Below are 57,671 nucleotides of genomic sequence, written 5' to 3' on the forward strand. Positions count from 1 at the left end.
TGACAACCGGGCTGGTTTCGGACAGGCCGTAACCTTCGCAGATATCCACGCCGAATTTCTTGATGAAATCCTGCTGAATCTGCAGGGGCAGCGTCGTGCCGCCGCTGACGACCAGACGCAGGGAGGCCATGTCCTCAGTGGTGGCCAGTTTCGTGAGCAGGCTGCAGATGGACGGCACGATGTAGAGGTCGGTGACTTTTTCCTCGCGGATAACGCCAATGGTTTCCTTCGGGGTGAAGGAGTCGAGAATGACCACTTCGGCACCGCTGAAGAAAGAATAGAGCACGGAGCAGGTCCAGCCGAACGCATGGTACATGGGCAGTACGCAAAGTACGTTGTGTTCGGCCTTACAGCCCATGCCGTTGTCCCGCATCTGTTCGCAGTTGGCTACGAGGTTACGATGGGACAGCACAGCTCCCTTGGGGTTGCCCGTGGTGCCGGAGGTGTAGATGGTGGCACAGGGCTTATGCTCGTCAAAGTCAGCCCGCAGAGCCGGAGCTTCACCGATTTTGGGGTCGGCCTTGCTCATGGTCTTGATGTCGTACTGGGTAACCTTGAGGTCACAGCGCAGAGCGGCCAGCGCATCCACGAGGTTCAACGGCTGGTAGGTCAGCATGGTGCGGATGCCGGAATCCTTGATGATGTAGGCGATTTCGCGGTTGCTGAGCTGGAAGTTGATGGGCACGGAAATAGCGCCCAGAGAAGCCGTTGCCATGTAGGCAAAGACGAAATCTGCGCTGTTGCGGGAGAAGATACCCACGCGGTCCCCTTCGCGGACACCGACGGCATAGAGCCGGTTGCGGAAGTTGGTCACTGCGGTCTGTAATTCTTTATAAGTGAAGCGGCGCTTATGGTCTACGATGGCCATGGCGTCAGGTTTGCCTTGCAAAATGAGTTCATGTACAAACATGATATTCCCTCTTTCTTTTCTATAAACTATGTTGACTAGCTCATACAAGATAAATTTTATACCAGGTCATAAAAAAAGTAAAGGGTTTTATTTGACGCTTATTTATTGGCTAAGCGGTAAATTTCGATAGCTGTCTGCTTGTCGATGGGATGGAAGTTTGCCACCACTTTAGTGCCGCCAGCGGTGCAGGAATCGGCCAAAGCTTCCAGCACATCCTCACCTTGCACACCGATGCCCAGCTCGGTGAAGTTGGTGGGCATATCGATTTCCTTGAAGTAAGCCACGGTCTTATCAATGCCTGCTTTGGCCCGTTCTTCCTCCGTACCATCGGTTATGCCCCAGACTCTTTCGGCGAATTTGGCAAAGCGGGGAATGTCATCCCGGTAGACGTAATGGGCCCAGGCCCCCCAGACGGCGGTCAGGCTGGCCCCGTGGGTTACGTCAAAGCGCCCGGACAGTTCATGGCCTAGCTTATGGCAGGCAAAGTCCTTGCAGCGTCCCAGTTCCGTAAGTCCGCAATGGGAGATGGTGCCTGCATACATGATTTCGCTCATGGCATCGTAGTCGGTCTGGTCCTTGATGGCCCGGCGGGTGGCTTCGATGACTGTAATCATCAGGGCTTCGGCAATCCGGTCGGTCAGGGTGTTTTCCTCCTTGACGCTTGTGAAGTAGCGTTCCAATGTATGCATGAGAATATCGGAAGTGCCGCAGATAAGCTGTTTTTTCGGAATGGTATAAGTGAGTTCCGGATTCATAAAGGCCAGCGCAGGACGATTGAACGGTGTGTTGAGTCCGGCTTTTTTGCCCGTTTCCTCGTTGGTGATAACCGCTGAGTCACTTGTCTCGCTGCCAGCCGCGGACAGGGTCAGCACCGCACCTACAGGCAGGCTCTTTTCCAGTTTTACGCTGCCATTCCAGAAACTCCAGACGTCGATTTCCGGATTGGCGGTGCCATGGGCGGTGGCTTTGGCGGAGTCAATAACACTGCCGCCGCCGACTGCCAGAATGAAATCAGCTTTGAAGGCAATGGCTTCCTTGACGGCTTCCCGCACCCAGCTCAGCCGGGGATTGGGCTGAACACCGCCCTTGGACTGGGTAAACAGGCCGGCCGCCTGCAGGGATTTTTCAATTCTGTTCAGCAGGCCGCTTTTGACCACGCTGCCACCGCCGTAGACAATGAATACCCGATGGGCATTATAGGCGGTGAGTTTTTCGGCAGCCTTATTTTCGGCGCCGCGGCCAAAGACGATTTCGGTGGGAACTTTGAAGTTAAAGGATTGCATAAGAATACCTCCGTAAAAAATTGTTCGCTATCATATTGTATATTAGTGATAAACTGGAAAAATCCTGCAAGGATTCCAAATAGACACAAAGAACCGGACGCATGAGCAGTACGTCCGGTTCTTTGCTGTGTATTATATTTTAGGAGAGCTTTAACGAAAGCCTGAATATAATATAGCACAAATGAGAATGAAAATCAATAACTTATTTTATTTTTTTGCGTTTTTATCCAGTTGGGCAAAGAATTGTTCCATAGGAATGGGGTGAGCGAACAGGTATCCCTGGCCTACATGGCAGCCGGTAGCTTTCAGCAGGCGTTCCTGTGCGTCGGTTTCGATGCCTTCCACCAATACCCGCATGTTGAGGCTGCGGCCCATCTGGATGACCTGCTTCAATATGGTCAGGCTGCGCTCGCTGTTTTCAGCGGAGAGCAGCATACTGCGGTCAATCTTCATGATATCCATGGGCAGGTTCCGCAGCATGGCAATGGAGGAGTAGCCCGTGCAGAAGTCATCCATGGACAGGGAAAAACCCATGCTCTTGAGACGCCGGGTAATCTGCAGGGCGCTTTCATTTTCTTTCTTGGTGGTAAAGTCAATGAAGGAGGTTTCCGTAAGCTCCAGTTCCACAAGCTTGCGGGGCAATTTATAGCGGTCGGCAATGGTCTGCATGCTGGACAGGTAGCCCCGTTCGGAGATATGAAGGCCTGACTGATTGACCGAGATAGGCACCACGGGCAGTTTGTTCTTGAGCCGCTCGGAAAGTATCTTGCAGACTTCTTCGAGCACAAAGTAATCCAGCTTGAGCACAAAGCCGTTGCGCTCAAAGAGATTGATGAAGTGGTTGGGCATCAAAAAGCCCAGTTCCGGACTCTGCCAGCGTATCAGGGCTTCGGCACCACAGATTTCGCGGGTGGCGAGGTCATACTTCGCCTGCAGGTGAATCTGGAATTCGCCTTCGGCCAGGCCTTTTTCCATATAGAGTTCTATCTGCTGGTGATGGAGAAGTTCGTCATGCATGACGGAATTGAAGATACCAATGGTCTGGTTCGTTCCTATGATTTCGTTGCGGGCCATCATGGCGTTGTCCATGAGCAGGCTGGCATCGATATCTTCTTGGCGGGGCACCGGGCAGAGGCCGATATAGTAGGTGAAACTGGTGGGAATGCCGTTGATTACGACGGTGCGGGCATTCTTCTCCACTTGTTCTGCCGCTTGCCGCAGCGTCAGGCCGGTAGGTTTCCGGCAGAGCATATAGACATGGGTGATTTCCGCGGACAGGCCATAGCGCAGAATCCAGGGCAGCTTGCGGGTTACGGTTTGCATGCTGGCTTTGACGGATTCAGCAAAGAGCTTGGAACCGTAAACTTCCTTGAGGAAGGCCATGCGCTGGGCTGAGATTATCAGGACAAAAAGCTCGCCTTTTTTTCGGGCTTCGTTGTAATAGGCAATGGCATTGGGAAGTTCATTGGTGAACCAGTGGATATTGTACATGCCTACAGAATTTACCAGATTGGCCTGCTGCCAGAGTTCCTGGGTGTAATTGTGCCGCAGCCGCAGGAAGATGAGCAGGCCGATGATGATTAGAAGCAGAATCCCTACCGCAAATCCCAGCGTCAGGAAGGGATTGCGGTAGATAATGGATTGCAGGGTGTCCTGGGCCTGCACCTGATAAACTTCACGGTTGATGATGCTGGTAATGTCCCGCGGATTGATATGGGTGACTTCCTTGTTGAGAATGCGGATAAGAATAGGGTCTGCCGTATCCCGTATCGCCATGGAAACCTGATGGGAGAACATCACATTGCCGTTGGTGTAGAGGTTGTAGTAATTTCCTTGGAAAATATCGCTTTGGGCGGTGATGGATTTGACGAAGGTTATGTCGGCTTCGCCTCGGTTCACCGCGGCCATGCAGTCGGATACGTCAACATAGTAGCGCAGCTGTTCTGCTGGGAACATCCTTTCGATGAACTGGTGCGTGTAGAAATGGGTTCGTGCGCAGGCCACCACCGGTGCTGCCGGCAGCGGTCTGTCCTTGCGCATGACGGAGACATAATTAAGCGTCAGATAGGGAAAGGTCAAATCGGCGTTATGGGCTTTGGCCCAGTTGTAGTCGGTGTAAAAATCCATCACCATGTCGATATCCCCGTTGGTGAGGTGTTCCATCATGGTTTGCTGGCTTTCTTCGGGGATGACTTCCAGCTTGATATTCAGGTCGGATTCCACCCGCTTGATGACATCCGCAATAACCCCGCGTGGTTCGCCGTTTTCCCAATAGGCATAGGGGGCCTGCCGGGGGGAAATCATGGTGCGGATAACGGGATGCGTGGTGAGATAGGCCTGTTCTTCGGGGGTGAGATTCAGTTTGAGGCCTGTGGAATGGTATTTTTCCAGCAGGTCGTGGCGGAAGAAGGGGTTGACCTCGGCGATGGTCTTCACGGCAGCAGAAATCTGAGGCGCCATTTCAGCCCGGTTTTCATCCAGTAACAGCCAGCCTAGGGATTCTCCCAAAGGCACAGAAATAGTGCCAGCGGGTAAATTTACGGGGATGGGTTCAGTACTTCGGTTGGTCATTGGGCCATCGGGCAGGATAATCATATCAATGCTGCCTGATTTCAGCCGCAGGAGATTTTCTTCCATTGTACCGCTTGTATAGGCAGTGCGTCGGTTCAGATAAGTGGACAGTGCCTCGATGAATTCGTAGGCCGTGCCTTGATAGAGCAGCCGCTTGTCCTGCCAGATGCAGCCTTCGGTATCCGTGAAGCCTATCCGCAGAGCCGGGCGCAAAAATTCCGCGCTAAAACCGCTGGCGGGGAAATATGTCAGGCCCAGCATCAGCAGTAATAATATCCGTATCAGAAAACGCATGGGAAACCCACCTCCCTGGTGAATTATGCGAGACTATTCATACAGTTTCTATTCGTGATTGGCTGGTAAATTCCTCCTTGTGATAATAACTCTCAATTATATACAATATTTATGAGAGCTGGTGAAATCTATTGACTTTTCTTTTGCGACATCCTAAAATAAGAATCAATCCTGACAATTTTACTAAGGATTAAATAAACGAAGTTTTTACAGTGTTCCCACTGTTGTTTTAGAAGGAGAGTTTAGTAATGGCAGAGCAGCTTTTGGAAATCAAGGACCTCCATGCCGGTGTAGAGGATAAGGAAATCCTGAAGGGCCTTTCCCTGTCCGTAGGCAAGGGGGAAGTGCATGTTATATTAGGGCCGAATGGTTCCGGCAAGTCTACACTGATGAACATCATCATGGGCCATCCCAAGTACACGGTGACGGGCGGTTCCATGACATTTGAAGGCGAGGACATGACGGAGATGAAAACCTTCGAGCGCAGCCGCAAAGGCCTGTTCCTGTCCTTCCAGACACCGGAGGAAATCCCCGGCATTACCGTAGAGAATATGCTCCGTACGGCTAAGCAGGCCATCACGGGGGAAAAGGTAAAACTTCTGCCCTTCCGCAAGGAACTCAAGGCCACCATGCAGGAACTCAAGATGGACCCGGAATATGCTCAGCGCTATCTCAATGTCGGTTTCTCCGGCGGCGAGAAGAAGCGTACGGAAATCCTGCAGCTTCTGATGCTCAATCCGAAATTGGCGCTGCTCGATGAAACGGATTCCGGCCTCGATGTCGATGCCGTGCAGATTGTGTCCGAAGGTGTGGCCAAGTTCCATAACGAGGAAAATTCCTGCCTGATTATCACTCATAACACGCGCATTCTCGAACATCTCAAGGTGGATAAGGTTCATGTTCTGATGAACGGCCAGATTGTGGAAGAAGGCGGCCCGGAACTTATTGAGGACATCAACAGCCGCGGTTTTGCCCATATCCGTGAAGAACAGGAAGGTTGAGCGCGATGGCTGAGAAGAAGAAAACCTATGTAGAGGATATCGAGCGCACCCTCTACGACATCAAAAACGAAGACCATTCGGTCTACAAATCCCATAGCGGCCTGACGCCGGAAATCGTGCGGGATATCTCCAAGCGCAAGCATGACCCGGAATGGATGACTGAGTTCCGCTTAAAATCCCTCGAAGTTTATAATTCGCTGGAACTGCCCACCTGGGGCCCGTCCCTCGAAGAACTCCATATGGACGATATCGTGACCTATGTGCAGCCCGATGCCAAGATGACCGGCAGCTGGGACGAAGTGCCGGAGGATATCAAGGATACGTTCGACCGGCTCGGCATTCCCGAAGCGGAAAAGACTTCTCTGGGCGGCGTTGGTGCCCAGTATGACTCGGAAGTGGTTTACCACTCCATTCAGGAAGACATGGTCAAGCAGGGCGTCATCTACACCGATATGGAAACGGCGCTTGTGGAGCATGGGGATATCGTCAAGGAATACTTCATGACCCTCGTGCCGCCCAAAGACCATAAATTTGCGGCCCTGCATGGCGCTGTTTGGTCTGGCGGCTCCTTCGTCTATGTGCCGGAGGGCGTCCATGTGGAAATGCCCCTGCAGAGTTATTTCCGTTTGAATGCTGCCGGCGCCGGCCAGTTTGAGCATACACTCATCATTGTAGAGAAAAATGCCAGCCTGCACTTTATCGAAGGCTGCTCGGCACCGAAACATAACGTGACCAACCTCCATGCCGGCTGTGTGGAACTTTTCGTCAAGGAAGGCGCACGCCTGCGCTATTCCACGATTGAAAACTGGTCGCGCAATATGATGAACCTCAACACCAAGCGGGCTTTGGTGGAAAAGGACGGCATTATCGAATGGGTGTCCGGTTCCTTTGGTTCCCATATTTCCTGCCTCTACCCCTGCAGTGTGCTGCACGGGGAAAATGCCCGCTGTGAGTTTACGGGTGTGACCTTTGCTTCCAAGGGGCAGAACCTCGACACGGGCGCCAGCGTCATCCATGCGGCACCGCATACTTCGGCGAACATCAACACCCGCACGATTTCCAAGGCGGGCGGCAAGGCCACCTACCGCAGTGCGGTAAAGGTGACGAAGAACGCGCCGTATGCCAAGTGCTCGGTCAACTGCGAATCCCTGATGCTCGATAATTTCTCCCGCAGCGATACATTGCCGGTTATGGATATTGAAGGGGACGAAGCGGATATTGGGCATGAAGCCAAGATTGGCCGCATCAGTGATGAAGCCATCTTCTATCTGACCAGCCGCGGCATTGACGAAGAAGAAGCCCGCGCCATGATTGTACGTGGCTTTGTGGAGCCGATTGCCAAGGAACTGCCGCTCGAATATGCACTCGAAATGAACAATCTCGTCAACATCGAGCTTGAAGGTACTATGGGTTAAGGGATTAAGGAGGAAAAGACAATGTTAAATGAAGAAATTTTTTCCGCCATTCCCATGCGTACCTGGCGGTGGCTGAAGGTCAATGAAGTTCCCGTTCCGGCAGGACTTAGCGAAAATGTTCAGACGGAAGAGATTCTCGTGGAAGCCGGCGAAAGCAAGAGCATTGTGCTCGACAGACGCGAGGGCGGCGCATTGGAAGTACAGGCCCATATCGCTGATGGCGGGGAACTGAATTTGATTTATGCCCAGCTGGTGGACGAGAACGAAGCCTCCACGAGCCGCATTAAAGTCTATATGGGCAAGGGCGCCAGGTTTAACTATACGACGGTGGAAGCTGGTGCCAAACATACGGCGGCAGAACTTACTGTGGACATGGCCGGTGACGACAGCTTTGCCGATGTCTGGGGCCTGTACTTCGGTGACGGCGGGCGCAAGATTGACCTCAACTACATCATCCGTCAGCAGGGCAAGCGCACGGATGCCAATATGCAGTTGCGCGGTGCGTTGCTGGGGGGTGCGGAAAAGACCTTCCGTGGCACGCTGGATTTCCTCGAAGGTTCTAAAGGCTCTGTGGGCCGTGAGGACGAGGAAGTTATGGTTCTATCAGACCATGTACAGAACCGCAGCGTGCCCATCATGCTGTCCCATGAAGACGATGTGGACGGCCATCATGCGGTAAGTATCGGCAAGATGGACGAAGAAAAGCTCTTTTACCTGATGAGCCGTGGCCTCGATTTGGCCGAAGCACAGAAACTCGTGGTGGAAGCAAACTTCCAGCCGGTGCTTGACCGCATTGATAACGAGGAATTAAAGGCAGAAATTGACGCTTACCTGCAAAGGAGGCTTTCTAATGGCTGATGCACAGGAGTTTTTGAAGGATTTTCCCTTATTGAATCATAATATCAATGGACGCAAGGTGGCCTATCTCGACAATGGTGCGACCACCCAAAAGCCGGAACAGATGATTCAGGCCATTTGCGGCTATTATGGCGGCTGCAATGCCAACCCGCATCGCGGTGCCTATGCCTTGTCCATCAAGGCCACGGATATTTACGAGGGTGCGCGGAAACGCACGGCAGAATTTATCAAAGCCAAGCGCCCGCAGGAAATCATCTTTACGAAAAACGCTACGGAAGCGCTGAATCTTGTCGCTTACAGCTATGGCCTGCACAATGTCAACGCCGGGGATGAAATCGTGATTTCGATTTCTGAACATCACAGCAACTGCGTGCCCTGGCAGATGGTGGCCAAGGCCAAGGGCGCAACGCTTAAATACATTTATCTCGAAAAAGACGGCAACTTGTCTGCAGAAGATATTGAAACAAAGATTACGGAACGCACGAAAATCGTCGCTGTAACACAGGTGTCTAATGTGTTGGGCCTCAAAAATGACGTCAAAGCCATTGTCAAAAAAGCCCATAGTGTCGGTGCCATCTGCGTGGTGGACGGCTCGCAGAGTGTAGCCCATATGGCTGTCGATGTGTCCGATTTGGATTGCGATTTCTTCGCTTTCTCTGGCCATAAGATGCTCTCGCCGATGGGCATTGGTGTGCTCTATGGCAAATATGCGCTGCTCGATGCGATGGAACCCTTCCTGCGCGGCGGCGATATGATTGAGTATGTGGAAGAACAGGACTCCACCTGGGCTGAAGTGCCCGCCAAATTTGAGGCTGGTACGCAGAACGTCGGCGGCGCGGCAGGTCTGGTCGCGGCGATTGATTATCTCGAAAAAATTGGCTTTGACCGCATTGAGGCCATCGAGGCGGATTTACTGAACTATGCCCTGCCTAAGCTCAGGGAACTGCCGTTTATTGAGCTATACGGCTGTGACACGACGCAGGACAACAAGACGGGCATTATCGCCTTCAATGTCAAGGATGTGCACCCGCATGATGTGGCCTCCATTCTCGACAATGACGGCGTAGCCGTGCGGGCGGGCCATCACTGCGCTCAGCCTTTGCACCGTTATCTCGGGCAGAATGCGACCTGCCGGGCCAGCTTCTACCTGTATAACACGCGGGAAGACATTGACCGCTGGATTGAATCGTTAAAGAAAGTAAGAGGTGTACTTGGTTATGGCGCTTGATGATGTGTATACGGAAGTTTTAGGAGAACATAGCCGCAACCCCGACCATAAGCATAAACTTTCCTGTGCCACCTGTCAGATGAAGGGCAAGAACCCCAGCTGTGGTGATGAAATCACCATTGAACTGCAGGTGGAAGGCGGCGTTGTAAAAGAAGCTGCCTTTACCGGCGTGGGCTGCGCCATTTCCCAGGCCAGCACCGATATCATGGCCGAGCTTATCCGCGGCAAGCGTGTTGAAGATGCCCGCCGCCTTGCCAATAAATTCATCTCCATGATTAAAGGCGAACTGGTGGATGAGGATGAACTCGAAGAACTCGACGAAGCCCTGGCGCTCAAAAACGTGGCCCATATGCCCGCACGGGTAAAATGTGCCGTGTTGGCATGGCATACGCTTGACGATGCGCTCAAAGACCAGAAATAAGCATATAGGGAAAATAAATGCAAGTTATCCACAAAATCCTGGGGATATCCACGGCAATTCTGTGGATAACTCCGAGGTTTTGTGGATTTTCTGCATCCATGGTATAATTTCCTGTGGATAAATGTGAAAAAGGAAAGGTGTTTATAATGGCAATAAAAGAAATCAAACCCGATGATTTTAATGAGAGCGTATTTAAGGTAATTGGCAAGGACTGGCTGCTGATTGCAGGAGAAGCAGAGGGCAAGAGCAATGCCATGACGGCTTCCTGGGGCGGCATGGGTATTATGTGGGGTAAGCCAGTGGCTTATATCTTCATTCGCCCGTCCCGCTATACGAAGGAATTTGTGGATAAGGCAGAAGGGCTGACCTTGTCCGTATTCGGTGAGGACCGCCGTAAGATGATGAATTACTTCGGTACAGTATCTGGCCGGGACGAGGATAAAATCGCCAAGAGCGGGCTGACCGTCAAACATGACAATGGACGTACCTACTTTGATGAGGCCCGTGTGACCATGCTCTGCCGCAAGCTCTATGCGCAGGAACTCAAGCAGGAATGTTTTATCGACAAGGCCGCAGATGAACGCTGGTATCAGAATGACTATCATACCATGTACATCGTCGAAATCGAAAAGATTCTGGTGCAGGAGTAAGATATGAGCGGGGACAGGGAACAACTGATTCCGGTGCTGAAAAAATCTTCTTTGGCAGCGGGCATGAGTGATGAAGAAGTGGCGGAACTGTTGGCTTCTGCTCAGGTGCATCTGCGGGAATATCCCAAGGGACAGATTGTCTTTCACGAGGGCGATATGCCCAAATCCCTTTATATCCTGTTGGCGGGTGAGGTGCATATCCTCAAGGATACCTTCTCTGGACGGCGTATCTTCCTGTCGGAAATCAACGAGCCGGGGGATATGTTCGGGGAAGTCTACGAGGTGTTGAAGCAGCCCTACGATATGTATGTGGAAACCGTCACGCCTGTACGCTTGCTGGAAATATCCAGTGACTTATTCACCTTGGAAGCAGGCGGCAAGCTCAGCCGCAGTGCGCTGAAAATCCAGCGCAACCTCATGCGCATCTTTGCCCGCAAGGCCTACTTCATGCACAATAAGATAAAGGTGCTGGCCAGCGGCAGCTTGCGGGAGAAAATCATCCGTTTCCTGTTCATTGAATTGCAGGGCAAGCGGGAATTGGAACTTACTGGCAGCCGCGAATTTATGGCTGCCTATCTGGCGGTGACAAGACCTTCCCTGTCACGGGAACTATCCGCCATGCAGAGAGAGGGAATTATCGCGCTGGATGGCAAATGCGTCAAAGTGCTGGATATGGAGCGGTTTGAGGAATACTTATAAAATTGCATACCAAAAAGGACATGCTGTGGGGGCATGTCCTTTTTAGTAGAGAATTAGAGAATTTAGGAATCGAATGTATGTGTAATCCTTCGTGGGGAAGAATTAGCTACGGGGATGCCAATCAGGTGTTCTTGGCAATAACGGCACCAACTACTGCGCCCAAAATAGCGGCGGTGTTGCGCTCACCCTCGGAATATTTCTTGGGGTGTTCGTTGTGGTGTCTGTGTGCAAGTTCCTGTACTTCGTAGTTTTGTCCATGATGAAAGGGACTTGCTTCTGCAGCGCTTACCGTAAGTCCGCCAATCCCCAGGCTCATAACTCCGACAAGGGCGATAGCAGTCATTTTAACATTCTTGGTGTTAAGCATCTTGTATCTCTCCTTTGCTGTCAAACTAAGTTTTGTTAACTCCTGACTACATTGGTCATTATAGAAGGCGAACATTAAAATACAAGAAGAAGGGGATTAAATTTCCATTAAAAATTTTTCATTGTCAACTTTTTCGGGTGATTTTTTGCCCTGCAAGGCATGGTTTTTAGTGTTATAATTAGAAGGTATGTTTTATTTTTGGAGGACGGAAATGTTAGCGGCAGAAGAATATAAGGATATAGAGGAAAAAATTCAGCGGGGAGAGCGGCTCACCCGTGAGGACGGCCTGCGCCTGTTCCATTGTCACGACCTGGCCTGGCTGGGGGCTATGGCGGACATGGTACGGAAGCGGAAATGCGGGGATATCGTCTACTATAACGTAAACTGTCACGTAAATCTGACCAATATCTGTACATCCCATTGCAAGTTCTGCGCTTTTGGCCGGGACTGCAACGAAAAGGGCGCCTATGAAATGACAAAGGAGCAGGCTCTGGCTTTGGTGGCAGATGCCATGCAGGACCCGAACCTTGCCGGGCTCCATGTGGTCAGCGGGCTGCATCCTACTTGGACTTTCGAGCATTATCTGGGAATTGTCAAAGCCATCCATGAAGCCTATCCACAGCTTTATATGAAGGGCTTTACCGGCGTGGAAATCACCCACTTTGCGGAAATTTCCGGCTTGTCTGTGGAAGAAGTGCTGATTCGCCTGCGCGACGAAGGTGGCCTGCAGGCCATTGCGGGCGGTGGTGCAGAAATCCTCTCCGACCGGGTGCGGGATGAACTCTGCCCCAACAAGGCTACGGCGGAAGAGTGGCTCGAAGTGGCAAGGACGGCTCACAAGCTGGGCATCAAGTCCAATGCCAGCATGCTCTATGGCCATATTGAAACCTTGGAGGAACGTGTGGACCATCTGCTGCGCCTGCGGGATTTGCAGGACGAAACCGGCGGTTTCCAGACCTTTATCTGCTTCCCGTTCCTGCCGAAGAATACAGAGCTTGGGGAAAGCATCAAGCAGACCAGCGTCTGGGATGATTTGCGTACCATGGCGATTTCCCGCCTGATGCTCGATAATTTCACGAACATCAAGGCCTACTGGGTCATGCTCACGGTGCCCGTGGCGCAGGTGGCGCTGGGCTTTGGGGCCAACGATATTGACGGCACGGTGCACAAGGAAACGATTCTCCATGATGCCGGGGCCACCAGTCCCACGGCGCTTTCGGAAGATAATATCATCCGTATTATTCGGGAGGCCGGTCGGATTCCGGCGGCCTGCGACTGCAATTTCAACATCCTGCGGACGTTTGATTAAGGAGGAGCTATGGACAACATGCAACGCGCACGGGCAAAGGCGGAAGCTGGGGAACGGCTGACTCTGGCAGATGCGCTGGCCCTCTACGAAGACAATGACCTGCTCTTTCTGGCTAAATGCGCCCGCCGCATGAAGGAAGCCAAAAGCGGCAAAAAGGTCTTTTATACCGTAAACCGTCATATCAATCTGACCAATATCTGCAGTGCCAACTGCCCGCTCTGTGCCTTTCAGGTAAAGGATGGGGATAAGCGCGGCTTTGTACTGGAAACAGATGATGTGGCTAAGATTTTGGACAGTGCCAAAGAACTCAAAAATCTTTCGGAAATTCATATCGTCAGCGCCCTGCATCCCGATAAGGATTTTGACTACTACAAGAATATCGTAAGGCAAGTGCGGGCGGCACTGCCAGAAGCGGATGTCAAGGCGTTCACGCCCGTGGAAATCGTAAACTTTGCCAAAATCAGCGGTAAGAGCATTTTAGAAGTGCTGACCGAACTTAAAGAAGCAGGTCTGGACAGTCTGCCGGGCGGCGGTGCAGAAATTCTTTCGGACAGGGTGCGGGAGATTATCTGCCCCAAGAAAGCCACCACGAATGAATGGCTGGAAGTTATGCGCACGGCGCATAAGCTCGGCATTCGCACCAATGCTTCCATCATGTATGGCCATGTGGAAACGATTGAGGAACGTCTGCAGCATCTCATTACCCTGCGGGATTTGCAGGATGAGACACATGGTTTTCAGGCCTTTATGTTGTTCCCCTTCCATCCGGAGCATACGGAACTGGGCGAGGAGCGCGGCCTCAAGCGCGTGGGCTCCTGGGAAGATATGAAGATGTTGGCGCTGTCCCGTCTTATCTTGGATAACTTCGACCATATTAAGGCTTTCTGGATTATGCTGACCATGCCGATTGCTCAACTGGCCTTGGGCTTTGGAGCGGATGATTTGGATGGCACCATTGGTGAGGAAAAAATCATTCATGCCGCCGGCGCTAAGACTAACACGGGCATTACCCGCACGGATTTGGAGAAATTTATCCGTGAGACGGGGTATGAACCGGTACAGCGGGATACTTTTTATCGGGAGGTGCAGGAATGATGCGGCTTAGTGAAGAAAAAGGTATTGACCTGCTGAAAAACGGCGACCCCATTGAACTTGGTATACAGGCGGATAATGCACGAAGAAAGCTCTTTGATGATACCGTAACTTTCATCGTGGACAGGAACATCAACTATACCAACGTCTGCAAGAATGAGTGCAAATTCTGCGCCTTCTTCCGCCGCAAGGAGTCCAAGGACGCTTATCTGTTGAGCAATGAGGAAATTCTGGCCAAAGTTGCGGAAACCGTAGCGGCAGGCGGTACGCAGGTCATGATTCAGGGCGGGCTTTATCCGGACTTAGGACTTGACTATTACGAAACGATGCTGCGCAGTATCAAGGAGAAATTTCCGCAGATTACCATTCATTCCTTTACGGCCACGGAAATCCAGTATTTTGCCCAGCAGGCAGGGCTTTCGATTCTCGATACGCTGAAGCGTCTGCAGGAAGCGGGACTTGACAGCCTGCCCGGCGGCGGGGCGGAAATCCTTGTGGACGAAGTGCGCAAACGGGTCAGCCCCAAGAAAATCATGACGGATGATTGGCTGCATGTGATGGAGTGTGCCCATAGCATTGGCATGGAGAGCACGGCCACCATGGTTATCGGCTTTGGTGAAACCATGGCACAGCGCATTGAGCATATGGAAAAAATCCGCCGCCTGCAGGATAAGACCGGCGGTTTCCGCGCCTTTATCACTTGGACCTTCCAGCCAGGTAATACGGAACTAGGCGGCGAAAAGACCAGCGGCTGGGATTATATGAAGACCCTGGCCGTGACTCGCCTCTATATGGACAATATCAAACATATACAAGGCTCCTGGGTCACGCAGGGCGAACGTATCGGCCAGTTGACATTGGGCTTTGGCGCCGATGACCTCGGCAGTATTATGCTAGAAGAAAATGTCGTGCGGGCCGCCGGCACGCAGTATGAAATGTCCATCAATAAGATGACGGAACTGATTCGCGGCGCAGGCAAACAGCCTGCCCAGCGTGATACTGAATATAACATTATTAAACGATACTAAAGCCTTCCCCTTTGGGGAAGGGGGACCGCGAAGCGGTGGATGAGGTTTATGTATGTCCTGCCAATGCACCTCATCCGCCTCGCTTTTGCTCGGCACCTTCCCCAGAGGGGAAGGCAAAAGGAGTTACGATTATGAATGACAATAAAATCCCCGCAGCAGCCTACGCTGTAGTCGGTGGCTCGGGTACATTATCCAGCAATTTCCCGGCCAACGTGACCGATAAAGATGTAGAAATTCTGGCCGATAACCTGCGCTTTAATACGCCCTATGGCGAAAGTCCCGCTATGCGCCTGTTTCGTGTGGGCGAAAAGCGGGTGCTCACTGTCAAGATGCACGGCTGGCGCAGTGGTGTAACCCGCGCGGATGCTTCACGGCAGGTATTCTGGGTTTTTCGCGAAGCTGGCGTTAAACGCATTATCTCTGAAGGTGGTGTAGGCACCGTCAACAAACTGCTCGACTTGCGGGACTTTATTATCCCCGACGATTACCTCGACCTGTCGGTGCGCAAGGATGTAATGCTCGATGGCCGCTATCTGCTTGTGATGCGTGATGCCCTGTGCCCGGAAATGCGGCAGGCTTTGATTGCGGCCACCAAGAAGCGTTTTGACGGCCGAGTATTTATCCGCGGTACCTATGCGGTAACCGATGGCCGCCATTTTGAAAGTCCGGCCGAAGTGGCTATGATGAATGGCCATGCGGATATCGTGGGCCAGAGCATCTGTCCCGAAGTTTATCTCGCGCGGGAAATCGGTGCCTGCTATGCAGGGCTGTACTTCACGGTGAACTACGGCGAGGGGATTAAGGAAAAATGGTCCCATCAGGATATGGCGGATATCTTCTACGATGATGCGCCGATGATTGGACAGATTATCCTTGAAACCATCCGCAATGTGGATGCAGACGATAGAAAGTGCGAATGTCTGTCCCTGCGCAAGGAAACCTTGCTCAAGGATGTATATAACGAAGTGTCAGCCAAAGGTTAACGGCGGATAGCACCCGGGAGGTGACTCGTTTTGACAGCGGAGGAAATGAGGAATTTTTTCGGTGGACAGGGCTTGCGGCCTGAGCTTTTGGCGCAGGCTGCGGCCTTTCGCGAGGCCAATCCCTGGCAGGGAAAACGGGAGGTAAATGCGCCCCGCTTTCCCTACTTTGGCACAGAAATTTTAACAGCGGCATTGACGGCTCTGTTGGCGGGGGCAAACCTCCTGCTGGCAGGGCCTAAAGCCACAGGTAAAAATATTCTGGCGGAGAATCTGGCGCTGCTCTTGGGGCGGCCACTTTGGAATGTGTCCTTTCATATTGATGTGGATGCCTCCTATCTGATTGGCATGGACACCTTCAAAGGCGGCGAAGTCTGCTTCCGGCCCGGCCCTGTCCATGACTGCGTGACGGCGGGCGGCATCTGCGTTCTCGATGAAATCAATATGGCCCGCAACGAGGCCTTGGCGGTGCTTCATTCGCTGCTCGACCATCGGCGCCAATTGGAGGTGCCGGGCTATGACCGCTTAAAACTTCATCCTGCCACCCGCTTTATCGCCACCATGAACTATGGCTACAGCGGCACAAGGGAACTGAATGAGGCGCTGCTATCTCGCTTTGTGGTCATTCATATGCCTGTGCCCGGCGAAAGCGAACTTACCTCCCTGCTAAAATACGAATTCCCGGATTTGCGGGAAAATGCTGTCCGCACAATGGCAGCTTTGTTCCTCGACCTGCGGCAGAAATACGAAGCCCGGGAAATCTCTGGCCGGGCGCTGGACTTGCGGGGATTATTGGAAGCTTTGCGCCTTATTAAGCTGGGCCTTACGGCGGGGCAGGCTTTTTCTATGGGGCTCACGGGCAAATGTTTTGATTTGCAGGAGCGGACGCTGGTTGAGGACATTATCGCCCTGCGCCTGCCGGCGGACTGGGGCAGGGATGAAATCTTTGCGGGGTAAATTGACATGTCAAAGGAAAATCTCCATGCCCAGCGGCAGAAGCGGGCACTTAATATTGTCTGGACGGCGGCGGGGCGCTATGACTTTCGCCCGGCCTTTTTGTCCTTTTACGCAGACGGTGAACCGGATTTATACCTCAATTCCATTGTGGGGCTGGTTCACCGTCATTATGATGCAGAAAAACTGACCGCTTACCTGCAAAACACGCTGGATAAATCTTTGTTGGGAGAGCTCTTTGCGGAACTCTTTTGGCTGGGACTGGAAGTGGCGGCCTATGAAAAGGAACTGCCTGCCCGCCCTGTTTTGGCAAGTTTACGCCGTCAGCATGCGGCGCGGTTCCTGCGGGAGGATGTGGATGTGTCTTTTCAACAGCTTATGATGCGGCAGGAACTGGCCCATAATCTCAAATGCGCCCGCTGTCGGGAAATTTTGGGCGGGAAGCCGGAAATCATAAATCCCTGGGACAGGAAACTCTATAAAGCCCTGCAGTTTACAGGGCAAATGAGCACCGATGAAATCATTGCCGCCATGGAGGGGATTATCAAGCACTTCTTTCGTTTTCATTGGTACGGTGCCCCGCGCAAAGCCCTGCACTTTTCCTTATCGCCAAGGCTTAAGGCCCTTCTGCATAGAATTCTGCCCCTGCATAGCCGCTATGGGGAGAATTTTGCGGCGGGCATGCTGCTGCCTGCTGCAGGTGAGGCCGATTGCGGAGAGAAATCCTTTTGGCCGGGGGGGAAGGTGGGCAGAAAGTCAGAGGCGGAACTTAGCCGCCTTTACGGCGAGCCGTTGTTCAGTCAGGAACGGTTAAGCGGGATAGAAGGAAACCTTTGCCGGGGCATACATCGCCATGCCCAGCTTTGGTTTACCAGAGAAGCGGGGAAACAGCAAAGCGAGAATTGGGATTTTTTTCAGCAGCAACAGATATGGTTCCGTACGGAAATGCGGGAACTTACCCGCCGTCTGCAAAATGCTTTGCTCGTACACCGTCAGCCCCTGGAACTGCCGGCCCGCAGCGGGCGGCTGGCGCCCGGCCGGGTATGGCGGGGCGTGAAATTGCAGGACAGCCGGGTTTTTACGGCGATGGAGAAGGCCAGCTATGCTGATTTTTCCGTGATGCTGCTGTTGGATGCTTCGGACTCCCGGCAGGGGCGTCAGATGATGATTGCCACGCAGGCATATCTGTTGGCCGAGGCCTTGGGACAGGCGGGAATCCGATTGGCAGCGGCCTCGTTTTTCAGTCAAGGCGGTTGCACAATTCTGCGCCTGCTAAAAGGCTTTGACGACAGTTCAAGTCAGGGAATCTTTGCTTACAAGGCGCAGGGCTGGAATCGGGACGGGCTGGCCCTGCGGGCGGTGCCGGAACTTTGGGGAGAGATAACCGGCAGGAAATTGCTCTTTATCCTGACCGATGCCGACCCTAGCGATGAGGAGCCTATTCCAGCCGAGGGCCTTGGCACCGGCAAAATTTACGGCGGCCTTCCGGCAAGGGAAGATGCAGCCCAAGGTGTTAAGTATCTGAAGGTGCAGGGCTTTGCCGTGATGGCGCTGATAAACAGCGTGATTTCTGCGGAGCTGGTGACGGAGGCAGCAGGCAAAATCTATGGCTCCAGCTATATTCATTTGCAGGATTTATCGCATATGGCCAGCAAAGTAGGGGATATGCTGGAAAAGGAAATTTTTTCGCATAGCGGTTGACAACTTTACAATCCGGTGCTAAGATAATAAACGTGTTCAAGAAAACAATAATCCACAATACAGATACAGTCGATGAGAGGAAAGAGTACATTTCCCAGCAGACTTCCAGCGAATCGGGTATGGTGTAAGCCGATAGTCCAGCAGAAATGGAAAATCATCCTTGAGATATGGTGCTGAACGCATTTGACATGTCAAATGCAGTAGGCGGCCACGGGGGCTTCCCGTTACAGAAGTCGCGTATGCTGGTACGTAGTAGAGTGCCCTGTCATAGAAATAGGCAGGGAATTTGGGTGGTAACACGGATAATGAGTCCGTCCCTTCGCGGGACGGGCTTTTTCTATTGCCTTCCCCTCTGGGGAAGGTGGGCGCGAAGCGCTCGGATGAGGTAAAAAAATTGTTGTTATATTGGGGAGGAATTATTATGGAAACTGTAAATCTTGAAAGCCTAAAAAGCAAGCGGGACTTACGCATCATTTTGCCAGTGTTTCTGGTGTCCATTATCGCCTGCATTGACCGGGTCAATGTTGCTTACGCAAAACTCACCATGACGGCAGATATGCCCTGGCTGACGCCGGAAATCTTCGGCATGGGCGCCGGGATTTTCTTTGTGGGCTATCTGATTTTTGAAGTGCCCGGCTCGTTGGTTGCGGCGAAGTTCTCCGCGACAAAGTGGATTGCCCGTATCATGTTCACCTGGGGATTGGTGTGCGTGTATATGGCCTTTGTGAAAACGCCGTCAGAATTTTATTTGTGCCGGTTCCTGTTGGGGGCGTCAGAAGCCAGCTTGTATCCGGTTATCTATTCGGTATTATTCCCGCGTTGGTTTGCCGCTGGGGAGCGTGCAAGAGCAACTTCACTAATGCTGACTTCGCTGTTGATTTCCACAATTATCGGTGCGCCATTGGCTGGTGTTCTGCTCGAAACTTCCTTGTTCGGCCTGCACGGCTGGCAGGAACTCTTTATCCTCGAAGCACTGCCCGCCCTGCTCTTTGCGGTGTATTTCTTCTTCGCCGTCAAAGACCGCCCCGAACAGGCCCATTGGCTTACAGATGCGGAAAAGGAATACCTGAATAAAGTCTATGACGAAGAACAGGCTGCTATGCATCGCGTAAAAAAATACACCGTTTGGCAGGCCTTCTGCGAGCCAAAGGTGCTGAAACTTTGCCTTATCTATTTCCTCTGGGTGGTAGGTTTCTGGGGCTTCAACTTCTGGATGCCCACGGTGCTCAAAGGACTTTCCGGCTGGTCCACCAGCCTCTTGGGCGGCGCTATCGCCATTCCCATGATTGCGGCTCTCGTGGTGCAGGTGATTATCGGCCATACCTCGACAAAGACGGGCGATAAAGTCTGGCATGTGGCAGGCGCCCTGTTGGTCGGTGCCATTGGCCTGGGCTGCTCCCCGTTGGTTGACAGCATGGGCATGGCTCTCTTCCTCGTATGCCTCTCCGCTATCGGCATTTACGCAGCCATGGGCGTATGGTGGACGATTCCGACCACTTTCCTGACCGGCCCGGCAGCGGCTGCTTCCGTTGCCCTCATCAATTCCTGCGGCAATATCGGCGGCTGGGTAGGCCCGAATATGATGGCCTGGGTGCAGAAGAGTACCGGCGCATTTGACCTGGGTTACTACATCATGGCCGCCTTTATGCTGGCTGCCGCTGTACTGGTGCTGACCGTCAAATACCGCTGGAACGGCGAAGTCCGTGAGGATATGGCTCAGCTTAAAGCGGAGGAAGAAGCCGTTTTGGCAACAGAATAAGCAAAGGTGTTATAAAGAGGCAGAGAAAGGCCGTTCCTTCGTGGGAACGGCCTTTGACATGAATGGTTTTATTACAACTTAAACTTCTGCATCTCTGCCTGCAAATCTCCGGCTAGCGTTGCCATATTGCGGGCGGCGTCGGAGATTTCGTGCATGGAGGCACTTTGTTCTTCGCCGGCGGCGGATACGGACTGGGCTTCGTCGGAGTTTTTGCCGCTGGTATTGGCGATGTTGATGCTGGCTTGCAGCATGCGTTCGTTTTCTGCGGCCATGGATTCGATGCCTTTGGCGATGGTTTGTATCTGGTTGGTCAAGTCATCTATGACAGCGACGATTTCCTCAAAGACTTTGTCGGCGGACTGCACGGTGGCAATGCCGGACTGTACGCTTTGGGCACCGCTGTGGCTGGCTTCAACGGCCGATTTCATATCCTGCAGATTACTTTGTACCAGTTCGGCGATCTGTTGGGAGGACTGATTGGAGCTTTCGGCCAGTTTTCGTACCTCGTCGGCAACGACGGCAAAGCCGCGGCCTGCTTCTCCAGCTCTGGCCGCTTCGATGGCAGCGTTCAGGGCCAGCAGGTTGGTCTGTTCGGCAATGCCGGTAATCATCTGCACGATATCGGCAATTTTTTGCGAGCTGGTGTCGAGCTTTTCAATGGATGCTTGAATGCTGTCGGTGCTGGCGGTGATGTTATTCATCTGTTCCACGGCCTGCACGATGGACTGGCGGCCTGTGGTGATTCTGTACTTGGCCTGTATTGCGTGGTCGTAGACTTGCTTTGTGCCTTTGACTATGTCCTGAGCAGATTCGGTTACCTGTTCGGCAGTGGCCTGAATATTACCGGCATCGATGGCCTGTTCGCTGGCACCTTCGGCAATGGAGACGATGCTGTCGGCTACCATGTGGGAGGCCTGGGCAGATTGGTCTGCACTGGCGGTGAGTTCTTCACTGGCAGCAGCTACCTGCTGGGACATATCGTTGACCTGACCGATAACCTTGCGTAGGTTGGCTACCATATGGTTAAGGGAGTTGCCAAGGGCACCCATTTCGTCGTCAGCTGCGATACGGAGGTGGCTCTGGAGATTGCCGTCGGCAATTTTTGCGGCTTCTTCCATGAGGTGATGGATGGGGCCGCCGATGCGCCGGTTGAAAATCACAATCATAGCGGTGCAGAGAATTACCATGACCAATACGGCCATAATGATGCTGAGGTAGATGGATTTGGTGATGGGGCCGGTATAGTCGGCCTTGGGCGCCACGAGTACCAGTTTCATGTTGTCGATACAGAGTGGTGCGGCCATCACATAACTGTCCTCACCGAATACCGCGCTTTCCGTCAGGGATACTTCCGTGAGTCCCACGATTTTCTTGCCCAAGGCAGCCAGTTCCGGGGAGGATTCTTCGGTGATTTTTGCTTTCATGTTCTTGCTGTCGTCACGGGAAGCAAGGTAGAAGCCCTCCTGGCTGACCAGGAAGGCGTAGCCGTTCTGACCGACCTGAATGCCTTTGACATAGTCTTCCAATTCGGTAATGCCGATATCCACGGTGACAGTGCCCACATTTTTGCCATCCTTTTGTACGGCGGCGGCGCTGGTCAGCATGGTGGTGCCGGTCATTTCGTCAAGGTAGGGGCCGGTCCAGGCTACTTTGCCGGGGGCCTTCATGGCGTTCTGGTACCAGTCAAATTTGGTGTAGCCGTATTCGGCGTTGCTGTACTCCATGTCCAAGTCAACGGAGCCCTTGTCATTTTTAGCACGGTAGGGGCCGAAGTAATCGATGTCTGCCTGATAGGCGAAGGGCTCGAACCAAAAGCCGCTGCCGATAATCAGCGGGTCGGAGAGCACGTAGCCGTCTGCCATGCCATACATGACATCTGTGTCATAGGTTTTCAGCTGGGTGACACCACGGGCCAGCCCTGCGGTTTTCTGAGCTACCTGCAAAATGCGCTGGTCAAGTTTCCCAGCAATGGCGCCGGACTGCTCGGTCAGGGTGGCTTTTACCTGTTCCTCCATGCTGCTTTTGAATTGTCCGATGTTGATAAAAGTCTGGATAGAAAGCAGTATACCAGTCAGCAGGATGATGCTGACGACGAATAATGTCTTAATACTTCCTTGTGGCTTGCGCATAAAAATCCCTTCCTTTCCGGGCACGAAACAGCTGTGTTTTCGTTACTATTTCGCGACAAAGGGGAAGTATTCCTGCCCGCACGAAAAAATCCCCTCCGCAATCTGCGGAAGGGATTTTTATCATCTTACTGTACGTTCATGGAAAGTTCGATGAACTTGTTAGCCAGTTTTGCCTTCTGGAGAACTTCCTCGGTGATGTCCTGGCCTGCTTCTACGATAACGATGCCGTTATCCATCTTAATGTCGCGAGCGGCTTTCTTGCCCAGGAGAAATCGGCGATGGCGTTCTTCAGACGCTTTGTCAGCAGCGGCCTGTTTTGCGGCATCTGCTTTCGGAGCCTCTTTCTTGGGCTCAGCCTTGGGAGCAGGAGCAGCTTTCGGAGCTTCTTTCTTGGGCTCAGGTTTTGCTTCTTCTTTCGGAGCATCAGCCTTCGGTGCTTCTTCTGCTTTGGCAGGTTCAGCAGCCTTGGGAGCTTCCTCAGCTTTCGGTGCTGCTTCGGCCTTCGGAGCTTCCGGCTGTGCGGGAGCAGCTTTCGGAGCCTCAGGAGCACTGGGCATTACATTATTTTTTTTTTCCCCGGTGGGGTCAATAACCGTTACCTGCTTACCGAAGATGGAAATCTGGTCGGTTGCAATGTCGGAAGTGGTGCCATCGGGTGCAGTGATTTCGCATTTTTCAATTTTGCCATCGTCGCCGATGTAGAGTTCAGTTACCTTGCCCTGAATCGTACCGGACTTGGTGATAGCTTTGGTGTCGATGATGCGGATATTTTCATCCAGCAGAGCTTCGTAGTCGCCAGCAGCATCCAAAGTCAGGATGTTTTCGCTGTTGGTGATGGTTACGGCATCGTCACCGATAGCAATAACGGACTCATAGGGAATGAGTTTTACACCGCGGTACCAGTCAGCATCTTCGATGGTGATAGCTGCTACCGTGCCGTTCTTAGCATCGATAAGGAGCGTTTTGCTGACGCCCAGCTCGCGGCCTTCCGTAATGCTGATGATAGGAAGACCAAGGATTTCTACACTTTTCTTCATTAAAAATTCCTCCAATTATTTTGCGCTGCCACTGTGAGCCTGGAATTCGGTTTCGATTTCCTGCATGATATCTCCCGGAATTTGCGGGAAAGGCGTAGAAAGCGCAGCATGTTTGGCAAGTATATCCTGAACGGTGCCCAGATAGTGGATGTTCTTGGTGAACTCCTGACACATGGCATCGTTTTTGGCAATGATAGGCATGGTAAGTGCCTGTTTGTAAGCGGCGATGGCGCCGCTGTAATTGGCTTGTTCTTTGTAAAGGTTGCCCAGCTCAATGACGAGGAACGGTGTGTAGTCGTCGTCGCCGTAGCGGGAAATGGCTTCGTGATAAGCAAAGATGGCATCTTTGGGCTGTGCATCCTTGGCTTCGTAAGCAAAGTCCAAAATGGCATCGAGGCTGTCCATGCTCGCAAGCTCCTGCTTGAGTTCCTGCTCGTGAGCCTGGCGCTTCGCAGCAAGTTCCTGACGCGCTTTTTCCTCTGCTTCTGCACGGGCTTTTGCTTCGGCAGCGGCTTTGGCCTTCGCCTCGGCCTCTGCTTTCTTGCGGGCAGCTGCTTCGCGTTTCTTCTGTTCAGCACGCTCCTTGGCTTCTTTTCTGGCCTTGGCTTCGGCAATCGCCTGCGCTTCTTTTTCGGCCTTCTCTGCTGCCAGCTTGGCTTCTTTTTCCGCGATAGCCTGAGCTGCTAGTTTTGCTTCTTCGACAGCTTTTTCTGCTTCGTTGCTCTTCTGCGGAGCGGCAGATTTTTCTTCTGGGGGAACTTCCTGAACCGCTGCGGGCTGCTCTAATGGTGCTGCTTCCATGGGAACAGCAGGTTCGGACGGGGATGTTTCGGCCACAGGTTCCTGCATTGCTGCCGGCAGTATATCTTCTGCAGGCGGTTCTTCTTCCACAGGCAGCTGCTCGGTGGGCAGAACTGTGCAATTGCCAGCAAGAGCTTCCTCCCGGCGCAGCATTCGTTCGTTGAAGATTGTCACCACTGCCGCTGCCGTTATGACCAATATCCCTAGTCGCAGGTAATGCCCGCGGTCGAGGAAAGGACTCATGGTGATTGCCATGCCATTGACGATGAAGGCCATCACAGCACAGAGCACCAGCGAAGTCCACTTCATCTCGATGTTAAAAAAGCGACATAGCCGATAAATGAGGAAGATGCTGATGGCCATGATGGATCCTGTTATCAGGATAAATGTCATGTTTCTCACCTCTTCCTGAAAGTGAGCATTATGCAAATATACTCACCATCTTATAAACTTTTCGACAATAATAGGAAAATTCCTGCCAGTGTTTACACATTTGTGCAAAATTAGCGAACCTTCCCCCACAGTATACCATATTCTCGTGGATTTGTGCAGATAAATATTTGTATTCTTATTGTTACTCGCTGATTTTGCTCTGGAGTTATAGTATAATGAAGGGAAGAAAGGAACGATGGCCAGATGATGTATGAACAGGAAGCTGTGGTTCACCACGAAAGCGGCATACATGCCCGCATTGCGGCCATGATTGTCCAGCGGGCAAGGGAACTCGGCGAAAAATATGCAACACCTCTGTTTTTGCGCAGTCAGCGCAGTGAACGGTTTGAGATGCGCAGCCTGATGAAGCTCGTCGCGCTCAAAATCGGCAAGGGCGATTCGGTCTTTGTATCGGCGGAAGGTGATGCCGGGCGGCAGGCGGTCTACGAAATGGTGCGCTTTTTGGAAGGCGACTTCGAACTGCGGGAGCCGGGGAAAATCCATGAGATGGATAAGCTGCTCCATGAAAATGCCTTGATGCAGGAACGCCTGCAGATGATTTTGGAGGCGGTGCAGGATGGCATCTGCGTGGTGGACAGAACCGGAGAGATTACCTATGTGAATCCGTCTTACCTGCGCATTGTCCATAAGACGCCTGAGATGGTCATGGGGCAGAATGTCTTTAAGACTGCGCCGGATGGCAATCGCTGTGCGGTGCTCCGCACTGGCGTGGCCCGCATTGGCAGTATCAGCCGCAAGAAGGATGGCACAACGGTTGTAGCCAATGTCAATCCCATCTTCATCAACGGTGAAATTGCGGGTGTTGTATCGGTCATCAAGGATATCACGGAACTGCAAAACCTTATGGCCAGATTGTCGCAGGTATCAGCCAGAGCAGAGTATTTGGAACAGGAACTTCTGCGCACGAAAAAGACCGCCAACGCCTTCGCCAATTATATCGGCAAAAGCGGCAAGGTCATTGACGTGCTGGCATTGGCCTCCAAGGCGGCGCAATCCTCGGCCACGGTGCTGATTCGCGGGGAAAGCGGCACCGGTAAGGAAGTCATTGCCGAGGGTATTCACTATGCCAGTGAGCGGCGCAGAGGGCCCTTTATCCGCGTGAACTGCGGAGCCATTCCCGGGACTTTGCTGGAATCGGAACTCTTTGGTCATGAGAAGGGCGCTTTCACCGGAGCGGTGAAGCGCAAGCTCGGCAAGTTTGAACTGGCTGACCACGGCACGATTTTTCTCGATGAAATCGGCGAGATGGACAAGAAGATGCAGGTCAAGCTCCTGCGGGTGCTGCAACAGAAAGAATTTGACCGCGTAGGCGGCGAGAGACCGTCCATGTGGATGTGCGGATTATCGCCGCCACCAACCGCCATTTGGAAGATATGGTGAAGGACGGCACCTTCCGCGATGATTTGTACTACCGCCTCAATGTCATTCCCATCATCCTGCCGCCGCTTCGGGACCGCATTGATGACATTCCGCTGCTGGTGGAGCATTTTATCGAGAAGGTCAGCGTCAGTACCGGTAAGACTGTCCGCAGTATTACGCCGGAGGCTATGGATATCCTCATGCGCTACAAATGGCTGGGCAATGTGCGGGAATTGGAAAATGTCATTGAGCGGGTTATCACCCTCATGGACAGCGACACCATTACGGTTGCGGCACTTCCTTCCTACATCAAGGGCGAAGCGGCGGACAGAGAGGTGCAGCGCCTCGAAACGGAAAGCGCCGTGCTTCCCTGGGAGGAATATGAGAAGCGCATCATTGCCAAGGCGTTGAAACAGTGTGGCAGTTTCAACGCCGCCGCCAAGGAATTAAAAATTACGCACAAGACGGTGGCGGCCAAAGCCCGGAAATACGGATTGGCATAATTGGTAAAAAATACCATGATTGGCAAAATTTACCAGGAAAATGACGTGAGTTGGTAAATTTTACCGAAATGATTATTGTTAGCTGGGAACTGTAGAGGGATAAATATTATTTTTTAACATCGTTATGGGTTGCTGGCAGGGCTTTTGCGAAAAAATTACCAAGTTTTTACAAAAGTTGGCACGCTGTTTGCATTTATATAAGGCAGTTAGCAACATTATAGTTCATAAACCGCTGCTTAGCGGTTAGGATATGTTGTGGTTTTTTTAAGAATGGAGAGGTTTTAGAAATGACTCAGGAAATTGTAACGATTGAAAACAAGACTGGTATCCATGCCCGCCCGGCTTCCATCTTCGTACAGACGGCTACGAAGTTCAAGTCCAAGGTTCAGATCCAGGCTAAGGGCAAGACCGTTGACGCTAAATCCATCCTCATGATCATGAGCATGGGTCTCGTTAAGGGCACGGAAATCACCATCGTTGCAGACGGTCCGGACGAAGCAGATGCAGTTAAGGCTCTGAAAGACCTCGTTGATTCCAAGTTCGGCGAAGAATAATTTACTAAATTGGAATCTTAGGAATCGCCTTCTTTCCAAGGATTGGAACTTTGGAGGAAGGCGTTTCTTGTATGTATCGTATTTACAATCAGGGGGAAAGAAATAAAATGGCAGAAGCAATCAGAGGTAAAGGCGTTATTTCCGGTATCGCCATCGGTAAAATCATGCTGGCAGGTCAGAACCTGGACGGCTATCTGGTAAACTACCAGCCGGAATCCAAAGAAGTGGAGAGCAAGAAGGCTCAGGACGCTTTGACCGCCGTAGCAGAAACCCTGCGTGAAAACATCGACCGCCTGCAGAAGCAGAACATGGTTGAGCAGGCTGCAATCATGGAAGCGCATCGCATGATGGTGCAGGACCCCATGATGGCCCAGAAAATCGAAGAAAAGCTCGAAGAAGATGCCAATGCTCCGCAGGCTGTCCTCAAAGCTGCTGAAGAACAGGCACAGATGTTCGAGATGATGGAAGATGAATACTTCGCAGCCCGCGCAGTTGACCTCCGTGACGTAGGTAAGCGCGTAGCGAAGTACATCCTGGGCGTTAAAGAACCGGAACTGGGCGACGAAAAAGTTATCCTCTGCGGCCGTGAAATCGAGCCTTCCGTTATCGCTGGCATGCCGACCGACAAGATTGCTGGTGTTATCCTGGGCTCCGGCTCCACGACGGCTCATGCAGTTATCATTGCCAAAGCCCGTGCTATTCCGACCATTGTTGGTCTGAACAAAGAAGACCGCATCGACAAGATTGCTGACGGCGACCATGTTATCATGGATGGCGAAGAAGGCAAGATTCTCGTGAACCCCAGCGAAGAAGAACTGGCTGGTTACAACGAAAAAATCAAGAAGCAGCAGGAACTGGCTGCTCATTACGCTCAGCTCAAAGACCTGCCCGCTGTTACGACGGACGGCGTGAAGGTTGACCTCATGGCCAACATCGGCACGCATATGGACGTTGATAACGCCCTCAAGTATGGTGCCAAGGGCGTAGGCCTGTTCCGTTCTGAGTTCGTATTCATGGGTCGTCAGGATATCCCCAATGAAGAAGACCAGTTCAAGGCTTACAAAGAAGCTGTTGAAAAGTGCCAGGGCAACCTCTGCGTTATCCGTACCATGGATATCGGCGGTGACAAACCTCTGCCGTACCTCAACATTCCGGAAGAAGAAAACCCGTTCCTGGGCTACCGTGCAGTTCGCATCAGCTTGCAGCGCAAGGACCTCTTCCTGCCGCAGCTGAAAGCTATCCTGCGTGCCGGTGTATACGGCAAAGTTGGTATCATGGTTCCGATGATCATCAACGTAGCAGAATTCAAGAAGGTTAAGGAATTCATCGAAGAAGCTAAGCTGGAACTGGCTCATGAGGGCAAGGCTTATGCGGAAGATGTACAGGTTGGTATCATGGTTGAGACCCCGGCTGCTGCTGTAATGACGCCGGTACTTGCCAAGTATGTAGACTTCTTCTCCATCGGCACCAACGACCTCGTTCAGTACACGCTGGCTTGCGACCGCGGCAACGCCAACATCGCTGAACTCTACAATCACTTCAACCCGGCTGTACTGCAGCTCATTCAGCGCACCATCACCAGCGCTCGTGAAAACGGCATCTGGGCCGGCATGTGCGGTGAAATGGCCAGCGACCCGAACGCTGCTGTAATCCTCATGGCTATGGGCATCAGCGAACTCTCCATGAGCGCTCCGTCCATTCCGCGTGTTAAGGAAAAAATCCGCAACATCAGCTCCACGAAGGCTAAGGAAATCCTCGCTGACGTGATGAAGATGGAAGACGGCGACGAAATCAAAGCATACCTGAGCAAGGTACTGTAATATTATAGAAAGCCCTGAATAAAGGATAAAAGCCTTTGTTCAGGGCTTTTTTATGCTTAAATTTAACTGGAAATTATCTCTTTTTTAAGACCATTTTAATATAGATGCATTATCATTGTTTATGGAATAAATCTTATAGCAGACCATAAACGGTAACACCGTGCCGAGGGATGTTGTGGCACGGTATTTCTTTGAGAAGTGGAAGGAGTAAATGATGAAGAAAAGTATGGGTAAGTTTTTTCTGGCAATGATGATGCTGGCCGTTGTGGTGGCATCGGCAGGCTGTATGATAAAAGCCGATTCTTCGGGATTGAAGTTCCATGGTGGCGGTGAAGGTGTTTCCGTGCCTGCTGACTGGGAGACGGTGAGCCTGCCTAAGAATGATGGCGGCCAGGTGGTCATGAAAATGCCGTTTGCGCTCAAGCGCGTAGCAGACCCGCATCCAAATGGCCCGGTGAAGGAGTCCGTTCGTTATCAAAACGAGTCTGACCGGATGGTAATTGATGTGCTCCACGGCAGTTTGGATGATCCGAAAGACGTGGTAAAATACAACTTGGGAACTTTTATGTGGGCTGTCAATATCGCGGAAAAACATCCGGAGATAAAGTCCATGGAAAGCCAGAAGTTAAATGGGCAGGAAATAACGCGCGCCAAGATCGCCATGGTCAACAATAAAAATATCCCGTTCAGTGTGGACTGTGTGGGCCTTAATTTTGATAATGAGTTTTTTATCATCGAATTTTTCTACCCCGAAGGAGATCAGGAGATGAAGGCGGCTGCAGAGAAATCCATTGCGACGCTTAACATAAAATAAGTAAAAACTCGCTGGAGACAATGTCTCGCAGCGAGCTTTTTTATAAACCGATTGTATGGAATGCTGGGGTATGTTATTGATGAGGCAGGGACCAGTTGTTCCGGCCGTGTTCCTTTACATAGTATAGAGCCTGGTCGGCATGGTGCAGAAGTTCCTGATAGTCATTGCCGTGAACGGGATACAGGGCGATGCCAATGCTGGCCGATAGGCCGGGGAATTTGTCGCTGGCTGGTTCGAGGCTGTGCGCCGCCTCCATCACGCGCCGGGCTACAGAGGCGATGGCTTCCTGCGGGAAATCCTGCAGCAGGAGGATGAACTCATCTCCGGCGAAGCGGCCGACGGCATCATGTGCCCGTACGATATGGACGAGGTTCAGGGCAAAATGGTGCAGAATTTCATCGCCTTTTTGATGTCCCAGGGTATCGTTGGCTTCCTTGAAGTGGTCCAGGTCAATGATGAAGAGGGCATGGCAGTGGCCCTGCTGAAACGGAGCGCTCAGCATTTCCTGACCGATGGTCTCAATGGCCGCTTTGTTCAAAACGCCGGTAAGTGCGTCGATTTCTGCTTTTTCCTTGTAGAACTCCCTGCTCTGGGTGGTTTCCTGCAATTCAAGGATGGTGGCCTTGAGTTTCGTGTTATTTTCCTGCAGAAGTTTTTTGGCTTTGGACATGGCCCGGCTATGGTGGTTGAGGAAGATCATGATTGCCAGCAGCAGCAGAATCAGTCCGCAGACAAGTCCGGTCTGCAGGGGGTAAAAGGTGAGGATATGCTGCAGGGAAAAGCCAGGACGTGCCTTGATGATGTGCTTCTGGATGATATGGAGGCGTTTTTCCGGGTCAGTCTGGGTGATGGCTTTGTTGAGAATGCCCTGCAGAATACGGGGCTGGTTGGGGGCGATGATGATGCTTATAGGCACGTTGATGGAGGCATCGGGGATAATGACCAGATCGGGATGGAGCATCAGGGGACGGTCGATTTCCAGCATGGAGTTGCGGATGAGCGCCAGAGTTCCGGGCTTCTGGTCAAGGGCGTTGAGCGCCTCGGCAGCTGGTGCAGGGCTGGCTGTGATGTCCCAGGAGGGGAATTTTTGCTGCAAGTACTTCATCAGCGATGGTTCGGGGCGGGGGACAATCAGTTTTATGTTGTCAGCAGAAGATGGCGTCTGACTTGTGGAGCCGATGAAGGTATAGGGCAAGGTTGTCAGTGGATTGGTGTAGTAGAAGGGCTGATGGTCTTCAGGCCCCGCATAGATGTCCAGCATCAAATCTGCCTGTCCGGATTTCAGCAGGTTTACGGCATCGTCATAGGTGGGTACATGGACATAGGTGAATTCCAGACCGGAATTTTTCGCCAGCTGGCTGATAAGGTCGGGATAAATGCCCTGGGCTTTTTTCTGGGCCTCATCGTAGATAACATAGGGATAAACCCCACCGTAAATGGCTACCCGCAATGGAAGTGACATCTTGATATACTGACTTTCCTGGGGCGTGTAATGCACCAGCTGGAAGTCGAGCTTTTCCGCCAGCGTATGGGAAAGCTGGGGCTCGAAATGAGGATTTTCCATATTGAGCCGGTTGATGGCGTTTTCCAGATTGACCAGTTTGTTCCGATTGGCGGTTGTGGCGGCGGCCCGCACGGGAATCCGGCTGTAGGCCAAAAGAAACTGTTCCTCGGGCATGGTATTGGTGGCGGTGTCCACTACGAGGTCAACGCTTCCTGCCTGTAAAGCGGCCAGCATCTCCTGCTGGTTGGCGAAGGCTTTTACGGCGAAATTCAGGCTGTTGTTCTGTTGGAACAGTTCAAACTGCTGGTTGATGGGGCGGGCGGCGATAATGCCCACCCGGGCCCCGGCCAGCGTATTCAAATCATGGGGGTCAAAGCGCGTTTCCCCAATACGGGAGTACAGGCCCTCTACATCATAGCCAAAGTTGATGGTGCTGTAGATAATGCCGCCCTTTAGGCCCAGGGAACTGGGGTATTCCACGGAGAGCAGCAGGTCAATATCCCCGGCAAACAACCGTTCAAAGGCTGTGCTGGCATTGATGTTGACCAAATGGTAATCCCAGTCCGTGTGCTTGGAGAGCTCGTCCAGATAGCTGGTATAGTATTGCCGCAGGACATGGGGATTGACCAGGCTGTTGTCCGGCTGTATATAGCCAAGCCGGATGTTCAGGTCTTCTGCTTCTAGCTGGCTGGCGGGCATAGCCAGCAGGAGGCAAATGCTGATAATAAATGACAGCAGTGCTTTCATATGTCATTCTCCTATACATAATAAGAGCAGTGTTTCTGCTGTCTCAATTCGTGAGGGATAGAAAAAATCCTGCCTGTGGATAAAAGGCAGGATTTGTGGATAAAAGGGAAAATAATGCACAGATTATCCCCAGATATTGGGGATAATGTGGACAGTTTTGTGGATAACTGTCGATAAAGCTGGCTTATTTATCCCTTTGTACGGTGTCATAAAGTGCATAAATGAATTTTTTCATGTTGATATGAACTTGAGAAGGGCTGGGTTTTTCCTCGTTTTCCAACAGGCGCATGGTATTGCGGATGTCGTTGTAGTCAAAGTACAGGGGCGCGTAGTCCTCGAATTTGGGATTGGTGTAGTCCAGTACGCCCATACTGGCCACGTTGATATGGCCCTGGAAAATGGTACGGCGCAGCCGCTGTTCCATGGCTTTTGCTTCCCGGGCGGGGTCACTGGCGCCGTTTTGCTCCGCTACGGCTGTAAAGAGGCCCTTGAGGGCAGAGATTTCTCCGCCGCATTTTTCGATATAGGCGACGATGTTCAGCAGGTCCTGCGCTCCTGGCGCACTTAAGATGCCCAGTTCTTTTAATTGGTTTTCTGCCCGAGTGCGCAGGTTTTCTTTGGGGGCTGGGGCAGGTGCGGCCTGTGGATTGAGGCTCAGCAGGGAGTTTTGCAGATTGTGGGCAAAGGACTCCAGCCGCAGATGTTCGCTGACGTTTTTCAGCACACTGACAATTTCGTTGCGGTTCAGGGGCTTCATTATATAGTAGTCAATTCCATTTTCATAGGCTTTGCCGACTAAATCTTTGCTTTCCACCTGCGAAAGCATGACGATTTTGCCGGGGAAGTCTTTTTTGATGCGGTTCACCGCCTGAATGCCGTCAATGCCGGGCATCAGCATATCGATGATGAGAATGTCTGTCTGGCGGCGGGAAAGAAGTTCGTTGGTTAATTCCGTAGCATTGTTTAGGGAGTCGGTTACATCACCTAGATTATAGTCTTCGATGATGTCCTGCAGCATCATGCGTACGGCATCATCATCGTCAATCAGCATTATATTCATAAGGGCTCTCCTTTATTTATCGTGTTGGGGGAGTTTTCGTTGGTGCGGGGGGCAGGTTTATGGAGTTTTTGACAGGGCAAATCTAAGTGGCAGATAACTTTATCTTTGCCATCTGAAGTCAATTCGATGGTGCCGCCTAAGGTTTCTGTCTGATGTTTTACATAGGTCAGCCCCACGCCGCTGGACGCCTTGCCGGTGCTGTCGAATTTTGTCGTGTAGCCAGGCGTGAAGACCTGCTCCAAACGCCGTGGTGAGATAAAGCTGCCGGTGTTTTCCAAGGTGATTTTGAGCCGTCCATCGCCAGTGCCGCCGACAATGGTCAAGGTGATGGTACCCCGGCAGGGGATAGCCTCTACGGCATTGGCTACAAGATTGTTGAGAATGGACAGCAGCATAAAGGCGTGCAGAGGTGGCAGTCCGGCAGGTACATGGCTGGCAAAATGTATTTCCTTGCCCAGCGAGCGGGCGTATTTTTTTTGTGTATGAATCATGAGCCGGGCGATTTTATCCGGAGACATATAGTCATCGACCCGGCGGTTTTGGGTCAGCTCCTGCAGTCCTGCGTAAATGCGCTGCTGATTTTTCTTGATATCGTGACATTGGCCGGCAATGCGTAGTACTTCATTGGCCAGTGCTTCATCTTCTGGTGTTTGGGCGCTGTCTTTTAGCTGGACGTAGACGTTGTAACAGTCGTGGGTAACAGCTTCGCCACTTTGCAGAGAGCATTTCAGCTCGAATACTTCTTCGTATAGCCCGGCAATCAGCATGGTGAGTCGGTCTTTTTCCTTGGTCTTGCGGGTCAGCCGCATTTCTGTGTTGTAGAGCTGAAACAGGAAGAAGAACGAGAGGATGAAGAAACACCGCAGAATGGCAATCAGTATCAGTCGCACAAGCATCCCAATGGTAAAGGTTTCCGACTGCTGGTAGGCGATGGCATTCATGGCCGCCAGTTCGCCGACGCTGGCAAAAACCTCCGCGATAATCGCCCAAAAGGCAATGCCCAAAGCCTGCTCGTAGATGGATTTGCGGCTGAGCTGGGGCAGAGCGAAGAACAGGGCGTAGACAAAATAGTAGAAGAAATTGGGAATGTGCTCAATGAAGGCCAGCAGTATGTCGTCGCCGTAGAACACATCGAGCCCTGTGCGGAACAGCATAACCGCAGCACCGGCCACGGCGCCTGTAAAGAGGCGGGGAAAGGTACTGAGCCAGATGAGAAACAGCAAAAACACAGGCGAGCCAAAGCTGACGCGGAAGTTGGCGAAGTCCCCGCTGAAGGGGTGCATCTTCGGTTCGCCTGCCAGGGGAACCAATATAATCATAAAGAGCAGCACTAGCCAGTCCTGTCGGGTAGGCTTGCCATCATTCATAGGAAAAACTCCTTTGAGAAATTTTATATATAAAATAATAATCGTTGCTTATCGGATTATATAGTTTTTTATAGTCACGCATTTATATTATTACCATCAATCATACCATAAGTCAAACAGCAATTATAATTTCGTTCAACTAAGACTTATGGTGGTCTAGTTATGAGGAGGTAGAAAAAATGTCTGACTCGAAAAATCAGGGATTAAGCCCGCTGATTCGCGGCCTGATGTGCGTGGCCATCGGCGCAATTATCTGGTTCATTCCCGCACCGGCCGGGGTTACTGCTCAGGCTTGGGGCCTCTTGGCCATCTTTATCGCAACTATCGCAGGTTTCATTCTCCAGCCCATGCCCATCGGTGCTATCGCACTGATTGCGCTGACGCTGCTGCCAATCCTTGGCATTATGAAAACTGGCGAAGCGCTGGCAGGTTTTTCCAACACCACGATTTGGTTAATCGTGTCCGCCTTCATGTTTGCGGAAGGTTTCATTAAAACCGGTCTTGGCAAACGCATTTCCTACATGCTGCTCTCCAAGTTCGGCAGCAGCACGCTGCGGGTTGCTTATGTCATGAGTGCCGCTGACTTCGTTATCGCACCGTTCACGCCGTCCAACACGGCTCGCGGCGGCGGCATCATCTTCCCGATTGTCCGCAGTATCACGGCTGCCGTTGGCTCGGACGTGGACAAGAAAACCAATATGCGCACGGGTGCATTCCTGATGTTCAGCGCCTATGCGGCAGTTATCACTTCCGCTTGTATCTTCCTGACGGGTGCTTCCAACAACGTGCTCTGCAACACCTTGGCACAGCAGATTTTCGGCACCTCGATTGGCTGGGGAGACTGGTTCCTGGCCTGCATCATTCCCGGTCTTATCCTGACCGTGGCTACACCGTATATTCTCTATAAACTCATTAACCCGGAACTCAAGAACACTCCGGAAACGCAGGAACTGGCCCGCCGTGAGCTGGCTGAGATGGGCCCCATGAGCTCCAAGGAAATCATCCTGAGCTTCATCTTCGTGATTGCTTTGATTATGTGGGCAACGGGTTCCTATCATGGCATTGACTCCGCGTTCGTCGCATTGCTGGGCCTTTCCGCCATGCTTCTGACGGGGATTCTCGACTGGTCGGATGTGGCACATCAGCATGCTGCCTGGGACGTACTCGTATGGATGGGCGTGTTGGTTAACATGGCCGCCTTCCTCTCCAAGTTCGGTCTGATGAAATGGTTCGCCGATGTGATGGCTGCTCAGTTCGCAGGCATGGAATGGATTATGATGCTGGTAGTTCTCAGCATTATCTACACCTTCGCTCATTATCTGCTGGCCAGCAACTCGGCACATATCATGGCCCTCTTCGCTGCTTTCGCGACGATTCTCGTGGCTGCTGGTGCTCCGGTACTCGGCGTGCTGATTCTCTTCGGCGCACTCTGCAACAGTGCATCTTTCCTCACCCATTATGGCTGCGGCGTTACCCCGATTTTCTTCGGTGCCGGCTTTATGGGACAGGGCGAATGGTGGAAGATTGGTTTCATCATTACGGTACTGCATGTAGTGGTTTGGATGGGCGTAGGCCTGCCGGTGATGAAAGTAATCGGTATGTTGTAAGGTTGAGGGCTCTCGTCCTTGAGAGCCCCTTACCATAGCTTAATGCTATGCGGCAATCCTATGGACAAATTTTTCAAAATGTACTTGATTGTATATTGTATACATGATACAATATAGTCAAGTCAAAGAGCTATGAGAATATAAATATTGCTTATAGTTCGTCTCGTTAAAATGTAATGTTAGTTGGGTTATCTTTTTAGAAAGAAAGGAACGTGGAGCAAAATGAGAAAAGAGCATGATTTCCTTGGCGAACTGGAAATTCCTGATGACGTGTACTATGGTGTACAGACTACCCGTGCAATCTCGAACTTCAAGATTACGGGACAGAAGATTGACCCGGATTTCGTTCAGGCTTATGCCAAGGTCAAAAAGGCTACGGTAATGGCAAATATGTCTACAGGCCGTATGCCGAAGGAAGTCGGTGAGCCTTTGATTCAGGCTGCCGATGAAATCATTGCTGGCAAATTCTTGGATCAGTTCCCCGTTGACCCCATTCAGGGCGGCGCTGGTACTTCCGTGAACATGAACGTCAACGAAGTTCTCTGCAACCGGGCACTCGAAATCATTGGCAAACCGAAAGGCAGCTATGATATCATCAGCCCCAACAACCATGCCAACATGGCACAGTCCACGAACGATACCTTCCCGACCAGTATCAAAGTTTGCCTGTCCCACAAGGGCAAGAAGCTGACGGCTTCCCTTGGCAGACTGGCTGATGAACTGGACAAGAAGGGCGAAGAATTCAAGGATATCCTCAAGATGGGCCGTACTCATCTGCAGGATGCTGTGCCCATTACGCTGGGCCAGGAAATGCATTCCTATGCATCCGCAGTTCGCCGTGGCATTGACCGCATCAACCACGCTATCGACAGCATCCATGTGGTAAACATGGGCGGTACGGCAGTAGGCACGGGCCTCAATGCAGAACCGGCTTACATCACGAAAGTTGCTGAGACCCTGTCGGAAGTAACTGGTGAAAAATATGTGACCGCTGACAACATCATCGATGCCACTAACAACACGGACGGTTTCTCCGATGTTTCCAGCGCCATGAAGACTACGGCTCTAGTGCTCATCAAGATGGCTAACGACTTCCGTCTGATGGCATCCGGTCCGCGCTGTGGCCTCAATGAACTCAAGCTGCCGATGCGTCAGCCGGGTTCCTCCATTATGCCGGGCAAAGTAAATCCGGTTATCGCTGAAGTTCTCGACCAGGCCTGCTATCAGGTAGTAGCGAATGACCTTGCTGTTTCTTTGGGCGTAGAAAATGGTCAGTTCGAACTGAACGTTATGGAGCCGGTTATCAGCTTCAATATGTTCAATTCCATGACGTACATGACCAATGCAGTGGATACCTTCGTGGAAAAACTGCTGCTTGACCTGCAGCCGAACAAGGAACAGTGCCAGGAATGGCTCGACAAGAGCGTAGGTGTTGTAACGGCTATGCTTCCCCACATCGGTTATGAAAATTCCGCGATGATTGCCAAAGAAGCCTACAACACGGGCAAACCCGTTCGTCAGGTCATCCTCGAAAAGGGCCTCATTTCCAAGGAGAAGATGGAAAAGATTCTCTCCCCGAAGGAAATGACCACTCCGGGCATTGCCGGCTGAATTTAGCGTAACCCAAATAACATTTCCATAAAGAGGAAGCGTGGCTGTGAAAATCAGTCACGCTTCCTTTTTTCTATTATTTATGTAGGAAATATTTGCGTTAATACCCTGTATGTTATATTATAAAGATGTTGACTTTTGGCTAAATCCTTACGATAGGAGTAATTTTGATGAATAGACATAAGCTTGCAGGATTGTTGGCAGTAGCGGTAATGCTTCCTTTGCCAAGTGGAGTTGCTTTGGCGGCATACCACTCTGATTCGGATACAGGGGTTTCTGTACTGGACTATATCGAAGACCGTCACCGGTCTGAACGGGAAAACCGCCTTAGCGATGAGCAGAAGAAATTATTGGCAGATGCCAAGGCACTGGAGAAGAATCTGCGTTATCCCTTGGACAAGACAAAGGCCATGCCTGTCGCCTTCGAAGGGGATGATTTGACCTATGATGAACGGGATGGCAGTTTCGTAGCTAAGGGACACGTAGATATTGTGCAAATGGATGCTCATCGGTTCCAGGGGGAAGAAGTTAACGGTAATACAAAGACTCAGGATGTGTATGTGCCGGATAAGGCTCATATGTTGCAGATGACGCCGGGACAAAGCCGTATAACTTTAGATGGCTATAAGGCACATTATAATTACGGCAAAAGCACAGGTGAAATGGATAATATCAAAGGTAAGGTTGGTAATAAGTATGTTACTGGCAAACGCATTGAGTTTTATCTAGATCGCATCGTGATTTACGAGGGAACACAAACAAAATGCGGTGCTAAAAAGCCAGATTATCAGTTGAAAGCCAAAAAGATAACCATATACCCAAATGATAAAACTGTTATGGAAAATGTGAAGTTCTGTATTCGAGGAACAACAATATATTCACGAAAGCATTATGAGCGAAAGGCAAATGAATCAGATAGTAGCAATTTCCCTAAGGTAGGGTATTCGAATAGTGATGGCGTTTATGTGCGGTGGGATTTTAAGCATCCAATTGCGGATAATGTAACAGCAAATACGAATCTTCATGTCACGAGTAAAGACGGCTGGCGAAGCAATTATGATGTTACCTGGGCAAATCGTGGGATGAGTACTAAGGTGACTTATGGGCATTTTGAAGATGGTGATAATAATTGGCTTAAGAAGCAACCGTCACTTATATGGAGCTATGGTCATAAAATAGGTCATACGCCTTTTAATTATGGCTTGAGTGCAGAATATGGGCGTTGGTACAATAGAGGAATACATAGTACGCATACTCAATATGGCATAAGCTTTAGTCGTGATCCGATCGTATTTAATCGGTATGCATTGTACCTCAATACGGGGTATACTGTTACGCATGAATCCTATGACAAATCCCGGGTAAACGGCTGGTCTTGGTCGGCTTTGTTGACTAAGGATTTTGATGAACGTTGGGCAGCTTATGCTGGTTACTATTACAACAGTTATAATAAGACGACTTCTTTGTTCGCTTATAATGCTGCGGATTCAGCAAGAAGAATTGATTGTGGTTTTAGTTATCGTTTGGATAGCAAGAATCGTTTTGTAGTAGGAACAAGATATGATTTGGTGGCGCAGGAATGGAAGAAAGTGGACTATTATTGGTATCATGATTTCCACTGTGCACAGCTAATTCTTCGCTATCGCTCCAAGGAACAGCAGTGGAATGTTCGTTGGGAGTTCACCCCGTGGTAATATCTGGATAGTAAAGAAGGAAAAAAATGAAGCAGGAACTTGAATCCATAGTGGATGAATTTCAAGGAAAACGAATATTGGTTATTGGTGATATGGTGGCGGATATCTATCTGGATGGTCGCATTTCCCGCATTTCCCGGGAAGCACCGGTTTTGGTGTTGCAGCAGGCTGGAGAAAAGGTAGTAGCCGGTGGCGCAGCCAACGTGGTTAACAATGTGGCTACGTTGGGGGGCAATGTCTTTGCGGTTGGCCTTCTGGGGTTGGACAATGCCGCCAAGGGGCTTAAGGAAGCTTTGGAGAAGAATGGTGCTCATACGGAAGGTCTGTTCTGTGATGAAAAACGGCCCACCATTTCCAAAACCCGCATCATTGCTGGCGGCCGAGCGACTGTCAGCCAGCAGATTGTCCGCATTGACAAGGAAAGCGACAAGCCCATGCAGAAGGCTCATGAGAGTCAGATTATGCAGTATATCAAGGGGCTGTTGCCGAAGATTGATGGGGTGGTGCTCAGCGACTATGGTTCCGGCACCATTACGGAGAAGTTGCAGCAGCAGATTATTTCCTATTGTCGCGCGCATAATATTCCCAGCATGGTGGACAGCCGCTATGATATTCACCGTTTCAAGGATATTGGCTATGTGAAGCAAAATGATGCGGAACTGGCTGCTGCTGTAGGGCGGGAGCTTAATGATGATGAAAGCATATTCACAGCAGGGCAGGAACTTTTAGAGGAATTGAACGCCGATGGTGTTCTCGTTACCCGCGGCGAAAAAGGCATGGTACTGTTGGAAAAGGATGGAGCCATCCATGATATTCCTGTATCGGACAAGAGTGAAGTCTTTGATGTGTCTGGTGCCGGCGATACCTGCGTTTCCACGGTGATTTTGGCACTGGCCGCAGGTGTGGAACCGGCAAGGGCGGCAGAACTCAGCAATATTGCCAGCGGCATTGCCGTGCGCAAGCTCGGAACGGCTACGGTTTCCAGTGAAGAACTGCGCCGGGCGCTGCGTTAAAGGAGTAAATATGTTAGTAGAACGTCAAGATATCGCGAAGTTTTGTGAAATCCTGCGCAAGGGCGGGCAGAAAGTGGTCTTTACCAATGGTTGTTTTGATATTCTCCATGCAGGCCATGTAACTTATTTGGAAGCCGCCAAAGCGCACGGGGATGTGCTGGTGTTAGGCCTGAATACCGATGCTTCTGTGCGCCGCTTGAAAGGCCCGGAACGCCCCATTAACAGTGAATTAGACCGTGCCAAGGTTGTTGGCGCGTTGAAATCCGTGGATTACGTGGTGCTTTTTGGCGAGCAGACCGCTGAAACGGTTATTGCCGAAGTAAAGCCTGATATCTATGTTAAAGGCGGCGATTACACTTTGGATACGCTGCCGGAAGCCAAAATCGTCCAGAGTTACGGTGGTAAAGTGGCTTTTATCGATATGGTAGAGGGCCGTTCCACCACGAACATCATCAACAAGATTAAGAGTTGAGCCTATGAAAAATTTTCTTATTGTAAAATTAAGTGCCATCGGCGATGTAATCCATGCTCTGCCCGTGGCCTATGCGTTGAAAGAGGCATATCCTGATTGCCATATCACCTGGGTAGTGGAACCGCCTGCGTATGATTTAGTAAATATGAGCCCCTATATTGATGAGATTATCCTCTTTGAGAAGAAGAAATTTAAGTCCTTAGGGGGCTTTTTGCATGAGTATGGGCCGCTGAAGCGTAAAATCCGTCAGCGCCGCTATGATGCGGTGCTGGATTTGCAGGGGCTCTTTAAGTCGGCAGCCATTGCCCGGCTGGGGAAAGCTCCGGTGAAACTTGGCATGTGCAATATGCGGGAACTCAGTGATAAAATCTCCAGACCGGTTATCGGCCCGCATGCGCATGGTCATATTGTGGAGCGTTATCTGGATGTGGCCAGAGCTTTGGGCTGTCCGGTAAATGAGGTACGATTTACTTTGAGTGTGCCGGAAAGAGAAGCTGACCTTTCTCAGCAGATTTTTGCCCAAGCGGGGGCAAATATGACCAATCCCTATGTGGTGCTGGCTATTGGTGCCAACTGGCCCAATAAGCGCTGGCCCGCAGAAAACTTTGCCAAGCTGGCTGATTGGATTTACGACAAACAGCTGATTCCAGTGATGGTCGGAGGCGGCATTGTGGATGAACAGCGGGCGGCAGAAATCAGCTCGTACAGTGATATTCCTCCATTGAACTTAGTGGGACGCACAAATTTCAAGCAACTTACCTATATCCTGCAAAATGCACGCCTGACCATAGGCGGCGATACAGGGCCGGTGCATCTGTCTGCCGGCTTGGGCACGAAAACCATTATGGTCATGGGCCCGACCGACGCTAACCGCAACGGCCCCTATGGACAGCTGGAGAATGCTTTGGAAGTTGATCGTGACTGTCGGTACTGTTGGCAGCGTGCTTGTCCGAAGAATTTTGACTGCCTGGAAAATATCCGTGTAGAGCAGGTGGCAAAAAAAGTAGAGGAGATTCTCTAATCTATGCGATTACAGTCTTATTTGAAGAATTGCCAGCTGGATTTGCGTTTGTTCGCTTTTTTTTTCCTGCTAATGGCAATATATCGTCTTATCTTTATGGTTAAGTATGCTGGTGCGATGTCGGCAGATGTAGCATTAACAGAGATATTTCAAGCGAATTGGGCTGGCTGGCGTTTGTCCCTGAAGAGCGCTGGAGGATTTACGTTACTGAGCTTTTTACTGGTGACATTACCGGGAATCGTACGGCCTAAGTGGAGTTTGGGACGGCTTCGTTTGGCGATTGGTGCATTGGCCTGCTTTATTCTGACGGTACTCTTTTTGGCACGGTTTCCCTATTATGAAGAATTCCGCATGACTTATGGTCTGCAAGTTTTTCAAGGCTGGCATGATGATAGAGTGGCGGTTTTAGGCATGATGGTAAGCGAATATCATTTATTGCCAGGGCTGCTGGCGGCAGCAGTGATAACGGGATTATTGGTGCTGGGGCTTAAAAAGATTTTGGAACTGCCGGTTTTGCAAAAGCAGTGGCAACAGCCTATAGCAGTTGCAGCAGGGGCTTTTGTGATTACCTTTTTATTTATGCTTTTCTGCCGTTTTGGTGGGGGCGTTTCCTACGCAACAGGAATAAATTGGGAAAATGCTGCAGTGACCAGTGATGATTTTCTTAATGAGTGTGTGCTGGATGATGTGCAGGCCATGTATCGGGCGATACAGCAGGAAGAACGGATGAAGGCTGGCGATATTTACGGTGTTGATAAAGAACAGTTAAAGACAATGACGGTGGAGCAGGTGGAAACTGCTTTGCAGCGAACTGCGCCAGGGGCTAAATTGTCTAAGCCGCGTCATATTTTCATTGTGCTGGGGGAAACCTGGGCCCAGTGGCCTTTGCTGGAAAAATATGCACCACTCCATGCGGCAGATGGTCTTAAAGGTTTAATAAAGGAAGAAAATGCATATTATACATCCCGCTTTATGCCCAATGGTGATTTTACATCCATTGCTATTACCGGGATGATTACAGGCCTTTCTGAGGTCAATGTGCGAGTGAATTATCAACCACGCAGTTTTGAGGATATATATCCCACGGCGTTGGCAAATCCTTTTCATAAGCTGGGCTATCAGGTGGATTTTTGGTATGGTGGCACGCCGGGATGGGATAATATCAGCCGTTTGGCACTGGCACAGGGATTTAATCATTTCTATGGGTATCCTGATTTCCATGCGCCTAAAACGAATGCATGGGGAACGAATGACCGTAACCTCTTTAATGCTCTTAGTGAACATTTGCGCGGGGAAGAACCTACGGTACATTTAATTATGACCACATCAAATCATCCGCCCTATAATATTGATTTGGCAGCGGAAGGCTTTGATGTGGACAAGACAGAAAACTTGGTACGGGAACTGATTCCTAGTGAAACTGACCCGCATAATTTGGCTGTAGAAATTGGCCATTATTACTATATGGACAAGGTGGTTACGGAATTTATCCGGGATACGGCCAAGAAATATCCCGACAGCTTGTTTGTGGTTACAGGGGATCATGCTGTGCGTTCCAATCCGGGAGCACAGCCCACTATGTTCGAATTCCAGTCAGTACCTTTTGTGCTTTATGGCGCAGGAGTGACGCACGATATTTTACCGGCTGATGCGGTTGGCGGGCACACGGGAATTATGCCTACACTGGTGGATTTGATTGCGCCAGTTGGATTTCAGTATGATTCCGTTGCTCCAGCCATTGGCCAGTATCCGGCGGCCTTTAACCGTGATTACTATATAACCTCTCATATCATGGGGCAGGTTGGCACAGACAAAACTGAATTGCTGCCGGATGTCATTGAGGCTGATACAGCTAATGAACAGCTCAAGATGGAGCCTTTCTTACGACGTCTGCGCACGCTTAGCTATTGGCTGATTATGGGCGGACACAACGAGGAGAAATAAACGTGTATAAAAATATACTGGTCATAAATCTCATGCAAATTGGCGATTTAATGCTGACCACGCCAGTGCTAGGAGCTTTGCGCAAGGCCTATCCGCAGGCACGTCTTACTTTGTTGGCCGATACCCGCTGGCGGGAGTTGGTGGAATGCAATCCTCATTTGGATGCATGCCTGTTTATGGACAAAAAAGGTGAAGATAAGGGGTTGGCCAAGTTATGGAAATTCATTCGCAAGGTGCGGGCGCAGCATTTTGATTTAGTCATCAATCTTCATCGCAATGAACGGGCTTCGGCGGTGGCAGCCTTCAGCGGTGCCAAGCGCATTGTAGGGTACAGCAAACCGTTGTTTTCCTTGTTTTTTGACCAGACGATGCAGAATCCGTCCATTGCCCATCATATCGGTTGGGGACCGGGAGGCATCTTGCCGCCGCATCGCTATGTGCCGGGCTGGGAACATCAGGTACATGCACACTTGAATGTTTTGCGACAGACTTTGGGCATTGAGCCGGATGATGGTGGTTTGGAAATGGCGTTAAGCCCGGAAAATCAGCAGAAGGCGGATGTGCTTTGGCAGGAGCATTTTACGGCTGAGGATAAGGTTATTGCCTTGAATATCGGAGCAAGCTGGGAAACCAAGCGCTGGCCGGACAGTTATTTTGCCCAATGTGCCGATACGTTTATCGAACAGGGCTATAAACTGGCCTTCTTTGGCGGGCCTATGGACTTGGATATTGTCAATAAATGCATCAGTCAGATGCAGCATAAGGACAACGAAGCTCTGCATATCTTTACAGGTAAGGTGAGTCTGGCTGTACTGGCGGGACTTCTGCGCAAATGCAGTCTATTCCTGACTACGGATTCTGGCCCCATGCATATCGGTGTAGCTATGAATTTGCCGGTGATTACCATGTTTGGCGCTTCTCCGGTGCCGGGCTTCTATCCCTATGATGGCCGTTCGGTGCTGTTGAAGTCACCGGAATCTTGCCATCCCTGCGGCATTCATAAATGCCCTCGAAAAGGTGAGGAGAATATGGCCTGCATGAAAAATATTCCCGTGGCGGCGGCGTTGCATTATGCGGCGGAACTGCTGGAAAAATTCCAAGGGAAGCCTGCCTATAAGTTGCCATCCCATAAGGGCGATTATCAGTGTCGCATGATTGAACTATCCAAAGGAGATTTTTAGCTGATGGATAAGCAGATAATGTATAATTTTATTGCCGGCCCCGCAGCAAAATGCCATGTGCTGGTGGTAGGAGATGTAATGCTGGATAAGTATTACTACGGTGAAGTTACCCGTATTTCCCCGGAGGCACCGGTGCCGGTAACCCATGTGACGAGCCAAAAGGAAACTTTGGGCGGTGCGGCCAATGTGGCGCATAATCTGGCCCGTTTAGGCTGTCAGATTGGCATTGCCGGTTATGTGGGCGAGGATTATCACTGCCAGAGCCTTACGGATAAACTTACCGCACGGGGCATTGACTTCAAGGGACTTATCACTACTGACAGGCCTACGACCACAAAACTTCGGGTAATCGGCGGCCATCAGCAGATGATTCGGCTGGATTTTGAAGAGGCCGAAGATATGACTGGGCCTTATGCGGACAGACTCCATAATTTCGTTGCAGCCCGTTTGAATGAAAGTGTAGATGCAGTGATTATATCCGACTACGGCAAAGGAGCCTGCACAGAGGAAACCTGTCAGCAGATTATCAAGGCGGCAAATGCCCATGGTGTTCCCGTGCTGGTAGACCCGAAGGGGACAGCTTGGGGCAAGTACCGTGGCGCAGATTATGTTACGCCGAACTTTAAGGAAATCAGTGCTGTACTGCCGGGAAAAATCAAAAATCAGGACGAGGACATTGAGCAGGCAGCTCGCTATGTGATGGGCAAGTTCGGTATTAAGCAGGTGCTGGCTACCCGCTCGGAGTTTGGTATGTCGTTGGTGACGCAGGCTAGCGCGTATCATATCCCCACCAAAGCGCAGGAAGTCTTTGATGTGTCTGGTGCCGGGGATACGGTAATTGGTGTATTTGCCTTGGGGCTGGCCGGTGGACTGGCACCGGAAGTTAGTGCTTATATGGCCAATATGGCTGCCAGTGTGGTCGTAGCTAAGCTGGGCACTTACGCTGTAAGTAAAGAAGAACTGTTAGAGGTTTTGAAATAAAGGGAGGATATATTCATGATTATTGTAACTGGTGGTGCTGGTTTTATCGGCAGCAACCTGGTTAAGGAACTAAATCGCCGTGGCCATACGGATATTCTCGTGGTAGATGATTTGAAGGACGGGCAGAACTACAAGAACCTGCGCGGACTCAAATTTATCGATTATCAGCATAAGGATGATTTCCTGCAGAGCATCGAAAATGATGACTTTGATGGTACGGATATCGATGCGGTGTTCCATGAAGGGGCCTGCTCCGACACCATGGAATATGATGTCAACTATATGATGCGGGTGAATTACGAATATTCCAAGTCCCTGCTGCACTTCTGCCTCCAGCATCGTATTCCCTTCCTTTATGCTTCCTCTGCTTCCACATATGGCAGTGGCAAGAATGGCTTCCGCGAAGGGGACGAGTGCGAGGATGCGCTGAATCCTTATGCGTTTTCCAAGCTGGCGTTTGACCGCTATGTGCGTCAGGTAATGCCTGAAGCACACAGCCAGATTGTCGGCCTCAAGTATTTCAATGTCTATGGCCCGCAGGAACATCACAAGGGCAAGATGGCTTCCATCTTCTATCAGCTCTACAATCAGGTTAACGAAACAGGCAAGGCCCGCCTGTTCAAAGGCTGGGGCGAGATTAACGGCCAGCCGGTCAAAGATGGTGAGCAGCGCCGTGACTTTGTCTATGTCAAGGATGTAGTCAATGTAAATCTTTGGTTCTGGGAAAACAAAGGCAAGAGTGGTATCTACAACTGCGGTACAGGCCATGCCCATAATTACAACGAAGTGGCAGAGGCTGTTATCGAAGCATTGGGCAAGGGCGAAATCGCCTATCGTGAATTCCCCGAAGTTCTCAAGGGAAAATACCAGAACTTCACCGAAGCCGATACCACGAACCTACTCGCCGCTGGTTACAATGAAGGCTTCCATGAAATGAAAGATGCGGTTAAAGAATACGTCGATTTCCTAGAGCAAGGTGGCTATTTTGACTACAACGAATAAAAAAAAAGCCGTATTCTTCGACCGTGACGGTACCCTCAACGTTGACATTGCCTACCTTCACCGTCCCGAGGACTTCATCTGGATAGAGGGTGCTAAAGAGGCCATCAAATATGTCAACGACAAGGGATACCTGGCTATCCTCGTCACCAACCAAAGCGGCGTGGCCAGAGGTTACTATCCTGAAGAAGATGTAAAAGCAGTCTACGACTGGATGAACAAAGAACTGGAGCAAATCGGAGCGCATTTAGATGCGCTCTTTTACTGCCCACATCATCCACAAGGGGAAATCCCCGCTTATACAAAAACGTGTAACTGTCGTAAACCTGCTACCGGAATGATTGATGCAGCCTGTAAAGAATTTAATATTGACAGGTCGAACTCTTTCTTTGTAGGGGATAGCAGCAGTGATATGGAATGTGCTCAGCGTTCTGGCTTACGAGGGATACATTATAAGCAGGGAAGTTTGCTGACAGGTATAAAGAGTACTTTATAAGCAGAGGAGAATGGATTAGTGTTTGAGACTTTTTTTACGGGCTTGCAAAGTGATTTGTTGCTCAGCTTATGGGCAGCAGTAGTTTGCGCAGGTTTCAGGTGCTTATTTATTGCCCTGTATGGGCCAAAAGAATCCAAACGAAACTGGGCGAGATTACGTGGTTGTTTCCGATATGGCTTTTGGTGGGGCATGGACTTTAACGCCTATGTTTTTTTGCTGGGGATGATACTGGTATCTATTCCGGCATCTTTATTGCCCGGGTATCAGGCTGTGTCTGCTGAAGTGCGTACAGGCTTGTTTATGCTCTATTTGACGGTGATATATTTGGCATCTTGGGCGAATATGATTTTTTATTATCATTTCCATGATATTTTTAACTCGTTAGTGCGTTTGGGGGGAAATGCAGATAAGAAGAATTTTGCTGATATCTTTTTTAATCAAAATCATGGTGGTTGGATTTTAGCAAGTTTTATTCCTTATGCAGTTGTCACGGGATGGGTTTCTTATGCTATTTGTCAGTTGCCCAAGATGGGGTATGTTAGTGTACAGCCTGTATGGCTGCAATATGCTTTGAATACTGTAGTTTTTGTTATGGCGGTACTGCTCTTTTATTGGCTGCGTTATGGTGGTACTTTTGATCATCGTAAAAAACCGGAATGGGATGAAGTACCAGTAGATGTGAAAAAAGATGAATTCTTAGGGAAAATGACGCTGGATGCTTTAGTAGCGTTAGAATTGGCTTGGCGCAGCGGCCTTTGCGAATCTTTGCGGCATACAGAGGAAGAGTCGCGGGAGATAATGGCAACAATTCTGCCACCTACGACAGATTGGCAAGCACCTTTGGAATGTTTCAAGCGGCAGGCTCATGGAGCCAAAATAACCAAACCACGGAAAATATTTTTCCTTTTTGCTGAGAGTCATGGGCAGGCGCCCTTCGATTGCCTCTATCAGAAGTTGAATCTGATGGAGGCCAGTCAAAAATTCCGTAAAAATGAACATACGGTAGCGATAAATAATTTCTTGCCAGGTGGGATGGTTTCAGCACCGTCTTTGGCTAGTCTGTTATCTGGTATTTATGATACAGGTTTGGAATTAAATGAAAATCGGTCCTTTTGGCAGGGGTATTTACCTGTGTCATTGCCTGTGCAATTGCGGAAGCTGGGCTATCGTACAGAATTTTGGTATGGCGGTGGACTAAACTGGGGAAGTTTGGAACACTTTGTGCCAGCTGTCGGATTTGATGTTGCACATGGTGGCCCGGACATTTGCGCAAAAGATGCGCCTAGCACCTGGCTGGGCGTGTATGACCATCTGTTTTTGGATGCAGCTGCTAAGAGAATAGAAGCTGGGAATCCAGAGGATTATGAATTCCATTTCCTGTATACGACCTCCAATCATGGGCCTTATAATATGCCTTATGATGAGTATGGTGCTGATTTGGAAAGGATTATGCCGGAGGCGCCTGCGGCTTTAAAACGAGACAAACGGGAGAGCCGCAAAATGCAGGGAATCTGGTATACGGATCAAGCACTTTGTGCTTTTATTGAGCGTATGCAGAAAAAATATCCGGATGCTTTGTTTATTGTTACAGGCGATCATACTACGGGGCTTATTCCTTATCAGTTCGGGGTTACCGACCGGGAGGAACCAAGTTTGCGGGAACAGGTGCTTACTTCCTTTGCCATGTATCATCGTGAACTCACACCGGAAATGCTGGCAGGAAATACGATTGGTGGGCACTTGAACATATTGCCAACTATCATTGAGTTGCTTGCTCCGCAAGGACATGAGTATTATTCACTATTCCCTGCTCTTACGGAACATATAGACCATGTGGTTACACCATATTGTTATTTGACAGAGGAGATGGTGGGGGATTATAGGAGCAACGTGTGTCAGTCTCTGAAAGTGTCAAAGGAGAAGCTGCCACTAGAGCATCAGGTAGTTTATATGGACGAACGGGATGCTTATTGTGAAGTCAGCGGTTATTTTGTAAAACATCCAGAATTACTACTGATGAAAAAGGAATTAATAGATTCTTTGCCGAACTAATCCTAATAACAATCAGAAAATTTTAGGAGCAAAGAGGTGAGCGTCATGACGCTGCTGTTTTTCGCAATTCTCCCGATCCTTTGGTTGATTCTGGCATTGTCTGGCCTAAAGATGGCGGCATGGAAAGCCTGTCCGGTGGCTCTCTTGTTGTCACTAATTGCAAGTGTGATGAACTTTGGCATGCCTGCCGACTATATGGCCAGTGCTTTTTTAGAAGGGACTGCACTGGCTTGTTGGCCGATTCTTTTGATCATTACTGCCACAATCTACACTTATCATTTATCTGTGCATACTGGTGGTATGGAGATTATTAAGGCCATGCTGAATTCGGTCAGCAGTGATTACCGAGTACTGATTCTCCTGATTGCCTTTGGATTTGGCGGCTTTCTGGAGGGCATGGCGGGTTTTGGGACGGCTGTAGCTATTCCGGCAAGTATGTTGGCAGGGATGGGGATTAATCCTGTAAGTTCTGTGGCTGTATGTCTGGTGGCAAACTTCGTGCCCTCTGCCTATGGTTCCATTGGTATTCCCCTGGTAACACTATCTGGAATTATGGGAACGGACTCTGCTCAGCTGGCAACTTATGTGGCCTTGCAGCTCAGCATATTGGGACTGTTTTGTCCTTTCTTGATGGTTGTCATTGCGGGGGGCGGTGTTAAGGCATTGCATGGGATGATACCTGTCTGTCTGGCGGCAGGGCTTAGTTATGTGCTAGCGCAGCTTGGAGTATCGTACTTTATGGGACCGGAGCTTGCGGGCGTGGCAGGTGCTCTTTGCACCATGGGCGCAATTATTGGTGCGGTAAAATTATTTCCCGTTCGTGATCCAGCTTATGTATTGGCACGGGAGGAAATTGCGACAGTATCTGGCAAACAGGCATTTATGGCCTGGCTGCCCTATGTGCTGATTTTTATTCTGCTCCTCTTGACCAGCAGGCTAGTGCCCACAATCTATGAGTCTATCACACAGGTTAGGACATCGGTTCTAATTTATCGTGGTGAAGGTGGTATGCCTTATACCTTCCATTGGCTTGCGACTCCGGGCATGGTGATTTTTTTCGCTACCTTTGTGAGCGGTTTTATTCAAAAAACTCCTTTGGGCGATATGATAAGTGTCCTACGGAAAACTATGGTCAGTCTGCGCCCTACATTTATCACTATTATCAGCATTATCGCCACGGCAAAAGTTATGGGGTACAGTGGTATGACCACAACCATCGCTGATCATACCGTAGCAGCTACGGGATTGATGTATCCGGCTATTGCCGCTTTTATCGGTTCTGTGGGAGGATTTATAACAGGCTCAGCTACTTCCACTTGTATTCTGCTGGGGAAGTTGCAGATGGATGCGGCTATCGCCATAGGTGCTCCGCTGAATACGCAGATATGGATTGCCGCTGCCAATGCTACGGGAGCGTGCGCAGGAAAACTCATTGCGCCTCAGAGCATAGCTATTGGTGTTGCTGCTATTGGTGTTGCTGGTCGGGGGAGTGAAAGCCATCTGCTGGCTTTGACAATGAAAGTTTACCTTCCTTTTATTGTCGTGTTGGGGATGATGGTCTACGTTGGTAGTAGTTTGTTATAGGTTGATGGTAAATAAAATGACCAATCCGCACGGATAGTGCGGATTTTTTCTGTGTTATGTAGTATAATTTATGTGTTAGTAAAATAGTTGAGCAAAAATGGAGATTGGGATGTCAAGACTAGCGGTTATCATTTTGACCAAGAATGAAGAAACAAATATTGTAGCAGCGATGGAGAGTGCTGCTTTTGCTGATGAAGTATTGATTGTTGATTCTGGCAGTACGGACAGGACACAAGAGTTAGCAGAAAAACGTGGAGCAAAGTTCGTTAGTCATCCTATGGATGAAAGCGGTTTTGCCGGTCAGCGCAATTTTGCGTTGACACAGACGGATGCTGAATGGGTGTTTTATTTGGATGCAGATGAAAGAATTACGCAATTAGGAAGAGATGTAATTCAGGACATTGTTGCTCAAAATAGTAATAATGTCTATAAGGTTGAGCGAAAGAATATAGTCTTTGGCCAGTTGATGAACTATGGCGTACATCGTCCGGATTATGTGGCAAGATTATTCCCTCGGACTGCGGTGCAGTGGCAGGGCAGGGTTCATGAGGGGATAAAAACTGAATTGCCTGTAAAGAAACTTACGGATATTCTGCAACACTATACGTATACCAATTGGTATCAGTATTTTGCTAAGTTTAACCGTTATACATCGTTAGCAGCAGAGGAACTGGCGCAGAGGGATAAGCAAATCAGCAATATTGGGATTATTGCTCACACCTTGGGAGCCTTTTTTAAATCCTATATTTTGAAAAAAGGCTTTCTCGATGGATTCTTAGGTTTTGTTATGTCCTTTATGAGCATGGCATATACATTAACTAAATATATGAAATTACAAAATATCTATCGCTTAAAACTTGACAGGAGCTGAATATGACAGTTCAACAGAGAATAAATATTGTTTTTGCCAGTGATGACAATTACATACAGCATGCGACAGTGGCTATGATGTCAATTATGCAAAACACCAGTCAACAGAATTGTTTGTCTTGTTATATACTGGATGATGGCATATCTACTAGCGCGAAGGAAAAAGTATATCAGACTTTCCGCGGTAGTAACGTTGAAGTACATTTTTTGTGTGCTGATGTCAAATGCTTAGAAAATTTATTTGTTAGCGGTCAGCTGAGCCGAGCTGCCTATTTGCGTTTACAAATGGCTGAACTCTTGCCAGAGTCTGTGGAACGGGCAATTTATTTGGATTGTGACTTAGTGGTGATGAAAGACATTGTAAACCTATGGAATATGGATTTGCATAATCATCCGCTAGGAGCGGTGTCCGATTATGGTATTATGGCCTCCAGTAAGGATTGGCCTCGAAAGCAGAGCGAATTAGGCTTTGAATCTAACGATGAATATTTTAACTCGGGGGTTCTCGTGGTGGATGTATCTGCTTGGCGCAGGTATGATTATGGAAGTAAAATCATTGATGCCGTGAAAAAAAATAATTATCAGCATCATGATCAGGATGCATTGAATGTCATGTTCTATAGAAATTGGGCAGCAGTACCTTTGCAGTGGAATGTTATCCCGCCTATATGGAATTTGTTTATTAAGATATTACGCAAAGAAAAATTTAGAAAAAAGGCGATAAAAGCTAGGCAGGATATAGCTGTATTGCATTATGCAGGTGGGTATAAGCCTTGGGAGTATGCAGAGATTAAAGCATTTAATAAATCGTATTATCAATACTTTCGTCAGACAGCTTTTGCTGAGGAGCCGATGCCACAACCAAACAAAAATCGCAGAGGGCGTTCGATTAAACGACAGTTATTCCGGTTGAAAGTAGCAGATTTCTGGCAATACGTATTTCGAAATTAATGGGAGATAGTCGATGAGGTGTGAAGTGCTAAAGACACATAATGTGTTGATATTAGGATGGCCTGTGAGACCAAAACAAGAATGGGTAGAAAAATATGTTAATGTTACGGCTGAACGTATTTATAAAGAGGAGCTTTCATGGATAGATAAGAGATTGATGAATCTTTCTTTTCATACACCTAAATATTTACAATTAACAAAGAGGTTGTCGCCGAAATATTGGTATGGAAACTGGAGTAACCATGTAGCAGATTATGATACTGTTATTATCTTGGATGAAATTCGTGGGCGTGATATATTTGAATTTATCTTAGAGAATAATCCTAAGTGTAATTTATGTGTTTTTTATGATTCGCCTGTGAAAAGAGGCACAACGTATGATCCGTCAAATTATAGCGATATGCCTATTAAATTTTATACTTGTGATTCTAATGTTTCAGAAGAATATGGGATTAAATTTATGCCATATTTTTATATTTTCTCACCAATAGATTATAAGAAATACGATGTGCAACAGGGTGTGACGGAAGATAAAGACGTCTTTTTCCTAGGCGAAGAAAAAGGAAATCGATTAGAGCAATTAAAACTGTTGCGATGCAAGTTTGATGAGATGGGGGTTAAACATGATTTGCGCTTAGTACGTAAAAGGCATGGTCGTAGGTATACGCGAGAAGAATTATCTCAACTGACGGATTATCTATCATATAGTGAGTATATATCTTCTATGCGTTCAAGTAAGGTTATCCTTGAGTTGGTATCTAATGGACAAACGGGAATTACACAACGCGCATATGAAGCACTGTTTTATAAGAAAAAATTGATTACAAATAATGAAGAAATAAAAAGATATGAATTTTATTGTCCTGATAATGTATTTGTGATTAAAACAGATGATCCTTTACTATGGGATGATGATGAATTAAACTGTTTTATAAAAACGCCAACTAATGATACTTATTTTGCTTTCAAGAATAACTATACTTTATGCGCATGGTTGCGTCGATTCTTTAAATAATAAGTGGATTGATATGCCGATTGGTGAAATATGAGGAGTTTATAATGTTGGATTATAGTAAAGTCGGTAGGAAAATATATAATTTTGACAATAATAGAGAGGTGCGACGATATATAGTTTTTAGAATGAGATGTTGGTTGCATCCAAGACGAATGAAAAGGTTGGAAAATTTTTTTCAGAGAAGTGGAGTGATGAAAGAAATTGCACATGTATACCCGTTTGTATATGAGCAACCAACACGAGCATTCTTTTATAACAGATCGACTTTTGATGAAAGAGTGGAGTTGTTGGAACAACATATGACATTTTTAGCCGAGCATTTACAGGTACAACATTTTGTAGACTTGTACTCGGAAAAAGATAAGATGCTATGGGAGTCTTCTGACGAGGGAGATAGGTTGAAGTTGCGGCTGTTTTACCATCCGGGACAACGTAAGGAAGGTTTGCTGTCGATAATTTTGGGATGTAATCAAGGTGATTTATATCAAATGATTTTTTGGATAGCAAAAAATCCACAGGAAGAATGGTCTTTGTGGATTGGTGCTATGCAGGGACCTAATATGAACGATGCTCGTGATATTATCAAGCGGGTAACGAAGCGGTGTCATGCTTATCGTACTAAGAATCTTATCCTTCATGCTACCCAGGAAGTGGCAAAGGCTTTGGGGTTACAGCATATTTATGCTGTAACAAACTATGGGTACTATGCTATGAACCATATCCGCGTGGATCGAAAACTGAAAACCAGCTTTAGTGATTTTTGGGCTGAAGCTGGTGGTAAACCTTGTAAAGATCAACGCTTTTTCGAGTTGCCTTTATCAGAGTATCGTAAAAGTATGGATGAAGTGCCAACACGCAAGCGAGCAAATTATCGTAGGCGTTATGCAATGTTAGATGAAATTGATGCCGATATAGTAGCTGGTATGAAAAGGATTATGAAGTAAAGAAGTTGAAAGGAATGCTAATAGGGGATGAGAAAGATTGTAAGTAGAGATTCAATAGAAAAAAGGCTATATGTATACATATGCTTGTTTGCATTTATGAATATTTTTTCTGTTGCAATATCCAATGTTTTTTTGGGGCTAGCAATAGCTGGTACATTGCATAGGCTGATTAGGTATCATGACGATGTGAAGGAGATTTTATTACGACAGAAAACTTTTTTTTGTCTGGTTTTAGTGCTGTGGGTGACCATTGTATTATCAGTGCCTGGCTCTATAGATCCAGCGCGTGGGATAAAGGAATTTTTTAACTATTATGTATATCGAATGATGATATTACCCGCTGTGTTTCTCTGCGTAAATGAAAAGAAGCGTGTCCTCAATATTGCTCTATGTATGGTGGCGGCGATGTTTATTAATAACATATACAGTATAGTGCAGGGGATTGAGGCGTATCCTATCCCGGGGCGTTATACTGGGTTCATGAATGTTATGCCACAAGCCTCTTTTTTAACAGTGTTTATTCCTGCATCGCTTGTGGTTTTTGTGGGGGCACAAAAAACTAAATTGCGGTGGGCATGTATGCTGTTCTGTCTTGTAGCCTGTTTTGCATTTATGTTTAACGGTACACGTGGTGCTTGGGTAGCAACCTTAGTAAGTGCGCTGTTTCTGATGTCTTTGCAGTTGAAAAACAAGCGGAATATTCTTGTGGCGATTTTAGCAGCTGGGGTTGTTTTAGGCGGGATCTATCATACGGTGCCATCCTTTCAGCAACGTGTTCAGTCGATAGCTAATCCACAGGAACAATCCAATGTTGAACGTAGACTGCTTTGGCAAAGTGCTTGGAATATGTTTACAGACCATCCTTTGACCGGAGTGGGAATGGCAAATTTTAAGCAGAATTATCAAGAGCATTATATTCTTCTAGAGGCGAAGGAACCGCATCTTGGTCATGCACATAACAATTTTATGCATGTATTGGCAGAATGTGGTATTTTGGGAATAGTGGCATTGTCAACTCTTTGGGGATATCTGTTTATCTATGGCATAAAAGGATGGCATAATAAAAAGAATCCTGTGTTCCTGTTGAGTTTATCTGTACTAGTAGGGGTAGTTTTACATGGGCTTACAGAATATACTTGGGGGACTGCGTTGACAGTAAAGTTGTTTTGGTTGTCAATGGCGTTATGCATAAAATGGGTTGACTTAGAGTAATAATGGAATAATAATTAGTGATAAAGCTACGCAATTTATAAGGATAGTAATCGTGGGGCGTTTTTTACTTTGATAATGGAGTGGGGGAGGGGGGAGCGTCAAGATAATAATGTGATGAGGAATGCTATTATGAGCTTTAACGAAGATGTTTAAAAAAGGTGAATAATTTTTTCAAGGCTTTGGATAATTTAAAAGAGATTGTGGGGAAAGAACCTCCTTATGATGCTATAACAGAAGCTGGAACGGTTTCTTTGTTTGAGATATGTTTTGAACAGGCATGGAAGGCTATGAAGGAACGGCTGGAATATCATGGATATGGGGAGAGAAAGCTGGGGTCGCCTAATTCGATTATCAAGCAGGGATGATTGATGCTGAGGGGGTTGACACGATGCATTGAAGGCACGCAATAATGTTGTTCATTCATACAGTGATGAAATTGCTTTGCAGATAATCAGGGAGACGCAGGAACGTTTCTTGCCAATGTTTGTGACGTTGCGGATGAATATCGAAGATGATTGGTTATGAGGTACTGAAGATGGACTTGCCAAAACATGTACACGAGGGGATTATTGAACTGGCGAAGAAATATAAGGTAAAGAAGGTAATTCTTTTTGGTAGCCGTGCACGAGGAGACAACTGGGAATGGAGTGACATAGATTTGGCAATATCTGGCGGGAATCGAACGATGTTTTCTCTAGATGTAGATGAGATTGTGATTGTGCCAACACTGCTGATGTACGATGTGGTGGATTTGGATAGTGCCTGCAATGAAGACTTGCGGGCAGAGATAGAACGAGACGGTGTGGTTTTATATGAGGCTGTGTGATTGGCTTGCGTGGTAGTTATGATGTTAACTGCGCCTTTCGTGAATGTGAGTAGGGATATGACAGAAGTGATTGTGAGGTGCTAAAATGGATTTATTAAAATTACTCCTGGAATTTATAAAAATAATACCGAATAAGTTTATTGATAGTATGTTAGCTCGTAATTCCCGTAAGAGGGATATATGTGCATATATTGTGAATAGAATATATGTAAGTGGCAGATTAGAAGATATCAGTTTTCGAGCTATATGTGATAGTTTGGGAATTGAGAATATATATGAGTTAAAGAACGAGTTTCGAATGATTTCATTAAGCGATGAGCTATGTAATTACATTTGTGATGAAAAAACGAATATTCCTATAGATGAGAAGCGGAAGTTATTTGATTTTGTTCAAAAAGAGAAGCGTAGGATTGACAAACTGGTAGATGTGTATCCTTATAGTGCTACAGAGCGATATTTGTATAGAAATAAAAGAAGTATAGCAGCACTAACATTATTTATGACCATAATTTACTTGATGCTTACATATG

48 protein-coding genes, 1 pseudogene and 1 other annotated feature (2 of these 50 only partly in view) are annotated in these 57,671 nt (G+C 49.2%); of the genes and pseudogenes, 39 read left to right on the forward strand and 10 right to left on the reverse strand.

Annotated elements, in window-relative coordinates; all coding sequences use genetic code 11:
- From P157_RS0102915 to P157_RS0102925, 3 genes are all read right to left on the reverse strand, one after another.
- A protein-coding gene (locus tag P157_RS0102915; RefSeq protein WP_026759699.1) for a class I adenylate-forming enzyme family protein crosses the window boundary here: on the reverse strand, window positions 1–910 show its 5' portion. It extends 581 nt beyond the left edge of the window; the window shows 910 of its 1,491 coding nt (coding positions 1–910); the start codon lies at window positions 908–910; its stop codon lies off the left edge, out of view.
- 98 nt (window positions 911–1,008) lie between these two features.
- Window positions 1,009–2,193, reverse strand: a complete 1,185-nt coding sequence (locus tag P157_RS0102920; RefSeq protein ID WP_026759700.1) for an iron-containing alcohol dehydrogenase — start codon at window positions 2,191–2,193, stop codon at window positions 1,009–1,011.
- Between the two features lie 207 nt (window positions 2,194–2,400).
- Window positions 2,401–5,058 carry an EAL domain-containing protein gene (locus P157_RS0102925; RefSeq protein ID WP_026759701.1) on the reverse strand — a complete coding sequence of 886 codons (2,658 nt, stop codon included), beginning with the start codon at window positions 5,056–5,058 and terminating at the stop codon, window positions 2,401–2,403.
- A 248-nt stretch (window positions 5,059–5,306) separates the two neighbouring features.
- Here P157_RS0102925 and sufC point away from each other — a divergent pair, with 248 nt between their 5' ends.
- The 7 genes from sufC to P157_RS0102960 all read left to right on the forward strand — a co-directional run bounded on the left by sufC (window position 5,307) and on the right by P157_RS0102960 (window position 11,330).
- A complete protein-coding gene (gene sufC / locus P157_RS0102930; RefSeq protein ID WP_026759702.1) occupies window positions 5,307–6,059 on the forward strand; it encodes a Fe-S cluster assembly ATPase SufC in 753 nt (250 codons plus the stop codon).
- A gap of 5 nt (window positions 6,060–6,064) precedes the next feature.
- Window positions 6,065–7,474 carry a Fe-S cluster assembly protein SufB gene (sufB, locus tag P157_RS0102935; protein WP_026759703.1) on the forward strand — a complete coding sequence of 470 codons (1,410 nt, stop codon included), beginning with the start codon at window positions 6,065–6,067 and terminating at the stop codon, window positions 7,472–7,474.
- A gap of 21 nt (window positions 7,475–7,495) precedes the next feature.
- Complete coding sequence (locus tag P157_RS0102940) at window positions 7,496–8,332, forward strand: SufB/SufD family protein (protein ID WP_026759704.1); 837 nt, start codon at window positions 7,496–7,498, stop codon at window positions 8,330–8,332.
- A complete protein-coding gene (locus P157_RS0102945; protein WP_026759705.1) occupies window positions 8,325–9,560 on the forward strand; it encodes a cysteine desulfurase in 1,236 nt (411 codons plus the stop codon). The genes P157_RS0102940 and P157_RS0102945 overlap by 8 nt, the downstream gene beginning before the upstream one ends.
- Window positions 9,550–9,981: a Fe-S cluster assembly sulfur transfer protein SufU gene (gene sufU, locus P157_RS0102950; RefSeq protein WP_026759706.1), complete on the forward strand. Its 432-nt coding sequence runs from the start codon at window positions 9,550–9,552 to the stop codon at window positions 9,979–9,981. Before P157_RS0102945 ends, sufU begins: the two co-directional genes overlap by 11 nt.
- Window positions 9,982–10,127: 146 nt before the next feature.
- Window positions 10,128–10,631 (forward strand): flavin reductase family protein, encoded by a 504-nt coding sequence (locus tag P157_RS0102955; protein ID WP_026759707.1) that lies wholly within the window; start codon window positions 10,128–10,130, stop codon window positions 10,629–10,631.
- 3 nt (window positions 10,632–10,634) lie between these two features.
- On the forward strand, window positions 10,635–11,330 hold the full coding sequence (locus tag P157_RS0102960) for a Crp/Fnr family transcriptional regulator (protein ID WP_026759708.1): 696 nt from the start codon (window positions 10,635–10,637) through the stop codon (window positions 11,328–11,330).
- A 121-nt stretch (window positions 11,331–11,451) separates the two neighbouring features.
- Here the strand turns inward: P157_RS0102960 and P157_RS0102965 are convergent, their stop codons facing one another.
- Entirely contained in the window at window positions 11,452–11,697 is a 246-nt protein-coding gene (locus tag P157_RS0102965; RefSeq protein WP_026759709.1) for a hypothetical protein, read from the reverse strand.
- A 211-nt stretch (window positions 11,698–11,908) separates the two neighbouring features.
- Between P157_RS0102965 and mqnE (P157_RS0102970) the strand changes: the two genes are divergently transcribed.
- The 7 genes from mqnE (P157_RS0102970) (at window position 11,909) to P157_RS0103000 (ending at window position 20,520) form a co-directional block, all read left to right on the forward strand.
- On the forward strand, window positions 11,909–13,006 hold the full coding sequence (gene mqnE / locus P157_RS0102970; protein ID WP_026759710.1) for an aminofutalosine synthase MqnE: 1,098 nt from the start codon (window positions 11,909–11,911) through the stop codon (window positions 13,004–13,006).
- Window positions 13,007–13,015: 9 nt separating this feature from the next.
- The gene (mqnE, locus tag P157_RS0102975; RefSeq protein ID WP_026759711.1) at window positions 13,016–14,101 is read left to right on the forward strand and encodes an aminofutalosine synthase MqnE; all 1,086 of its coding nucleotides are present in this window, start codon (window positions 13,016–13,018) and stop codon (window positions 14,099–14,101) included.
- Entirely contained in the window at window positions 14,101–15,126 is a 1,026-nt protein-coding gene (gene mqnC, locus P157_RS0102980; protein WP_026759712.1) for a cyclic dehypoxanthinyl futalosine synthase, read from the forward strand. Before mqnE (P157_RS0102975) ends, mqnC begins: the two co-directional genes overlap by 1 nt.
- 131 nt (window positions 15,127–15,257) lie before the next feature.
- The gene (locus P157_RS0102985; protein ID WP_026759713.1) at window positions 15,258–16,109 is read left to right on the forward strand and encodes an MTAP family purine nucleoside phosphorylase; all 852 of its coding nucleotides are present in this window, start codon (window positions 15,258–15,260) and stop codon (window positions 16,107–16,109) included.
- Between the two features lie 30 nt (window positions 16,110–16,139).
- Complete coding sequence (locus tag P157_RS0102990) at window positions 16,140–17,063, forward strand: AAA family ATPase (protein ID WP_230578430.1); 924 nt, start codon at window positions 16,140–16,142, stop codon at window positions 17,061–17,063.
- Between the two features lie 6 nt (window positions 17,064–17,069).
- On the forward strand, window positions 17,070–18,761 hold the full coding sequence (locus P157_RS0102995) for a hypothetical protein (protein WP_026759715.1): 1,692 nt from the start codon (window positions 17,070–17,072) through the stop codon (window positions 18,759–18,761).
- A 63-nt stretch (window positions 18,762–18,824) separates the two neighbouring features.
- Window positions 18,825–19,083, forward strand: a binding site (T-box leader).
- Between the two features lie 99 nt (window positions 19,084–19,182).
- Window positions 19,183–20,520: an MFS transporter gene (locus tag P157_RS0103000; RefSeq protein ID WP_026759716.1), complete on the forward strand. Its 1,338-nt coding sequence runs from the start codon at window positions 19,183–19,185 to the stop codon at window positions 20,518–20,520.
- A 71-nt stretch (window positions 20,521–20,591) separates the two neighbouring features.
- Here the strand turns inward: P157_RS0103000 and P157_RS0103005 are convergent, their stop codons facing one another.
- The 3 genes from P157_RS0103005 to P157_RS14790 all read right to left on the reverse strand — a co-directional run bounded on the left by P157_RS0103005 (window position 20,592) and on the right by P157_RS14790 (window position 24,880).
- On the reverse strand, window positions 20,592–22,649 hold the full coding sequence (locus tag P157_RS0103005) for a methyl-accepting chemotaxis protein (protein ID WP_026759717.1): 2,058 nt from the start codon (window positions 22,647–22,649) through the stop codon (window positions 20,592–20,594).
- A 125-nt stretch (window positions 22,650–22,774) separates the two neighbouring features.
- Window positions 22,775–23,686, reverse strand: coding sequence for a PRC-barrel domain-containing protein (locus P157_RS0103010; RefSeq protein WP_026759718.1), 912 nt, complete (start codon window positions 23,684–23,686; stop codon window positions 22,775–22,777).
- Between the two features lie 15 nt (window positions 23,687–23,701).
- The gene (locus tag P157_RS14790; protein WP_051598465.1) at window positions 23,702–24,880 is read right to left on the reverse strand and encodes a hypothetical protein; all 1,179 of its coding nucleotides are present in this window, start codon (window positions 24,878–24,880) and stop codon (window positions 23,702–23,704) included.
- Between the two features lie 243 nt (window positions 24,881–25,123).
- Here P157_RS14790 and P157_RS13690 point away from each other — a divergent pair.
- The 4 genes and pseudogenes from P157_RS13690 (at window position 25,124) to P157_RS0103035 (ending at window position 29,990) form a co-directional block, all read left to right on the forward strand.
- A pseudogene (locus P157_RS13690) lies at window positions 25,124–26,802 on the forward strand (sigma 54-interacting transcriptional regulator).
- A 287-nt stretch (window positions 26,803–27,089) separates the two neighbouring features.
- Window positions 27,090–27,356, forward strand: a complete 267-nt coding sequence (locus P157_RS0103025; RefSeq protein ID WP_026759719.1) for an HPr family phosphocarrier protein — start codon at window positions 27,090–27,092, stop codon at window positions 27,354–27,356.
- A gap of 107 nt (window positions 27,357–27,463) precedes the next feature.
- The gene (gene ptsP / locus P157_RS0103030; RefSeq protein ID WP_026759720.1) at window positions 27,464–29,176 is read left to right on the forward strand and encodes a phosphoenolpyruvate--protein phosphotransferase; all 1,713 of its coding nucleotides are present in this window, start codon (window positions 27,464–27,466) and stop codon (window positions 29,174–29,176) included.
- Between the two features lie 211 nt (window positions 29,177–29,387).
- Window positions 29,388–29,990, forward strand: a complete 603-nt coding sequence (locus tag P157_RS0103035; RefSeq protein ID WP_026759721.1) for a hypothetical protein — start codon at window positions 29,388–29,390, stop codon at window positions 29,988–29,990.
- Between the two features lie 73 nt (window positions 29,991–30,063).
- Here P157_RS0103035 and P157_RS14795 read toward each other — a convergent pair whose 3' ends face one another.
- From P157_RS14795 to P157_RS13700, 3 genes are all read right to left on the reverse strand, one after another.
- On the reverse strand, window positions 30,064–32,241 hold the full coding sequence (locus tag P157_RS14795) for a GGDEF domain-containing protein (protein WP_026759722.1): 2,178 nt from the start codon (window positions 32,239–32,241) through the stop codon (window positions 30,064–30,066).
- A gap of 184 nt (window positions 32,242–32,425) precedes the next feature.
- Window positions 32,426–33,301, reverse strand: coding sequence for a response regulator (locus tag P157_RS0103045; RefSeq protein ID WP_026759723.1), 876 nt, complete (start codon window positions 33,299–33,301; stop codon window positions 32,426–32,428).
- Window positions 33,298–34,668 carry a sensor histidine kinase gene (locus P157_RS13700; RefSeq protein WP_051598466.1) on the reverse strand — a complete coding sequence of 457 codons (1,371 nt, stop codon included), beginning with the start codon at window positions 34,666–34,668 and terminating at the stop codon, window positions 33,298–33,300. Before P157_RS13700 ends, P157_RS0103045 begins: the two co-directional genes overlap by 4 nt.
- Window positions 34,669–34,847: 179 nt before the next feature.
- Between P157_RS13700 and P157_RS0103055 the strand changes: the two genes are divergently transcribed.
- The 21 genes from P157_RS0103055 to P157_RS0103155 form a co-directional block, all read left to right on the forward strand.
- The gene (locus P157_RS0103055; RefSeq protein WP_026759724.1) at window positions 34,848–36,275 is read left to right on the forward strand and encodes a DASS family sodium-coupled anion symporter; all 1,428 of its coding nucleotides are present in this window, start codon (window positions 34,848–34,850) and stop codon (window positions 36,273–36,275) included.
- 222 nt (window positions 36,276–36,497) lie between these two features.
- Window positions 36,498–37,886 carry an aspartate ammonia-lyase gene (locus P157_RS0103060; RefSeq protein WP_026759725.1) on the forward strand — a complete coding sequence of 463 codons (1,389 nt, stop codon included), beginning with the start codon at window positions 36,498–36,500 and terminating at the stop codon, window positions 37,884–37,886.
- A gap of 170 nt (window positions 37,887–38,056) precedes the next feature.
- Window positions 38,057–39,580 carry an organic solvent tolerance protein OstA gene (locus tag P157_RS0103065; protein ID WP_051598467.1) on the forward strand — a complete coding sequence of 508 codons (1,524 nt, stop codon included), beginning with the start codon at window positions 38,057–38,059 and terminating at the stop codon, window positions 39,578–39,580.
- Window positions 39,581–39,606: 26 nt separating this feature from the next.
- Window positions 39,607–40,593 carry a bifunctional heptose 7-phosphate kinase/heptose 1-phosphate adenyltransferase gene (locus P157_RS0103070; protein WP_026759727.1) on the forward strand — a complete coding sequence of 329 codons (987 nt, stop codon included), beginning with the start codon at window positions 39,607–39,609 and terminating at the stop codon, window positions 40,591–40,593.
- 10 nt (window positions 40,594–40,603) lie between these two features.
- A complete protein-coding gene (gene rfaE2 / locus P157_RS15240; protein ID WP_051598468.1) occupies window positions 40,604–41,065 on the forward strand; it encodes a D-glycero-beta-D-manno-heptose 1-phosphate adenylyltransferase in 462 nt (153 codons plus the stop codon).
- A 4-nt stretch (window positions 41,066–41,069) separates the two neighbouring features.
- Complete coding sequence (locus P157_RS0103080) at window positions 41,070–42,086, forward strand: glycosyltransferase family 9 protein (protein ID WP_026759729.1); 1,017 nt, start codon at window positions 41,070–41,072, stop codon at window positions 42,084–42,086.
- Window positions 42,087–42,089: 3 nt separating this feature from the next.
- Window positions 42,090–44,030 carry an LTA synthase family protein gene (locus P157_RS0103085; protein WP_026759730.1) on the forward strand — a complete coding sequence of 647 codons (1,941 nt, stop codon included), beginning with the start codon at window positions 42,090–42,092 and terminating at the stop codon, window positions 44,028–44,030.
- Window positions 44,031–44,032: 2 nt separating this feature from the next.
- A complete protein-coding gene (locus P157_RS0103090; RefSeq protein WP_026759731.1) occupies window positions 44,033–45,211 on the forward strand; it encodes a glycosyltransferase family 9 protein in 1,179 nt (392 codons plus the stop codon).
- Window positions 45,212–45,214: 3 nt separating this feature from the next.
- Window positions 45,215–46,192 carry a D-glycero-beta-D-manno-heptose-7-phosphate kinase gene (gene rfaE1, locus P157_RS0103095; protein WP_026759732.1) on the forward strand — a complete coding sequence of 326 codons (978 nt, stop codon included), beginning with the start codon at window positions 45,215–45,217 and terminating at the stop codon, window positions 46,190–46,192.
- Window positions 46,193–46,207: 15 nt separating this feature from the next.
- On the forward strand, window positions 46,208–47,194 hold the full coding sequence (rfaD, locus tag P157_RS0103100; RefSeq protein WP_026759733.1) for an ADP-glyceromanno-heptose 6-epimerase: 987 nt from the start codon (window positions 46,208–46,210) through the stop codon (window positions 47,192–47,194).
- A complete protein-coding gene (locus P157_RS0103105; protein ID WP_037368088.1) occupies window positions 47,178–47,687 on the forward strand; it encodes a D-glycero-alpha-D-manno-heptose-1,7-bisphosphate 7-phosphatase in 510 nt (169 codons plus the stop codon). Before rfaD ends, P157_RS0103105 begins: the two co-directional genes overlap by 17 nt.
- A gap of 18 nt (window positions 47,688–47,705) precedes the next feature.
- Complete coding sequence (locus tag P157_RS0103110; RefSeq protein WP_026759735.1) at window positions 47,706–49,739, forward strand: LTA synthase family protein; 2,034 nt, start codon at window positions 47,706–47,708, stop codon at window positions 49,737–49,739.
- Window positions 49,740–49,784: 45 nt separating this feature from the next.
- The gene (locus tag P157_RS0103115; RefSeq protein ID WP_026759736.1) at window positions 49,785–51,323 is read left to right on the forward strand and encodes an L-lactate permease; all 1,539 of its coding nucleotides are present in this window, start codon (window positions 49,785–49,787) and stop codon (window positions 51,321–51,323) included.
- 133 nt (window positions 51,324–51,456) lie between these two features.
- Entirely contained in the window at window positions 51,457–52,194 is a 738-nt protein-coding gene (locus P157_RS0103120; protein WP_230578431.1) for a glycosyltransferase family 2 protein, read from the forward strand.
- Window positions 52,195–52,196: 2 nt separating this feature from the next.
- Window positions 52,197–53,144, forward strand: a complete 948-nt coding sequence (locus P157_RS0103125; RefSeq protein ID WP_037368090.1) for a glycosyltransferase family 8 protein — start codon at window positions 52,197–52,199, stop codon at window positions 53,142–53,144.
- Between the two features lie 64 nt (window positions 53,145–53,208).
- Window positions 53,209–54,159 (forward strand): hypothetical protein, encoded by a 951-nt coding sequence (locus tag P157_RS0103130; RefSeq protein ID WP_155266692.1) that lies wholly within the window; start codon window positions 53,209–53,211, stop codon window positions 54,157–54,159.
- Between the two features lie 44 nt (window positions 54,160–54,203).
- Window positions 54,204–55,103, forward strand: a complete 900-nt coding sequence (locus P157_RS0103135; RefSeq protein WP_026759740.1) for a VirK/YbjX family protein — start codon at window positions 54,204–54,206, stop codon at window positions 55,101–55,103.
- A gap of 27 nt (window positions 55,104–55,130) precedes the next feature.
- Window positions 55,131–56,315 carry an O-antigen ligase family protein gene (locus P157_RS0103140; protein WP_026759741.1) on the forward strand — a complete coding sequence of 395 codons (1,185 nt, stop codon included), beginning with the start codon at window positions 55,131–55,133 and terminating at the stop codon, window positions 56,313–56,315.
- Window positions 56,316–56,473: 158 nt separating this feature from the next.
- Entirely contained in the window at window positions 56,474–56,680 is a 207-nt protein-coding gene (locus P157_RS15715; protein ID WP_230578432.1) for a nucleotidyltransferase substrate binding protein, read from the forward strand.
- A gap of 170 nt (window positions 56,681–56,850) precedes the next feature.
- Complete coding sequence (locus tag P157_RS0103150) at window positions 56,851–57,141, forward strand: nucleotidyltransferase family protein (RefSeq protein WP_026759742.1); 291 nt, start codon at window positions 56,851–56,853, stop codon at window positions 57,139–57,141.
- 85 nt (window positions 57,142–57,226) lie between these two features.
- On the forward strand, window positions 57,227–57,671 hold the 5' portion of the coding sequence (locus P157_RS0103155) for a hypothetical protein (protein ID WP_026759743.1). Its footprint extends 206 nt past the window's final position; 445 of the gene's 651 nt are visible here — the first part of the coding sequence; its start codon is at window positions 57,227–57,229; the stop codon falls past the right edge of the window.

Source organism: Selenomonas ruminantium AC2024, assembly GCF_000687995.1.
GTDB lineage: Bacteria > Bacillota > Negativicutes > Selenomonadales > Selenomonadaceae > Selenomonas_A > Selenomonas_A ruminantium_B.

Excerpts from the sequence above, each read along its gene's own strand:
- P157_RS0102920 (WP_026759700.1), bottom strand. The coding sequence starts at position 2,193 with ATGCAATCCTTTAACTTCAAAGTTCCCACCGAAATCGTCTTTGGCCGC.
- P157_RS0102925 (WP_026759701.1), bottom strand. The coding sequence starts at position 5,058 with ATGCGTTTTCTGATACGGATATTATTACTGCTGATGCTGGGCCTGACA.
- sufC (WP_026759702.1), top strand. The coding sequence starts at position 5,307 with ATGGCAGAGCAGCTTTTGGAAATCAAGGACCTCCATGCCGGTGTAGAG.
- sufB (WP_026759703.1), top strand. The coding sequence starts at position 6,065 with ATGGCTGAGAAGAAGAAAACCTATGTAGAGGATATCGAGCGCACCCTC.
- P157_RS0102940 (WP_026759704.1), top strand. The coding sequence starts at position 7,496 with ATGTTAAATGAAGAAATTTTTTCCGCCATTCCCATGCGTACCTGGCGG.
- P157_RS0102945 (WP_026759705.1), top strand. The coding sequence starts at position 8,325 with ATGGCTGATGCACAGGAGTTTTTGAAGGATTTTCCCTTATTGAATCAT.
- sufU (WP_026759706.1), top strand. The coding sequence starts at position 9,550 with ATGGCGCTTGATGATGTGTATACGGAAGTTTTAGGAGAACATAGCCGC.
- P157_RS0102955 (WP_026759707.1), top strand. The coding sequence starts at position 10,128 with ATGGCAATAAAAGAAATCAAACCCGATGATTTTAATGAGAGCGTATTT.
- P157_RS0102960 (WP_026759708.1), top strand. The coding sequence starts at position 10,635 with ATGAGCGGGGACAGGGAACAACTGATTCCGGTGCTGAAAAAATCTTCT.
- P157_RS0102965 (WP_026759709.1), bottom strand. The coding sequence starts at position 11,697 with ATGCTTAACACCAAGAATGTTAAAATGACTGCTATCGCCCTTGTCGGA.
- mqnE (WP_026759710.1), top strand. The coding sequence starts at position 11,909 with ATGTTAGCGGCAGAAGAATATAAGGATATAGAGGAAAAAATTCAGCGG.
- mqnE (WP_026759711.1), top strand. The coding sequence starts at position 13,016 with ATGGACAACATGCAACGCGCACGGGCAAAGGCGGAAGCTGGGGAACGG.
- mqnC (WP_026759712.1), top strand. The coding sequence starts at position 14,101 with ATGCGGCTTAGTGAAGAAAAAGGTATTGACCTGCTGAAAAACGGCGAC.
- P157_RS0102985 (WP_026759713.1), top strand. The coding sequence starts at position 15,258 with ATGAATGACAATAAAATCCCCGCAGCAGCCTACGCTGTAGTCGGTGGC.
- P157_RS0102995 (WP_026759715.1), top strand. The coding sequence starts at position 17,070 with ATGTCAAAGGAAAATCTCCATGCCCAGCGGCAGAAGCGGGCACTTAAT.
- P157_RS0103000 (WP_026759716.1), top strand. The coding sequence starts at position 19,183 with ATGGAAACTGTAAATCTTGAAAGCCTAAAAAGCAAGCGGGACTTACGC.
- P157_RS0103005 (WP_026759717.1), bottom strand. The coding sequence starts at position 22,649 with ATGCGCAAGCCACAAGGAAGTATTAAGACATTATTCGTCGTCAGCATC.
- P157_RS0103010 (WP_026759718.1), bottom strand. The coding sequence starts at position 23,686 with ATGAAGAAAAGTGTAGAAATCCTTGGTCTTCCTATCATCAGCATTACG.
- P157_RS14790 (WP_051598465.1), bottom strand. The coding sequence starts at position 24,880 with ATGACATTTATCCTGATAACAGGATCCATCATGGCCATCAGCATCTTC.
- P157_RS0103025 (WP_026759719.1), top strand. The coding sequence starts at position 27,090 with ATGACTCAGGAAATTGTAACGATTGAAAACAAGACTGGTATCCATGCC.
- ptsP (WP_026759720.1), top strand. The coding sequence starts at position 27,464 with ATGGCAGAAGCAATCAGAGGTAAAGGCGTTATTTCCGGTATCGCCATC.
- P157_RS0103035 (WP_026759721.1), top strand. The coding sequence starts at position 29,388 with ATGATGAAGAAAAGTATGGGTAAGTTTTTTCTGGCAATGATGATGCTG.
- P157_RS14795 (WP_026759722.1), bottom strand. The coding sequence starts at position 32,241 with ATGAAAGCACTGCTGTCATTTATTATCAGCATTTGCCTCCTGCTGGCT.
- P157_RS0103045 (WP_026759723.1), bottom strand. The coding sequence starts at position 33,301 with ATGAATATAATGCTGATTGACGATGATGATGCCGTACGCATGATGCTG.
- P157_RS13700 (WP_051598466.1), bottom strand. The coding sequence starts at position 34,668 with ATGAATGATGGCAAGCCTACCCGACAGGACTGGCTAGTGCTGCTCTTT.
- P157_RS0103055 (WP_026759724.1), top strand. The coding sequence starts at position 34,848 with ATGTCTGACTCGAAAAATCAGGGATTAAGCCCGCTGATTCGCGGCCTG.
- P157_RS0103060 (WP_026759725.1), top strand. The coding sequence starts at position 36,498 with ATGAGAAAAGAGCATGATTTCCTTGGCGAACTGGAAATTCCTGATGAC.
- P157_RS0103065 (WP_051598467.1), top strand. The coding sequence starts at position 38,057 with ATGAATAGACATAAGCTTGCAGGATTGTTGGCAGTAGCGGTAATGCTT.
- P157_RS0103070 (WP_026759727.1), top strand. The coding sequence starts at position 39,607 with ATGAAGCAGGAACTTGAATCCATAGTGGATGAATTTCAAGGAAAACGA.
- rfaE2 (WP_051598468.1), top strand. The coding sequence starts at position 40,604 with ATGTTAGTAGAACGTCAAGATATCGCGAAGTTTTGTGAAATCCTGCGC.
- P157_RS0103080 (WP_026759729.1), top strand. The coding sequence starts at position 41,070 with ATGAAAAATTTTCTTATTGTAAAATTAAGTGCCATCGGCGATGTAATC.
- P157_RS0103085 (WP_026759730.1), top strand. The coding sequence starts at position 42,090 with ATGCGATTACAGTCTTATTTGAAGAATTGCCAGCTGGATTTGCGTTTG.
- rfaE1 (WP_026759732.1), top strand. The coding sequence starts at position 45,215 with ATGGATAAGCAGATAATGTATAATTTTATTGCCGGCCCCGCAGCAAAA.
- rfaD (WP_026759733.1), top strand. The coding sequence starts at position 46,208 with ATGATTATTGTAACTGGTGGTGCTGGTTTTATCGGCAGCAACCTGGTT.
- P157_RS0103115 (WP_026759736.1), top strand. The coding sequence starts at position 49,785 with ATGACGCTGCTGTTTTTCGCAATTCTCCCGATCCTTTGGTTGATTCTG.
- P157_RS0103125 (WP_037368090.1), top strand. The coding sequence starts at position 52,197 with ATGACAGTTCAACAGAGAATAAATATTGTTTTTGCCAGTGATGACAAT.
- P157_RS0103135 (WP_026759740.1), top strand. The coding sequence starts at position 54,204 with ATGTTGGATTATAGTAAAGTCGGTAGGAAAATATATAATTTTGACAAT.
- P157_RS0103140 (WP_026759741.1), top strand. The coding sequence starts at position 55,131 with ATGAGAAAGATTGTAAGTAGAGATTCAATAGAAAAAAGGCTATATGTA.
- P157_RS0103150 (WP_026759742.1), top strand. The coding sequence starts at position 56,851 with ATGGACTTGCCAAAACATGTACACGAGGGGATTATTGAACTGGCGAAG.